Raw genomic sequence first — 54,318 nt, forward strand, 5'->3', positions numbered from 1 at the left:
CAACATTTCATTTACCTTTCACCGGAAGTTCATCTCTTGTTTCAAGAGTAGGAAGGCCAAATGAAGGAAATAAAAGAAGCCGATGAGAAGACTCTCATGTGCGTCATGGGATGCATGACTGACGGTCCGGCGCTACCAGTGGAAGCCCTGAAAAACCCGCATCAATCGCCCGAGAGAGCAAGCGGCCCCGGCGCACGAGGGGTCAAGGGCGGATCGGGTGCCTCCGGAAGCGATCAGAAGATAGACCAACTCCAGCGTCTTCTTATCAACTAGATCGCTGAACCAGGCAGCTCACCGGGTTGCGGTGCCCCTTTCAGGAGCCAGATCTGCCCGATGCACCCATCGGAAGATTCGACCCACGCCCCCCAGTGTGTAGTCCTTCCGCACTTCGCCCCGAGGAGTACGGTCGCCTATTTCATTAGATACAGTGCGTCAGATGACCTTTTAATGCCTACCACCGGAATCCACGGGCAGCCCAATGGAATCTAGCAACAATAACGGTTCGGCGCGCGAAAGCTTGAACTTCTTTGAGTAAAACATTATATTTTTCAGTTTCTCTGGAGTCCGGTGATCCGTCAGATTTTTGAACGTAAATTACCAACAGACCATCATGGTGTCCGGTGACCGTGGCCAAAACCGTCTTGCAGATTTGATATAGCCGTTGTGGCGTGACACCGCGCTCAAGTTCAAGTGCAGCCTTTTCGTACTTCTGGGCAATTTCTGGTTGCCACATTCCCTCAAGGTACCTCGCAAGCCGTTGAAGCTTGCCTGCTAACTCCTGGCGTGATGCTCCGTCTAATTGAGCGGCCATTTTCCTATGTGCTCCCCTGTCGCCGAGTCGCCGAGTCGCCGAGAATTCGGTTTTCCTGTTTGGTTCGCGTCCCGCAACTAGCATGATCCCTTAAATCCGGTTTGCGGCGCGATATGTCTGGCATGTCTTGGGGTCGTCAGCCTGAACCCGCCTTCAAAGACATGACCGTGATTGGCTCGAGATCACGTCCCCCCTGAATAGCGACTGCCACTTGTCCCGGCGCCCGGCACCGCCTTTCCAGAGGGTTCGATCGGCTTGTTGAACCAACAACATCACGTCGACTAGTAAAGATTGGAGTCCATGCGCCGATGTCTACAGATTTCGCTCATGAGTTATTGGGGAGCTACTTGCCCCTCCACGGAAAGCTGACATAACCGCGCCGGCGGGATTGCCTCGACGTTATACAACGCACCGCGACGAAAATTGCGGGCGCCATTATTGATTCGGCGGACCCTGGAGCGAGCGTTCTTCAAACTCTTCCCTCACGACGCGACACATTGCCGGTTCTCGAATAGCGCCGATCCGCCAGGAACCTGAAGTGTGCCCCAATAATGGCCCCGGACACCACACTCACCAATTCCGTTGGCCACAAACCCAGCCATCGGCTCTCGGTGAGGCCAAGCAGCGCAACGCTGGCGAAGACCACTAGTGAAAGCGCCACACCAGCCAGATTTGGACGCAGAAAATAGTACATCGCAGATCCACACAGCACTCCTACGGCTACTCCCAGCAAAAGCAGTGGAAGCACACCCACCCCCACGAAGAACAGAGACAACGCAACTGCCGAGAATGGAGCGGCGATGGCAACAGCCCAGGACACGGCGTCGGCCCCCTTGGCATAACGCGGTTTGCGCTCAGCTTTCTCGATCATTGTCTCCACCAACTTCCATTACAGTCATCTTCCTCGAACGGCGATTCGATGCTCACTGTTGCAATCTCCATGCAAACCACCGTGTTTGTAGCTTCCAGAGGTAGCGTCAAGCTGACGACCGACCGTCGTCAAGCGGCGCCCTACCTGTTCCGCCAGCCGCTTCAACTTGCTGCCATGGATCCTCAGGAACACTTATCTTTCTAGGCATCCATCTGCTCATAATCTCCGCGCGCAGCCCGATTTTTCGTCCAAATCGGTGGGTGCCGGTGCGCCGTCACTTGCTTGACCGCCGATTGGCATTCAATTCAATGTGAACGGCACCTTGACGAACTGCCTATCGTTTTCGCTTGCCCAGCAAGCCGAACATGCTGGGTCGGCGACTGGTCTGTCGCGCGAATTTACGCAGTTGCTCGATGAGCGCATCGAATCGTGCCGCGGCTTGGGGATCCACTTCCCCGCTTGAATTCGTTATCGGGTGATCGCTGATACTCATGGGACCGGCTCGAAGCGCCTCCTGCAGTTCGCTGGCGATCTGCCGCAGTCGATCGGGCAGGACTTCCTCCTCAAGTTCACTGGCGAACGCCCTGAAGGTTTGGGCCGCAGCAATGAGACGCTCGTGTTCCACGTAGGCGGCTAGTTCACGCAACTGATCCGCAACCTGCCCGAACGATTCGTGTTCTAGTTCAACTACCATGTATCAATGATCGCTCCTCGGTTCCATGGGTTCGGGAGGCATGGCTGATTCGTACCGCCAAGATAAATTAGGTTCCTTTCTTGGCGGTCATGTTTCAGAAATGCCTACACCCAGAATCTCGGGCAACCCTTCCGTGTCCGACGATCCGTCGGACTATTGAACGACAACCCCGCTCCCAGTTGTTGTCATTCCAATTCGTCTTGTCGGAATAGCGACAGCCAGCGGTGCGCTGGAGCATACTGCTCGTCTTCGATGAGATCCGTAAGGCTCTTTGCGAAGTCTCGATCTAGCAGGTCGTTAAGGACCTCTCTCGCTTCGCTGGGCCCCGGCACCCACCCGGTCGGAAACTTTTTCGTCTCGACCCATTCTGGTTCCGAGGATCCAATCGGCGTAAATTCAATTTCCACCAACTCATCCTCCACTTCGGGCACCCAACAAACTCTAATTCTTGGTAATGCCAAAAGCTCCGACCAGAAGTTCACACCATCTGTTGGCGACACAAATGACCAGATCGATGTGGCCACATCGTCGGGTAGACCACACACTAGAGCCAGACGCTCGAAGGTGTTCGCATAACGACGCGGAACAGGAGTTCCCCCTTTCCGAACCGTCGCAAGGAGCTGTTCAAGAGCAGGACCTGGAGTTCCGCGACTGAGCAGTGAATATGTCTCGTGGAGGGCGGGCTGACCCATTTTGCGACTGAACCACTCGGCCATCCACTGACACTGCATCAGGACCATTCGTTCCTGTGCTGAAGATACTGGCCATTCCGGTTCAGTATGATCCTTCTCCGAACCGCACCAGGGTCCGGGTTCCTCGGTCTTCGCAAACTTAGCCCAGAGAATACCTCGCTTTCCCGCCGCGCGGTCAGCTTCTTGAACGATGCTGGACGCCAAACGAGGTTCAATCTGGTTCGTCTGGGCAAGTAAGCTGTCGGGTTGTCGACTGGCGCTCATGACATCCACGGGAAAACGAGTACGGAGCCTAAAGGCTGGGATCGAAGCACCGCGAGGAGTCGCCTCGACTTCGTAAACCCCCGCAACTGACCTATGCCAGTCCGGAATCAGTATTCGGCGAACCCGGAATTTTGGGTTGCTCATGATTTTCCCCTCCCCGCCGTCCGGCGCGTTTGAGCGCACGAATGCCCGGACCGATGCGGAATCGGACCGGGCAACGGCGCGCATGGTGCTACTCGGATTACTCGCCGGCTTCGATGGCGGCCTTCGCGTTGGGGTCCGAATCGTTCAGGAAGTCCGAGATGCGCTGCACCTCTTCGCTTTCACCGATGGCGGCGGCGGCACGCCCCAGGGCATAGAGCGAGCGCAGGAAGCCGCGGTTCGGTTCGTGACGCCACGGCACCGGGCCCTGGCCCTTCCAACCGGCTCGCCGCAGGGCATCCAGGCCGCGATGGTACCCGACCCGCGCGTATGCGTAGGACTCCACCGCCCGCCCCTCGTCGTGGGCCTCGTTGGATAGCAGTGCCCAAGCCAGTGAGGAGGCGGGGTACTTGGCGGCAACATCCACCGGCTCATCGCCGGCCTGCAGCCGCTCAAGAACCTCGGTCTCCTCCGGCAGCAGGGTTTCGGGGATGCCCAGCAGGTTCTTGCCAATCATCATTACTTCAGGGCCTTCCCGGCCGAACCCAGCTGCTGCGCGGCTTCAACCACGCGGGCGGCCATGGACTCCTCGGCCTTGGCGCCCCAGACGCGCGGGTCGTAGGTCTTCTTGTTACCGACTTCCCCGTCAACCTTCAGCACGCCATCGTAGTTGGTGAACATGTGTCCGGCCACGGGGCGGGTGAACGCGTACTGGGTGTCGGTGTCAATATTCATCTTGATCACGCCGTAGGACACCGCATCAGCGATTTCCTGCTCGGAGGAGCCCGAGCCACCGTGGAAGACGAGGTCGAAGGGGTTGTCCTTGCCGACCTTCGAGCCAACCTGGGCCTGGATGTCCTTCAGGATTTCCGGGCGCAGCTTCACGCCGCCGGGCTTGTACACACCATGGACGTTGCCGAAGGTCAGGGCGGTGATGTAGCGGCCCTGTTCGCCGGTGCCCAGGGCCTGGATGGTGGCCATGGCATCCTCAACGGTCGAGTACAGCTTGTCGTTGATGGCGTTTTCCACGCCGTCCTCCTCGCCGCCCACGACGCCGATCTCAACTTCCAGGATCTGCTTGGCGGCGGAGGTGCGCTGCAGCAGTTCGGCCGCGATGCGCAGGTTCTCGTCCAGGGTCTCGGCGGAGCCGTCCCACATGTGCGAGTTGAAGAAGGGGTCACGTCCGGCCTTGACCTCGGCCTCCGAGGCGGCCAGCAGCGGCAGTACGAAGGAATCCAGCTTGTCCTTCGGGCAGTGGTCGGTGTGCAGGGCGATGTTGACCCCGTAGTTCTTGGCGACTTCCCGGGCGAAGGCCACAAAGCCCAGGGAGCCCGCGGTCATGTCCTTGACCGAAGCGCCGGAGAAGTAGGCGGCGCCACCGGTGGAAACCTGGATGATGCCGTCGGACTCGGCTTCGGCGAAGCCGCGGATGGCCGCGTTCAGGGTCTGGGAGCTGGTGACGTTGACGGCGGGGAAGGCGTATCCCCCTGCCTTGGCAGCGTCGATCATGGCGTTGTATTTATCCGGGGTTGCGATAGGCATGCTTCACTCCTGGTGATTGAGCGGGGATAACCCGTCATCCTCGACGACAATTCGTTTCCATCCTAGCTTCCTCGCTGGGTTGGCATCAGGAGGCCACGGTAAGTGACGCGCCAGTTACGCCGGGCACCGGGCGCCGGACCCACCGGTTGACCTAGCAGGCAGTGGGGCCGCTGGGCGCGGGGTACCCATGCGTGGGCGGCGTCGACCGGTCGAAGGGCGAGGCGCTGTCGGAGGGAACCAGCAATTCAAGGACCGAGGGGCTTGCTTCTTCACATTGCTGGGCCGGAGCGCTGTGGGTGGGTTCCCGATCCGGGGACTCGGTGTGCGGGGCGCTCCGGCTGTGCGCGTTGGTGGACTCAGAAGGTTCGCTTTGCGGGCTTCGCGTGGTTTCCGGGGGTGTGGAATCGGTGGGCGTTGGCGACGCTGTCGGTACCGTCGAGGACGGGCCGGAGCCTTCGGCGCTTGGTGGGGTGCTGCTCTCCTCCGGGCTCGGCGAGGTCGAGCTCGGGGGTGTGGAATCGGTGGGCGTTGGCGACGCTGTCGGTACCGTCGAGGACGGGCTGGAGCCTTCGGCGCTCGGTGGGGTGCTGCTCTCCTCCGGGCTCGGCGAGGTCGAGCTCGGGGGTGCGGGACGCGATGCGCTCGGTGGGGGTGAACTGTGCGGCTTATCCGGGCGCGTTGAGGACTGGGAAGGTTCCGCTGCCGTGCGGGTGGGCGGTGCTGAGCTGGGCCGCTTGCTGGGCTTGGGTTGGGGAACCACCGGGGTCTCATCCTCCGGCACCACCACATCCGGATCCGGCGCCGCGACCGGCGGGGTCGGTTCCTCACGATGCTGGCCGCCGCCGGGCAGGGTCGGGGACTTCACGGTCAGCCGCCGCGAGTCGATCATGGCCTGACGCTGCCCGGGGATGCCCGGCAGGTAGTTGCGCGGGTCGTGCCAGCGCCCATCCACAATGACCTCAAAGTGCACATGGCATCCGGTGGAGTTGCCGGTGGTTCCGCTGCGGGCGATCAGCTGACCCTGTTCGACCTCGTCCCCGATCCCCACCAGTAGGCGGGAGTTGTGGCTGTAGCCGGTGTGCACATTGTTCCCGTGGTCGATGGTCACCCGATTGCCCGAATGGCCGCGCCAACCGGAGACGACCACGCGGCCGGCTTCGGCGGCATAGACCGGCGAACCGCAGGCGATGGGATAGTCCTGGCCGATGTGGATCTGGTTGCCGGGACCCGTGGGATTCTTGCGCCACCCGTAGGGGCTGGAAATGTTGCGTGTCGTGACCGGGTGCATGAGCTGCAGGCTGCCGGGCAGCACACCCAGCTGCCCCACCTGCCCGGCCAGCAGCGGCGCCCTGGGGGAATCCCGGTCCGGTGCCGCTGTGTGCGGGGCGGCGCCCTTCAGCATCTCCACCGGCCGGCCATCGATGGCCACCACTTTGCCCGATCCACCGAATACCGCCAGCGGCGCGTACTGGTCGACGACAACATCACCGGCAAAGAAGTTCGGGTCGCCGATCGCATCGATCGCAACCGGGATGTTGCCCTGACGGTCCTCGGTGCCCTGGGCCACCAGCGGGAAGGCCAGGGCCGCGCTCAGGCCGGCTGCCGCCAGTCCGGTTAAGGACACTTTCACGGCACGGCGCGCGCCGCGTGTGCGCGTGGGCAGCAAGAGCTCGCGATTAACCTGATGACGCCGTTTCACAAGTGCCCGCTTTCCCCCGAGGACGAACACTTCCAAGCCTAGGCACTCCCGCGCGACTAATAAAGGCGCTTGAGTAAAAAGTAGGGGAGTTTTGGAGTGGCGGCTAGCCGACCTGCTGGTTAAACACGTGTCTGCGGATCCAGGCATGCATGGCAATACCGGCCGCGGAGGCTGCGTTGATGGAGCGGGTGGAGCCAAACTGCTCAATGGACAAGGTGGCCTCGGCTGCGGCATGCACCTCATCGCTCAGTCCGGGCCCTTCCTGGCCAAAGACCAGCACGCAGCGGCGCGGCAACTCATAGGTTTCCAGCGGCACCGAGTCCGGGAAGATGTCCACCCCAATGACCGCCAGGCCCTCGCCCTGGGCCCATTGGACAAAGTCCTCAACGGTGGGATGGTGACGCACGTGCTGGTACCGATCGGTGACCATGGCACCGCGCCGGTTCCAGCGGCGGCGGCCAATAATGTGCACTTCCTTGGCCAGGAACGCGTTCGCGGTGCGCACCACGGTGCCGATGTTCATGTCGTGCTGCCAGTTCTCGATGGCGATGTGGAAGTCATGGCGGCGTTCATCCAGGTCGGCGACGATCGCCTCCATGGACCAGTAGCGGTACTTATCGGCCACGTTGCGCCGGTCCCCGTGCTCCAGCAGTTGCGGATCCAGCCGCTCATCCTGCGGCCAGGGGCCCTGCCAGGGGCCGACACCGACCTCGCTCTGCGCCGTGTCTTGGCCTGCAGCCTCACCTTGGGCGGTCGACTCGCGGGAGGGATCATGCACTTCTTGACTCACTCTTACTAGGGTAGTAGGTCATGGGATTCTTTCTGTCCATGGAACGAACGGGTGGTAACCGGTGACAGTGATCGACAACGTCATCTACGTGGCGGGCAAGGCCGTGGCCCATCCGCAGGACCTGGACCAGACCTTTGAAGTGATGCGACGCACCGGCGGCATGGGGTGGATCGGCCTGTACCGACCCACCGAACAGGAGCTTCAGGTGGTCAGCGAGCAATTCTCCCTGCATTCACTGGCCGTGGAAGACACCCTGAAGGGCCACCAGCGCCCGAAGCTGGATCGCTACGAAGGCCATCTGTTTATGGTGCTGCGCCCGGCACGCTACCTCGATGACGTCGAGGAGGTGGAGTTCGGGGAGGTTCACATCTACGCGGGCGACGACTTCGTGGTGACCGTGCGCCACGCCGAGTCCCCGCGGCTGGCCACCGTGCGCCGGCACCTGCAGCAGTCCCCACAGCTGCTGGCCAGCGGCCCGGCGGCGGTGTTGTACGCCATCATCGACCAGGTGATCGACGAGTACTTCCCGGTGATCGACGGGCTGCAAAATGACATCGACGAGATCGATGAACAGCTTTTCCAGGGCAACCTGGACGTCTCGCGGCGCATTTACGAGCTGTCCCGCGAGGTGATCGACTTCCAGCGCGCCGTGGCCCCGCTGCCCGAGGTCCTGGAGCAGCTGCGCCGGCTGGTGCGGCGCACGGGCATGGATCGGGATGAGGCCAAGAGCCTGGACGCCAACCTGGTGGACGTCATCGACCACGCGATTCGCTGCGCCGAGCGGGTGGAGTCCTTCCGCGCCCTGCTCTCCAACGCCCTGTCCCTGTCGGCGACCCTGGCCTCACAGCGGGCGACTGAAACGGGTCTGGCCCAGAATGAGCAGATGAAGCGGATTTCTTCGTGGGCCGCCATCTTGTTCACCCCCAGCCTGATCGGTGCCATCTACGGCATGAACTTCGAGATCATGCCGGAGCTGGAATGGAGTTTCGGCTACCCCTACGCGCTGGGGCTCATGGTGGCCGCCGCGCTGGGACTGTATCTGGTGTTCAAGAAGAACAAATGGCTTTGAGCATCTTCCGCACGGTCCTCTGAGGGCACGGCGGGGCTCCGTGCGCGGCTGTGTAATCTGTACCTAAGAGGGAAGCCGCTCAACGACGACTGGTTCCGCCGGTTCCATCCAACGAAAGGACCTTGGCATCGTGTCCAAGCTACAGCGGGCAAAACGCACCATCCACGACATCAACAGCTGGCTGACCGATATGGACGGGGTGCTGGTCCATGAGGACCAGGCGATCCCCGGCGCCTCGGACCTCATCGACTACTGGCGCGCCAATGACATGCCGTTTTTGGTCCTGACCAACAACTCGATCTACACCCCGCGGGATCTGCGCGCCCGTCTGCTGTCCAGCGGACTGGACGTGCCCGAGGAAAACATCTGGACCTCGGCTCTGGCCACGGCGGAATTCCTCTCCCGCCAACGTCCCGGCGGAAGGGCCTTCGTGATCGGTGAAGCCGGGCTGACCACGGCCCTGCACGACGCCGGTTTCATCCTCACCGATGTGGCACCGGACTACGTGGTGCTGGGCGAGACCCGCACCTACTCCTTCGAAGCCATCACCAAGGCCATCCGGCTGATCGAGGCGGGAGCCAGCTTCATTGCCACCAACCCGGATGCCACCGGCCCCTCCCCCGAGGGCCTGCTGCCGGCGACCGGCGCCGTGGCCGCTTTAATCACCCGGGCCACCAACCGCGACCCGTACGTGGTGGGCAAGCCCAATCCCATGATGTTCCGCTCCGCCCTGAACCGGATAGACGCGCACTCGGAAACCACCGCCATGATCGGGGACCGGATGGACACCGATATCGTGGCCGGTATGGAAGCGGGGCTACTGACCATCCTGGTCCATACCGGAATCACCTCCAAGTCCGATGTGGCCTCCTTCCCGTTCCGGCCGGATCTGATGGCCGGTTCCGTGGCCGAGCTGCAGCAGCAGCTGAAGGAAGGACCACATCCGGAGGCCGCGGCCGATGTCCCGCCCGTCGTGTCCGGGACGGACGCCGTACAGGATGAGGACCTTCCCCAAGCCAAGTAGCACCTCACTGCCCCAAAGCGGGGCCGGGCAACGAGCACCCATCTGAGGTCCCCGCTCCCCGGTGTGGGTGGGGGCCTGCCCCCGGCCGGTGCGCTCCGCCTCCGGCGCGCCACGGCGCAGACCGTGCTCGCCAAGCAGCACGGCCCGCCGCAGATGCACCGGCGCTTAAACGACGACTCCGCACATCATGGGCAATTGGCCCGGGATGTGCGGAGGAAACCGGCGGGGATCAGAGACCCAGCTCGTCCTTGCCGTAAACGAACAGGTACGGCACCTCGGCTTCAGCCTCGATGCGCTCCTTGGCCCCGGTGTCCCGGTCAACCAGCACGGCGACGGCGACCACGTTGCCCCCGGCCTTGCGCACGCCCTCAACGGCGGTCAATGCCGAGCCGCCGGTGGTGGAGGTGTCCTCCAGGACGACCACGTTCTTGCCCTCGATGCTCGGGCCTTCAACCTGGCGGCCCATCCCATAGGACTTCTGGGCCTTGCGCACCACAAAAGCGTCGATGTTGCGGTGTGCGGCGCGAGCGCTGTGCATGATCGCGGTGCCGACCGGGTCCGCGCCCATGGTCAGCCCGCCCACGTTGGAGAATTCCAGCTTGGCCACATCCAGCATCTCCAGCATGACCTGGCCAACCAAACCTGATGCCTCATGATGCAGGGTGATGCGGCGCAGATCGATGTAGTAGTCGGCTTCCTTGCCGGAGGAGAGAGTCACCTTGCCCCTGACGATGGCAAGTTCCTGGATAAGTTCTTTGAGTCGCTCGCGGGCGCTGGTTTTGCTCATGCCCTCGATTCTAGTCGGCATCCGGTTTAGGCTGATGCCATGAACGCGACTCGCCCACTGGGTTTCTGGTTGAAATTGGTTGATTCGCTGATTGACGAGCACTTCGCAGCGACTCTCGATGAACATGGCGTGACCCGGCGCCAATGGCAGGTACTGAACATGCTCGAACAACACCCCGCCACCGAACGCTCCCTGATCGATGCGCTGGCCCCTTATTTCGCCTCGGCCGATGAACCGCCCAGCGTGAGTGAGCACCTGGCCGAGCTGGTGGAGTCTGGGTGGATCGCCCACGAGGGCGAATATTTCTCGATCACCGAACGCGGCAGCACCTCCCTGTCCACGCTCAGCGAACTGGTCGACCAGATTCGCGAACAGTGCGGCGAAAACCTGAGCGAGGACCAGTACGCCACCACGGTGGCCTCACTGGAGCAGATGGCCCGCAATCTTGGCTGGGAACCGCAGACGTCCCCCGAGGCCGGCACCTAGGATGGAGGCATGCGCGAACTTCAAGCTGAAATCATCAAGGAACTGGGCGTCAAGCCCCACATCGACCCGGCACACGAAATACGGAACCGCGTCGGCTTCCTGAAGGACTACCTGAAGGTGACCGGCGCCAAGGGCTTCACCATCGGCATTTCCGGCGGAGTGGACTCCACCCTGGTGGGCAAGCTGGCACAGCTGGCGGTCCAGGAACTGCGGGCGGAGGGCACCGAGGCCGCCTTCGTTGCGGTGCAGCTGCCGCACGGGGTGCAGATGGACGCGGCGGACGCCCAGGCGGCCATCGACTTCATTGGCCCGGATGAGGACTACACGGTGAACATCGCCGACGCGGTGATGGGGGTGGACAAGGCCATCGCCGAATCCGGGTACCAGCAGCTCTCGGACTTCAACCGCGGCAACGTCAAGGCCCGGATGCGCATGATTGTGCAGTACGCCCTGGCCGGGGACCGTCATCTCCTGGTCCTGGGCAGCGACCACGCTGCCGAGGCGGTGACCGGGTTCTACACGAAGTTCGGTGACGGCGGGGCCGACCTGGTTCCCCTGGCGGGCCTGAACAAGCGGCAGAACCAGGCGCTGTTGCGCGAGTTGGATTCCCCGCAGGCCCTGTGGGCCAAGGTGCCCACCGCGGATCTGCTCGATGATCAGCCCCAGCGCACCGACGAGGACGAACTGGGCCTGCGTTACGAGCAGATCGATGACTACCTGGAGGGCAAGCAGATCGACACCGCCGCGGCCGAGCTGCTGGAACGGCGCTACCTGGTGTCCCGGCACAAGCGCACCACCCCGGCCACCCCGGCCGACACCTGGTGGCGTGCCCAGGACTAGAGCGTCCCGGTGATTTCCCGCAGGGCCTGGACATGTTCGGCCAGGCTCTGCCGCCCGGTTTTTGACAGGTGCGCCCAGGTGCGCGGCCGCTTGCCGACAAAACCCTTGCGGATCACCAGGTGGCCCTTCTCCTCCAGGGCCGCCAGGTGCCGGGAGAGCACCGAGTCCGAGACCCCCAGGGTTTCGCGCAGGGTCCTGAAATCGACTTCGTCCACCTGCTGCAGCGCCGCCATCAGCGAAAGCCGCACCGGGTTGGTGAAGTCCTCATTCATTCGGGCCCGGGGATGCTGCGTCACTGGCGGATCATCCACCCTCCGGCCACCGCCAGCGGCAGGGCCACCACGGCGCCGAGCAGCAACACCACGGCCAACGGCATCGGTGTCATGATCAGGGCCAGCAGCCCGGCATACAGCACCAGGCTGGCGGCCAGGGCAACCAGGTACCTGCGCCCGAAGCCCGCTGGCAGCACCCGGTGAAGCCGGCGGTACCCGAGCGCCAGAACGGTGATCGCTACCGCCGCAGCCGCGCAGAGCACCCAGAAACTGGTCAGGCTTCGCTGCGGGGTAAAGAAATGCAGCAGTACGTGCAGCGCCCCCAGGAGCAGACCGAGCAGCACGCTCAGCCAGCCGATCTGGCGGGCCCCGGCCCGGCGTGGCGAGGCCAGGGCCCGCTGGGCAGCCTGCACGGCGGCCAACTGCCGGGCCGCTTCCTCCCGTTCGCCAAAACTCATGCCGCCTCCTTGCGGCCGGTGACCTGGTGGGCGGCGCTGGCCGCCGCGCCCACTGCCGCGAATCCGGACATCCCGGCCACAAAGTAGACCGGGGCCCCGGTCAGGGCGAAGGCTATGAAGGCGCCGAGCACCACCGTCGCGGCGAGGACCAGCGTGATGCGCAGCGCCATCGCCGCCCTGCCGCGGGTGTTCTGCCGATGAGTTGTGCCCCTGATCGTGCTGCCGGTGCCGCCCATGTCGTGCTCCCCTGCCGTCGCCGTTGGTTTCCACCACCATAACAAGTACTTTCCGTATTGGAAAGTACTTTCAGCAAACAGCTGGCCCCCGGGCTAGACGAACGCGCTCACCCCGGTCAGGGCCCGCCCCACGATGAGCGAGTTGATTTCATAGGTCCCCTCATAGGTATGCAGGATTTCGACATCGCAGAAGACCTTGGCCATGTGCCCGTCACTCACCACGCCGTTTCCACCCAGCAACGCCCGGCCCTGAGACACCGATTCGCGGGCCAGGCGGGTGGCGGTGGACTTGGCCAGGGCCGCCTGCACCATCTCCAGCTCCCCCTGCTCCTGCCGCTGGGCCACATCGCGCATCATCGACAGGCAAACGGTCAGGTGACCGGCGATCTCGGCCAACGACTGCTGCACCAGCTGGAAGGAGGCGATCGGCTTGCCGAACTGCTCGCGCTGCAGGCTGTACTGGCGGGTGATGTCCAAGGTGGCCATCATCGCCCCGACCGCCTGCCAGCCCACCCAGGCGCGCGACTGCATCAGCAGTTCATTGGCCGCGGCGAAGCTGGTGGCTCCGGGCAGCTTGTTCGCCACCGGGATGCGCACCTGATCCAATTCGATATCCGCGTTCTGCATGATCCGCAACCCGATCTTGTTCTCGATCTTGCTGGCCCGGTATCCCGGTCGGCTGCTTTCCACCAGGTACGCCCCGACCTCGCCGCTTTCTGGGTCGCGGGCCCAAACCAGGGCGAAGTCGGCAAGGGTCCCCATCCCGATCCAGCGCTTGGAGCCGGTGATGACGTACTCCTGGCCATCGCGCACCACCTCGGTGCCCAGCCCGCCGGCGACATCCGAGCCGTGTTCCGGTTCGGTCAGGGCAAAGGCGCCAAAGGCCTCGAACCGGCTGAGCCTGGGCAGCCAGGTGTCCTTCTGCTCCTGGGAGCCCAGCGAGTCGATCATCCCCACGATCAGTTCATTGTGGATGCCCACCACGGAGGACAGGGAAATGTCGGCCCGGGCGATTTCGGCATGGATCAGTCCGCGCAGCAGCTGGGAGCCCGGCTGCAGCTGCAGCCCGCCCAGCCCGGCATCGCCCAGCGTGCGCACCAGCTCGGCGGGAAACGCCTCCTTGTTCCAGTACTCGACCGACTGTGTCCGCAGCTGTTGCTGCACCAGTTCACGCACTTCGCGCAGCCGGGCCTGTTCCGCCGGTGACAGCTGCGTTTCGATTCCCAAAAGGTCCATCTGGGGTCTCCTTCCAAACCTTGGACGTCCAAGTATATTGTTGGACTAGTTCCGTTTTCCTAGGGGTATGAGATGACTGATCCGCTACCACGCGATCCGATCGCCGAAGCGCGCAGCCAGTGGGTTTCACATGGGTGGGGCCAGGAGGCCGACGCCATGGCGGCGATTACCGCCGTGATGCGCACCGCCTCGATCTTCCTGCAGCGTGCCGACGCGATCCTCAAGCCGCATGGGTTGACCTTCGCGCGCTTCGAGGTGCTCGCCCTGCTGGGGTTCTCCTCGCGCGGCTCGCTGCCAATGAGCCACGCCAGCCAGCGCCTGCAGGTTCATGCCACCTCCCTGACCAGCTCCGTGGACCGGCTGGAAGCCGCGGGCCTGGTCCGGCGGGTGGCCCATCCCACCGATGGGCGAACCCGGCTCCTGGAACTGACCGGCCAGGGACGCGCGGTCCTGGAGCAGGCACGCGATGAACTGAACCAGCAGCTCTTCGCCAACAGCGGGCTGCAGCACGCGGAAGCCACACAGCTGTTCGACATCCTGGCCGCCTTCCGGCACCGGGCCGGCGATTTCCTGTAGCGTGCCACGGCGCTACAGCGAGCCTTCGCGAATTGCCGTAATGATGGCCGAGAAGTCGTTGCCCGCTCCCCCGGCCTCGCTGAACTTCTTGTACAGCTGCGTGGCCAGCGCGCCCATGTGCGCGTCGGTGTCGGTCAGCTGCACGGCGCTGGCGGCCAGGCCCAGGTCCTTGCTCATCAGGGCCGCGGCGAAGCCCGGGGCATAGTCCCGGTTTGCCGGGGATGAAGGCACCGGTCCGGGTACCGGGCAATTGGTCGTCACCGACCAGCACTGGCCGGAAGCCGAGGAGATGACGTCAAAGAGAGCCTGGTGGCTCAGCCCCAGCCGCTCGCCGAGCACGAAGGCCTCCGCGGCACCGATCATAGAGATCCCCAGCAGCATGTTGTTGCAGACCTTGGCCGCCTGCCCGGCTCCGTGCCCGCCACAGTGCACCACCCGCTTGCCCATGACTTCCAGGACCGGCCGGATCTGGTCCAGGTCCGCCTCCTCGGCACCGAGCATGAAGGTCAGCGTTCCCGCCTCGGCTCCCACCACCCCACCGGAGACCGGGGCATCGGCGCTGCGGTGCCCACCGGCCACCGCCAACTCGGCGGCTTCGCGGGCCTGGGCCACATCAATGGTGGAGCATTCCAGGAACAGCGTATTTGGCGGGGCCGCCTCCAGCAGGTAGTCGCGGTAGGCATCAAGCACGTGCTGACCGGTGGGGAACATCGTAACCACGATGTCCACACCCTGCGCCGCCTGCGCCCCTTCCTGCACCGTGGTGATGCCCAGGCCGGTGGCCGCTTGAAGTGCCTGGGGCATGACGTCGAAGGCCTTGAGCTCATAGCCGGCCGCGTGCAGGTTTGCCGCCATGGGCAGGCCCATGTGGCCCAGCCCGAGAAATCCGATCCGAGGTTTGCTGTCCATGCCTATTTCACTCCTTAACGCTTACGGTGCCATGTTCGATCAACTCGAAATCCAGTTCGCGCCCGGCCAGGGGCGCCAGGTGGCGGGCCACGCGCTGCTGCGCGCTGAGCCCGTCCACCCGCGCCGCCCACTGTGGGCTGCGGTCCTTGTCGATCACCTGGGCACGGATCCCCTCGCCGAAGTCCGGGTCGTCCAGGCGGTGCACTGCGGCCCGGAATTCCCGGCGCAGGTCTTCGCGCAGGTCGCTGCCCGCCTCCTGCAGCAACGCCAACACCAGGTCCACCGAGCTGGGGCAGGCCCGTTGCAGGGCGGCGGCTGTCCGCTGCGCCGCCGGATCCTGGTACCGCTGCAACTGCTGGAGGATATCCACCGGTTCCGCGGCCTCAAACGCCGTGATCCACGGTTCGGACAGGAGCCCGGGGGCCGGCTGGCTGCGGTGCTGGTTGAGCACCTGGTCCGCCGACAGGGTTTCCAGCTCCCGCAGCAGCTGCGGCAACAGGCGCTGTTCCACGTGCACGTCGGCCAGGCCCAGTTCGATCGCGTCGGCCGCCCCGACGCTCTGTCCCGTCAGCGCCGCGTAGCGTCCCGCCGAACGCGGCGCGCGCGCCAGCAGGTGGGTGCCGCCCACGTCGGGAAAGAATCCGATGGAGACCTCTGGCATGCCGCATTTGCTGGCCTCGGTGACCACACGGTGGCTGCCGTGGGCCGAGATGCCTATGCCTCCGCCCAGAACGATGCCGTCCATGAGGGCGATGTAGGGTTTGGGGTATTCGTCAATCAGCGCATTGAGCTGGTATTCAATGCGCCAGAATTCCTCGGTCAACCCTTCGCGGTCATTAATGTCGCGATAGATGGCAACGATGTCTCCACCGGCACACAGCCCGCGCTCCCCGGCCCCGGTCACTGCGACCTGGTGGATCTGCGGATCATCACGCCAAGCCAGCAAAACGTCGAGCATCTGCTGGCACATCGCGGTCGTCAGGGCGTTCAGCGCACGGGGACGGTCCAAGGTGATTAGCCCCAGGGCGCCGCGCTGTTCAATGCGGATATCGCTCATCTATCAGGCCTTCTCGTGAGGGCGGTCACATGCTACTGACGAATATACTCGGACATCCAAGTATTTTGAAGGGTCCCATCCAAACTCGCTCGCCGCAGCGGCCAGCCCGTGATTTCATCGACCCGGATTCCCGCGCCAAAAATTGATAGGTTGAAGACGTGAAGATTGCGACTTGGAATGTGAACTCCCTCAGGGCCCGCGCCGACCGTGTCGAGGACTGGCTGCGGCGCACCGACGTCGACGTCCTGGCGATCCAGGAAACCAAGTGCAAGGACGAGAACTTCCCCTGGGAACTGTTCGAAAACAACGACTACGAGGTGGCCCATTTCGGGGTGAACCAGTGGAATGGGGTGGCGATCGCCTCCCGCGTGGGGCTGGACGACGTCGAACGCACCTTTGGCGGTCAACCCTCCTTCGGCAAGGGTGGGAAGGATCCGATCCAGGAGCCGCGCGCCATGGCCGCCACCTGCAACGGCGTTCGCGTGTGGAGCCTCTACGTTCCCAATGGACGCGCACTGGATGACGAGCACATGGAATACAAGCTGCAGTGGCTCGATGTGCTGAAGGACAATGCGGCCTCCTGGCTGGAACGGGATCCCGACGCCCAGATTGCCCTGGCCGGGGACTGGAACATTGCCCCAAGGGACGAAGATGTGTGGGACATCGACTTCTTCGTTGAGAACCGGATGACCCACGTTTCCGAGCCCGAGCGCGCCGCGTTCCGGGCCTTTGAGACCGCAGGATTCAGCGACCCGGTGCGCCCCTTCACCGAGGGCGCCTTCACCTACTGGGACTACACTCAGCTGCGCTTCCCGCGTGGTGAGGGTATGCGCATCGACTTCGCGCTCACCTCGCCGGCGCTGGCCGCCCGGGTGAACAATGCCTGGATTGACCGTGAAGAACGCAAGGGCAAGGGTGCTTCGGACCATGCCCCGGTGGTTGTGGAGCTCGCCGGCTGATGACTCCGGAGATCTCTGGCCCACTTCAGGAGCTGAGTGCAGCCACCGCTCACCTTCGGGTGTATGAACCGCTGGCCGCTTTTGAGGACTGGGCGCAGAGTATCATCCTGTCCACCCCCAAGCGCGACTGGCAACAATCCGAGGAACATGAAACCCGTCTGCTCTGGACACGCACGTTGCGCAGGGTTTCGGATCCCTTCCCCCACGACGAGCCGGAGTTCTTCCGAGCGGTAACCGTCGCTGGCTATGACGGTACAGAGCACACGCGGTACTGCCCAGGCCAACTGCCGGCCCGGGCGCTGCTCGCCGCGGAGCAGGCGGAGGAAGCTATGCGTCCGGAGGTTTTTGACCTGCTCGTTCCCCCCGCAGCGCGGGAAGCCAACGCTGTCCGGTTGGACACCAACCGGCTGGCCGAGGACCTGACGCACCTGAACACCCGCACCTCCAGCTGGGGCATCCCCTTGAGCTGGTTCGCGCTCTTCCGCGAGGATGACGAGGTTCGGGTTCACCAGCAGGGCGACAAGTTGCGCTCGGTTCGCCTGCTGACCACGTTTTCGCAGGCAGTGGAGCGACTGTCTTGGGCCCTGAACGTCATGGTCGCGCACGCCGCCCAGGCCCCGCTGTTTGAAGAACTGGGACAATTGGGCACCTGGCTGGAGGGCTTTGACCGAGAGTCGGTGCTTGAACTCGATTACGGCACCCTGGCCGAATTGGTCTGGCCGGACGATTCGGTCAATGACCTGCACCATGGCCTGCAGGCGCTGGAAGAGAGCGACGCCACCGGGGCGGCTGCCGCATACCGCAGGTTAAGCAACCGGTGGCTGGGGCCGCGACATCTGGGACGCGCCAACTAGGGCCGGTCACGGGAGGCGGGTGAGCCTTCGGTTCGCGCCACCGGCAAGCTTAACGCAAAAAGCCTTCCCGAAGGAAGGCTTTTCTTGGCGACCCTGACGGGACTTGAACCCGCGACCTCCGCCGTGACAGGGCGGCGCGCTAACCAACTGCGCTACAGGGCCATGTGATTTGGATTGCCACCCAAACGACATAGTAAAACCCTCGGTCACCCGAGGGCTTGCGTGGCTCCGACCGGCGTCGATCCGGTGACCTTTCGATTTTCAGTCGAACGCTCTACCAACTGAGCTACAGAGCCTGGCATCGCCATTGCTGACGGACACCCGGTATCCAATTTCTTGGAAACCTAAGCGACCCTGACGGGACTTGAACCCGCGACCTCCGCCGTGACAGGGCGGCGCGCTAACCAACTGCGCTACAGGGCCTTGCTATTGCAAGCCGGTGAATTACTCCACCTGGCAATCGATAACGATTGCTTGTACCCCCAACGGGATTCGAACCCGTGCCGCTGCCGTGAAAGGGCAGTGTCCTAGGCCGCTAGACGATGGGGGCCTATGATCTGCTGCGGTTTCTTGCGTCTCCGCTGCGGACTTCAATAACTATACGTGGCATTTTTTGATTTCGCAAAACGAGCTCCACCCCTCCCGTGGCGCACCCGACGACCCTTCGCCGCCATCTTCCAACGTAGTCTGGAGGCATGGATTTGCAGATGCCCGACGAGGAGTTTGACGAGCTGGTCCGTCAGGCGATCGAGGCGATTCCCGCCTCTGCCCAGCGCATGATGGATAACGTCGCCTTCTTCATTGAAGACGAGTACGAACCCTTGCCCGGAGAACCGGAAAACACCGAGATTCTGGGCATCTATGAGGGCATCGCCCTCACCGAGCGGGACCACGACTGGGCGGCGGGTGCCATGCCGGACCGGATCATCATCTTCAAAAACCCAACGCTGCGGGTCTGCCGATCACCTGAAGAAGTGGTACGGGAAGTGGGCATTACCGTTATGCACGAGCTCGCTCATCACTTCGGCATCGATGACGCCCGACTGCATGAATTGGGCTGGGGATAGCTCCGAAGGCGGCGCAAAGTTTTTTGAGATCTGCGTCACCAGGCAGGTTCCCGCCGCAGGGCGAGACCGCCGCACCCCACGCCGATCGCGACCGGATCAAACCGCGGATCCCCTTAAGAGCCTGTCTATAGGTAACGGACGAGAGCTACCGGAGAGGGGCCGCACCCGACGCCATCCGACCCAGCCCGTGTTGGATCCAGGACCACCGCCCGGACTCTTTCCGACAGCGAATGCAGGACGCTTCCTTATACCGAATCGCAACAATCCTCCAAATTCTGAGACCTTCATGCGGAGTTTAGCGATGCCCAGCACTAGCTCAAGGAAACCCAATCTCTTTCATGCATACCAAAAGTCCTCATGTCACACCGCTTCGGAAGAATCTTCCAGCAATGTAATTCATGTGGCTGGTGTGACGAGTGTTGCCATCGGTTACGGAATTGGCCTAGTGTGCTAGTTGGAACCTTATCCAAACCGTGACCTTTGAGACGGATTTCGAAGGCTTCATAACAACGGATGCGGGCACCACTCATCATCATTCAAAACTCGTGAGGAACGACCACATGCCTAAACGCCACACGCTCAGCGTCGCTGCATGCTCCCTTGCCCTGGCTGCCACCTGCCTCGCCGGCGCCATTCCGGCCGCGGCCTCCAGCCAGCCATCTGTTACCTCATCCTTCACGGTCCCGGCAGCACCAGAAGGTTCGAGCATGCCCACTGCCGCAGAGGTGGAAGCCGCCAAGGGCGACAAGGCCGCGACCGACGCCATGATCAGCCGACTGGAGAGCTCACTGGCCGCCAGCCGGGATCAGCTGGAGCAGGCGGAAACTGAGGCACTGCAGGCGCAAGATGTTCTACTCACGGCCACCGAAGAGCGCGACGCCCGCGTTGCCGAGGCCGACCGGGCCCGCGAGCAGGTGAAACTGGCCAAGACCTACTTGGACCAGAGCCGCGAAGCCGTTGGAAATATCGCGGCCGACCTGTACCGCGGCGGCGCAAGCTCCTCCACCCTGGGCATTCTCCTGCAGGACGACGAGTCCAACGACGTGTTCTACAAGGCCGCAACCATTGATGCGCTGAGCCAAAGCCAATCCCACAAACTGAACTCCGCCGCTGAAGCGCAGGCCCTGGTCGACGCCTGGCAGGATTATTCGTCTGCAGCCGAAAAGGCGGCAAAGAAGGCCACCGAGGACTACGATCAGGCTGCTTCGACCGCCAACTCCACGTTGAACCGCTACGAATCCGCCGTGGATCCCCAGCGCAAGCTGCGCGACGAACTGATCGGTCACCTGGCCACCTTGCAAGAGCAGGAAGAAGCCGAGGTTCGCAAGCAGGTCGAGAAGGCTGAAGCCAAGGCGGACGAAGAGAAGCTTGACTCCGTCATTGCCCAGGACACTGAGCCTAAAGTTGAGGACAACGAGCAGGCCCCGACGGTCGGGCAGGTCACTCCGCTGACGGTGGAGAAGCCTCAGGAACTGGCTGCCAGCGAGCCGGAGGACTCACAGGAGCAGGACAAGCCGAACGTGGCGCCAACTCCGGAAGTCGAAACGGAGCAGGCCGAGGAAGAGAAGCCTCAGGAAGCAGCCAAGCCGACCCCGAAGCCGGAGCAGAGCAAGGCACCCGAGCCAGAGCAGCCAAAGGCCGAAAAGCCGAAGGCCACCGAGAAGCCCGAGGAAACCAGCAAGCCGAAGGCGGATAAGCCCAAGGAATCAACGAAGCCAAAGACGGAAAAGCCCAAGGCTGAGAAGCCGAAGGAAACCGCCAAGCCCAAGCCGAAGCCGCAGCCGCAGCCGCAGCCGCAGGCCACTCCGAAGCCTACTCCCAAGCCGAAGCCTAAGCCGCAGCCTAAGCCGCAGGTGACGGAGAAGCCCAAGGAAACCATCACCCCGCAGAGCAGCAGCAACTACTCGGCGGCGATCTCCTGGGCCATGAAGACCGCCAATGACCCGAGCAAGTACTACGTCTTCGGCGCCAATGGCCCGAACGCCTTTGACTGCTCCAGCTTTGCCCAGCGGGCCTTCGCCCAGTCGGGCATCTCCTTGCCACGTTCCTCCACCCAGCAGTACCAGGCTGCCCCGCAGTACGTGTCGCTGAGCCAGTTGCGCCCAGGGGACCTGGTCTTCTCCTCCTCCAACGGTGGGGCTTCCATGTACCACGTGGCCATCTACATCGGCAACGGACAGGTCGTGCACGCACGCAACCCACAGGCCGGCATCTCGGTGACCCCGCTGAGCTACGTCAACAACATCATGCCGCGGGCGGCACGCTACTAGGCACACCCGAAAGGGACAGCCAGCACCCGGTCACAGGGACCGTGGATGGAGCATTCTTCTCGAACTGCCCCGCCCACGGTCCCTTTTCATGTCCCGAACACCTGACCCGGCGGATGCAGGGGCTCCCCAACCCTCCGCGCAACCCCCTGACGCCCAGCGGCCGCTGGATCACCGGGGCTTCCCGGCGGTCCAGCGGCCGCTCGTTCAGGCTTCCGGCTACGCGAGTGCCGGAGCGCTGGGTCTTTCTACTGTTCCTCTTCCTCGAAGTCCTTGCGGTCTGCCAGACGCGGGTCCTCGCTGTCCGGGACCACCATCACCGGGCCCTTCGAGTGGTGCAGCACGCCCTGGCTGGTCGAGCCCAACAGCATGCCGGCAAATCCGCCGCGGCCCCGCGAACCGGTCACGGTCAACACCGCGTGCTCGGATTCACGGATCAGCACTTCCACCGGAGGGCCGGGGATGACATCGGTTTCCAGTTTCAACTCCGGGAAATGGGACTTCAGCCAGCGTGCACCGACTTCCATCTGATAGCGCACGTCTTCGAGCACCGCCTCCTGGTCCACGGTGGCCGGCATCCAGGCCAGCGCGGCACTGACCGGGGCCACAGCGCACACGACGCGCAGGGTGATGTCCCGGGCCAGCGCGGCCTCCGCCGCGGCCAGCACCGCGGCGCGGGCACGGTCCGAACCGTCCACACCGACCACGATGGCCTCGCGGCTTTCAATCTCCTGGCTCTCCTGCTCCCTGGCCATGCTCAGCGGCACCACCACGGTGGGGCACTTGGAGTGGGCCGGCAAGGCGGAGGACACCGAGCCGAGCAGGCGCCCGACGAAGCCGCCGCGGCCGCGGGTGCCCACGACCACCAGATCGGCGTCATTGCTCAGGTCCAACAGCACTCCAGCCGGGTCCCCGGATTCAATGTAGGTGCGAACCTGAACGTCGGTGTCCCCTATTTCCTCACGGGCCTGGCGCACAATGTCCTCGGCGCCGCCACGGATCAAGTCGTCGTCCAGGGTGGAATAGCCCGCGTCCATTGACGATGCGGCGAACACCGGAATGGTGTACGCCGAAACCACGTTCAGCACGGTTCCCCTGCGGCTCGCCTCACGCACCGCCCACTTCAGGGCGCAACGCGATTGCTGGGAGCCATCGACGCCAACGACGATCCCCTCGATCTTCTCGGTTGCGGCAGGTGTCTGGTCGCTCATCAGATTCACTCCTCATAGCCCGGCACTTACATCGGGGTGATTCCCGTTACCCCCAATGTACTTCCATTCTTCCCATTGGTGTGAGTTGGGTCTAATGATTTCACGCACAGCCTACTCATTGCGGGGTTCGGGGTTTTTCGCCGAGGCAGAAAAGCATAGAATTTTTACCATGTCCTCCAGCACCCAAACCCCCGCGACACTTACGTTCGCCCAGCGCGTAGACCGCTATTTCAAGATCTCCGAACGCCAATCGACCTTCTCCACCGAAATCCGCGGTGGCATCGCCACCTTCTTTGCGATGAGCTACATCGTCGTGCTCAACCCGCTGGTGCTCTCCGGGGCCGATGCCAGCGGCACCGAGCTCGGGCTGCAGCGCGTGGCCGCCGTGACCGCGTTCGTGGCCGGCATTCTGACCATCATCATGGGCGTCTGGGCCCGCCACCCCTTCGCCATGGCCACCGGCCTTGGCGTAAACGCGTTTGTGGCCATCACCGTGGCCACCAATCCGGGCCTTACCTGGCAGGACATCATGGGCCTGGTGGTCATCGCCGGCGTGGTGATGTTCGTTTTGGTGCTAACCGGCTTTAGAACGGCGGTGTTCAACGCGGTGCCGGCCTCGCTGAAAACGGCGATCGTAGTGGGCATTGGCATGTTCATTGCCCTGATCGGCCTGGTCAACTCGGGATTTGTGCGCCGCATCCCGGACGCCGCGGGCACCACGGTTCCGGTGGGGCTGGGCTTTGACGGCAAGCTGCTGGGCTGGCCCATCCTGGTGTTCATCATCGGACTGCTGCTGACCATGGCCCTGGTGGTCCGCAAGGTCAAGGGGGCCATCCTCATCGGCATTGTCGCCGCAGCGGTGCTGGCCAACATCCTGGAGGCCATGTTCGACATCGGCGCCTCCAGCGCCGAGAACCCCAGCGGCTGGTCGCTGGTGGTCCCCTCCCTTCCCTCCTGGACCCTGCCGGATCTGAGCTTGATCGGCCACGTGAACCCGATCGGCGCGTTCTCCTCCCTGGGCGTGACCGCAGCGCTGCTGCTGGCGTTCGTGATCCTTCTGTCAATCTTCTTTGACGCCATGGGCACCATGGTGGGCTTGGCGGCCGAAGCCGGGAACATCGACGAGGAAGGCAACATCCCCGACGTTGAGAAGGTCCTGCTGGTGGATGCCGCCGGCGCCATTGTCGGTGGCGGCACCTCGAGCTCCTCGTCCCAGATTTTCGTCGAGTCCGGCGCCGGCATCGGCGAAGGCGCACGGACCGGGTTTGCCTCGGTGATCACTGGACTGCTGCTGCTGGCCGCCATGTTCCTGACCCCACTGATCTACCTGGTGCCCTTCGAGGCCGTGGCCCCAGCACTGGTGGTGGTTGGCTTCATGATGATCTCGCAGGTCACCAAGATCGACTGGAACGACTGGGGCCTGGCGCTGCCGGCGTTCCTGACCTTCACCCTGATGCCGTTCACCTACTCGATCGCCAACGGGATTGGCGCCGGCTTCATCGCCTTCGTGTTTATCCGCTCAGCCCAGGGCCGGGCCCGCGAAGTGCACCCTCTGATGTGGGTAGTGGCCGCCGCCTTCGTGTTGTTCTTCGGCATTGGCCTGATCGAGCAGCTCACGGGCGTGTAGCCGTTCAACGCCCCTGCGCAGCACGGGTCGAATCTGGAGCGTCGGATGGCGCTCCGGATTCGACCCGTTTGTCGTACACCGGGCCATCCGGCATGCGCCACGGCCGTGATGGGTCAATGTAGACTCACCAACAACGGTCCTGCGCTCCGCGGCGGCCGGATACCACTTCCCACCTGCAGGAGGTTACGCGGCATGGGCACCCAATGGATCGAAATTTTTGCCGGCATGAAGAATCCCGGGATGCGCCACGTGCTGGGGCTGGTGCTCTGCGGCCAGCAAGAGCAGCTGCCCGAGGATCGAACCACCACGAAAAATCTGGAGCGGTGGGAGAAAATTGGCCTGTTGCGCCAGGGGCCGGGCTGGGAGCTGAACGAGCAGCTGCTCACCTCGGCCCTTCGGGCTCGGGCCCAGCCCAAGCCCGAAGGGGTGCAGCGATTTTTCAACGGGCCGCGCCTGCTCACGCTGCCGGCGAAGCCCGCTGAACGGCACGAGGTGCTGCGCCAGATCCGGGATGCGGCGATTGGCGCTGATGAGGAATTAAGTGAAGAGCGGCTCAACGACCGGCTGCGCACAATCCACCCGGACGTCGCGTTGCTGCGCCGCTACATGGTTGACGGCTTGCTTCTGGAGCGCAGCGCGAACGGCAGCGCCTACCGAAGCACCGGCGCGGCGTAGCGCAGGCTAGCCGCTGATCGGGCTGGCGCCGGCAATAAAGCGGCGCACCCCGGCCCCGGAAATGACCTGGGCCGGCAACGGGGCCATGCGCAGGTTGCGTTCGAATCCGGCATCCAGCGGCAGCGGTTCGTCACTGGCCAAGAACACGATGTTCCCGTAGCGCCGCCCCTTGAGCATGGGGGCATCGGCCACCATGGCCACATGGGCGAACACCTCGCTGAAGGTGGCGGCCTCGGCCCGCGCCCCGGCCAGATTCGCGGTGTCCCCGCAATTGGCCAGGTAGGTGCCGCCCACATCCAGTACGCGCTGCACCTGACGGGCATATTCCAGCGTGGTCAGTTCCACCGGGGTGGTGCTGCCGGCGAAGACATCCCGGATGATGATGTCCCGGCTGGCATCGCTCAGGCCGGGCAGCACCTGCGCCGCATCCCCCACCCGCAGGCGCACCAGTGGGGCCCGGGGCACCTGGAACTGGGTGCGCACCAGCTCGGCGAGCTTGGCGTCAAGTTCCACCACCACCTGCCGGGCGTTGTCGTAGGTGGCTGCCACCCAGCGCGCCATGGTGCATCCGCCCCCGCCCAGATGCAGGACGCGCAGCTTGCGTTGCCGCCCGTCAAAGCGCTCGGCCGGATAGCCGAAGTCGAACAGCGGTTGCATCCACCGCATGTATTCGAAGTCCAGGAACGTAGGATCATTCAGGTCAATATGTGAGGAGGGTACTCCGTTGACCTTGAGGATGTAGCGTTCGGCCCCGTACGGGTCCGGCTCAATCTCCGCCAGTCCGGTGTCAATCGGGTACTGCCCGGGCAGCAGGGCACCGGTGGTTCTAGCCACGTTTTCGCACCATCCGGATTTCGCGCAGGCCTTCCCAGCAGCCGGCCAGCTCTTCCCCGGTACCGTCCGCCTCAAAACCGTGCTTGGCATAGAAGGCCCGGGCGCGGGCGTTCTGCTCCAGAACCCAAACCAGCGCGTCGCGCCGGCAAAGCACGGTCTCCAGCAGGTGTTCGCCCACCCCGGTTCCATACAGCGGGGAGAGCACATAGAGCATGCCCAGCTCGATCTCGACCCCGGTGTCCTTGTCCTCATCGATCACCGGGGTACCGCCAGCCAGTCCGATGATGGTCCCGTCGGCCAGTTCGGCGACGTAGAACTGGGCGCCGGCCTCAATCCCGCGCTCCCACCATTGGACCTGCGCCTCTAGCTGGTCCTCCTGCTCGGTAAAGAAGGATTCGGGCCGCAGATGCCCATACGCCTCGCGCCATGCCTGCAATTTCATCAGCAGTGCCGGGCGGATGTCCTCGGTCCGGGCCAAACGAATTCGATAGTCGTTCCTCAGTTGCACCACTACAGCGTACGACAGGCCATGCGAGAGTGGCCAAGAAACCACGCGGACGAAAAATTTCAGCCATCTCACGTTGGGCGCGCGGATGCTCTCCTACTTAAGTACGATTGAGCGCCCCGCCCGGATTTGAAAGACTGGCATTTAGACAAACACTCGGTGCCCACCGGCACCACGACCCGCCTTGGAGGTGCCCTGACGCGTGAGCAACAATGAAAAGTTCGCGTGGGTGGCCGCCGCCATGGTGACGGGCTTTTCGCTGGTGATCTGCCTGGCGCCCGGGCTGTGGCTGGCGGTGGCCGGGGCGATCCTGCTGATGGGCTGCTTCACCGTCATCGCCCAGCTTGAACGCGGCTCCGCGCAGCTGAACCGCAGGCACTGGTACTACCTGATGCCGCTGGTGCTGGCTCCGAGCATCTGCGGGCTGCTTTCCGGGCCGGTCACCTTTTGGATGGGCCCGCTCATCGCCGTGGTGGGCGGGGTTGCCACCTATTACCTGGCCCGCAGCTATCCGGTGATCGGTGAGCCGCGCCCTGTCCAGGAGCCACTGGTGGATAGCGAGCACCACGTCTAGCCAGGTTTCTTCGTCTCCTCGGCCCAACGCGCTGCGGCAACCTCCCGCCCCCGCAAACCGGGGCGGAGCACATCGACGGCTGCTTCCCCCTTCGGCTGGCCGGCCGCTACTGCCCGGATTCCTCGATGGCGCTCTCCAGGCGTTCGAGTTTGCCGTGGATCTCGCCTTCGTAACCCGGGCGGATGTCGGCCTTGATGACCAGGGAGATCCGCGACCCAAACGGGGCCACGGCCTCGGTGGCCCGCTTGACGACGTCGAAGACCTCGTCCCAGCTGCCTTCAAGTTCGGTGAACATGCTCGATGTCCTATTGGGCAGGCCCGAGTCGCGGACGACCTTGACTGCAGCGGCGACGGCATCGTGGACGGAGCCGTCGGGGTTGCTGCCGGTTCCGGATGGGGCTACGGAGAATGCGACGATCATGGGAGAATCCTTCCTTGGGGCCGGTGGTGTCGATCCCCACTGTGCCACCGTCCCACCGGCATTGTCATCCCTTGCGTGCGTACGCTACGCGGCCAGCCCGGTGGCCCGCAGCAGGATCGCGGCCCCTGCCCCGGCAATTACCACCAACAGGAACGGGGCCCGCAACAGCAGCGCAATCGCCGCGGCGGCCAGGGCCCCCACCCGGGCGTCAATGACCAAGTCCTGCCCGGAGGTGAACCCGTTCATGGTCACCAGCGAGGCCAGCAGGGCAATGGTCAGGATGCCGGCGACGCGGGACATCACCGGGGAATCCAGCACCCGGCGCGGCACGAAGTAGCCGCACAGCTTGATCGCGAAGGCGCTCACGCAGGCGCCCAGGATCCACCAGCTCAATTCACTCACGGCTTGCCTCCATCTACTTCACGCAGTCTGCCGTGCTCGGTGGCCCGCGGCGCGTGCCGGGACCCGGCCAGGGCGTACAGCACCGCGCCTGCTGCGGCGATCAGGATCGGCAGGCCCGGCGCAGTGAAGGGTACCGCCAGCGCGGTGACCAGCGCCGCACCGATCGCCACCAGGATCGGCTCGGCGCCCTTCAGCCGGGGCCAGAGCAGACCCAGGAACGCGGCCACGGCCGCGCCGTCAAGCCCCCAGGCGGCCGGGTCCCCCAGGGACTCTCCCAGCAGTGCCCCGGCCAGGGTGAACAGGTTCCACAGGATGAACACTCCCAGGCCCGCGGTCCAAAACCCGCGGGACTTCTCTGCCGGGGAGGACTGGGCTAGCGAGGTAGCCACGGACTCGTCGATGGTCACGTGGGCCATCAGCGGCACCTGGCCAGCCCGCGGACGCAGGGCCTGCTTGATCTGCATGCCGTAGACCGCGTTGCGCACCCCAAGCAGCGAGGCGGCGGTAAAGGCGGCCGAGGCCGTCCCGCCGCCGGCGATCACCCCGATAAATGCGAACTGCGAACCGCCGGTGAACATCAGCGCGCTCAAGGCCACCGTCTGCCACAGGTTCAGTCCCGCGGCGATGGCCAGGGCCCCGAAGGAAATGCCGTACAGCCCGGTGGCAATCGCTATGGACAGGCCCATCCGGGTCGCCGGCGTCAGTTTGCCCCTAGGCATGTCCGGCATCGTAGCGCACCTTGTACACCCCGCGCTTGACGCGGGCCTGACCAATTTGCACCTGCCGCAGCTGGGACACGTGCTGGACGTGCGTGCCGCCGCACGGTTCACTGTTCACGCCCTGGATGCTGACCGTGCGGGTCCCATCCGCGGCGATGGAGCTGGTGACCGCTGCGCCGGTGGCAAGCAGCTCATCGACCCGCCGCTGCAGCCAGGCCTCCGCCGCCTGGCGCTGCTCGGGCTGCTCCACCGGCACATCCAGGCTCTGTGGATCGAAGTCCAGGCGGGCCTGGCCCGGGAAGTGCGAATGCCCGCGGTGCTGCCAGCCGCGCTCCTCACCGGCGAACCCCACCAGGTGCCCCGCGGTGTGCAGTGCGGCATGCAGCTTGCGCCGTTCGGCGTCGATGGTGGCCACCACCCGGTCCCCGACCTGCAGCCCGGTGGTTCCGTGGAGCACCACCAGGGATTCAATGCGCGATACGGTGACCGGTTGGCCATTGACGGTTCCGGTGTCCTCTGGCTGGCCGCCGCCGCGCGGATGGAAGATGTTCGGGCTCAGGGCGATGTACTGCCCCTCGTCATCGGCCCCGGCGGCAATGACCTCCGCCTCGTTCTCAAACAGGTAGGTGTCGAACAGGTAGGCCTGTTCCTGTGGGGATGTTGGCGTGTTCACGTTTTTCAGCTTAGCCGCAGATCACCGGCAAACGTTTGTTGAGCCGGTTCACCGACCGTAACCGAAGGCACGTGCACCGGTCGGGGCGTCTAGGCCAGGCCGGTGGCCCCGCGCAGCCAAGCGGGATGGTTGCTGGTCAGTTGGCGCACCCCCAGGCCGTGCAGGTAGCGCGCGTCCGCCGGCTCGTCAACGGTCCAGACCCGGGGCACCAGGCCTTCACCGATCCACCGTCGGACCAGGTCCTCGTTCTGGCGCACCCAGGCCACGCCCGGCCCGACCATTCCCACGGTGCCGCGGCTGATCAGCTCCAGGCCTTCTTCGACCGAACGCTGCAGCACCCGGTACACCGCGGCACGGTCGGTCTGCCCGCTGGAGAGCAGTTCGTCGACCCATTCGGCGTCCACCTCCGTGATCAGCTGGCACAGCAGTTCGCGGTTGACCAGGTCCGCCAGGTAGCGGTTGGACTCCGGCTCAAAGCTCATCAGGCTCACTTGAATTTGCCCGTTGCTTCCGGCGGCGCCGGTTTCGCGGTTGAACCCGTGGGCGTCGAGCACCTGCAGCACCGCGTCTTCCAGTCCGCGCCCAGCCGGGCTGGGATGCTTAATTTCCACGGCCAGCCCCACCGCGGCATGGCTGTGCTCAATCAGTGTGAGCAGTTCGTCCAGGGTGAGCAGCTGCTCGTGGATGTCCCCATAGGCGGCCGGAATCGGGGTGGAACGCAGCACCGTGAAGTCCAGCTCCTTCAGCTGCTTGACGGTGTACTGGGCCACTCGCCCTTCGCCGTTGGAGGTGCGGTTCACGGTGGGGTCGTGGTGGCAGACCACCACCTGGTCCGCGCTGAGGTGCACGTCGCATTCGATTCCGTCCGCACCTTCGGCAATGGCCTGCAGGTAGGCGGCACGGGTGTTTTCGGCGAATTGTGCCGAGCTTCCGCGGTGGGCGTAGAAAAGAGTGCTCATGCCCCTACGCTACTGGCCAGTCACCGCCCGGTGCACGGTCCTCGGGTTGTGTGTTGGCCAAGAGCCGGCGAACTCCGAAAAATGGTCGGCGCACCGGTCGCGACCCAGCGTGCCAGGGTCTACGGTGCGTTAAAGTGGTGCGCATGTCCCAGCTTTTGGAGCCGCGCGCCGCTGCCCTGCGCCGGATGAAACGCGTGGCCCTGTCACTGCTGCTGCTGATGTTCGTGTTTTTTGTGGCCGGGCTGCTGCTGCAGGGCCTGTGGCCCGCCTTCGCCTATCTTCGGGCGGCCGCCGAGGGCGGGATGGTCGGTGCGCTGGCCGACTGGTTTGCGGTGACCGCGTTGTTCCGCCACCCGCTGGGCCTGCCGATTCCGCATACGAACCTGATTCAGCGCAAGAAGGACGAACTGGGCGCCTCGTTGGGCAGTTTTGTCCAGGAAAACTTCCTGAACCCGGCGGTGGTGGGCCGCAAGCTGCTCGAAGCCAGGCTGCTGGCCCGCGCCGGCGGCTATTTGGCCAGCCGGCCCGGAGCGGACGCCGCCAGCACCCAGCTGCGCACGGTGGCCCGGGGGATGCTGGACACGGTGGATGACGAACAGGTCCTGCCGGTGCTGCAGGCCCTGGCCCGGGACTACATGGTGGCCCCACAGTGGTCCACCACCTTGGGCACCCTGGGGGCCAAGCTGGTGCAGGACGGGCACCACGAGGCGGCCGTGCAGCTGCTGGCCCAACGCGCCCAGGTGTGGGTGGCCGGGCACCCGGAGGTATTTCGTGAGGTGGTCACCGGACGTTCGCCCTCCTGGGTTCCCCGGGTCGTGGATGAGCTGCTGGCGCAGAAGATCCACCGCGAACTGGGCGGGGTGCTGAGCGCCGTGGCCGGGGACCGGGACCACCCGTTGCGCCGGGCGGTCACCGACTGGCTGGCCGGACTCACCCGGGACATGCAAAGCGACCCGGCCACCATAGCCAAGGTGGAGCAGTTCAAGCACTCGCTGCTCGGGGACCGGCAGTTGCGGGAACTTGCGGTCACCGGGTGGGGGTCATTGAAGGCCGGCCTGGATGCCTCCCTGGCCGATCCCGATTCCCCACTGTGCCGGGCCCTGAACGGAGCCGTCCAGGACTTTGGGCGTCGACTGCTGCGTGATCGGGCCCTGCGCCAAAGTCTTGAGGCCCGTCTGGTCACGGTGGTGCAGCGGTTCACCGCAGAACACGGCCAGTCCCTGGCGGCTCTGGTCAGCGACACCGTGCGCGGCTGGGATCCGGCCGAGGCCAGTGCGAAGCTGGAGCTGCAGGTGGGCCGGGACCTGCAGTTCATCCGAATCAACGGGACCGTCATCGGGGCCCTGGCCGGGGTGGCCATCTATACCGGAGGGCAGCTGATCCTGCTCCTGGCCGGATAGCCGGGCGGCCCGGCAGGCTACCTCTAGCCCCGGCGTCGGCGGCCGCTGCGGCGCAGGGCCGGTTGCGGAGCCGGCTCAATGACTTCGGCGTCGATGATGTTCGGGTCATCCAGCGCCAGCTGCTGGTCGCTGAGCGTGGGGATTCCGGCGAACGCGTCCGCGGCGGTCTCAATGACCCGTTTGGCCAGGAACCGGTTTCCGGCTCCGCCAATGACCGCCCCAATCCCGAAGGGCACCACCCTGCCCAGCATGCTGGCGGCCTGGGTACCCAGGATCTTGCGCATGAACTTCTTTTGCAGGGTTCTTTGCATGGAGGTGTAGAAGCTGGTGGGGCGTCCTGCCCCGAACGCCCGGGCCCAGCCCTTGACCGGTCCCCCGCCGCGGCCGGCGGCCTGGGCGGTCAGACCCGAAATCATCGAACTTCCCTCCTCGCCCATCAGCACCGCCATCACCAGCACCCGGGAGCGCTCCGGATCCTCAATGGCGATCCCGTGCAGTTCGGCCAGGGCCTGGGCGTAGAGCGCGCTGGCCTCCAGGAACCCGAGGGTGGCGGCCAGGGACAGCCCCAGGGCAGCGGTGGTTCCCACCACCGGCACGGCGGCGGTCCCGCCGACCGCTGCACCGGATCCCGTGGCCAGCGCCAGGTAGTCCCGTTCCACGATTTTGGCCAGTTCCGCCGCCGTGGCCTGGGGGTGCTTGCGGTGCAGGCGCTTGAGGTAGGCCAGCACGATGGGACGCTGCACGCCAATGCCCTTGAGGATGGCCTGCTGGACGCCGGAACGGGGTTTTCCGTCGGGTCCGATCAGTGACATGGTGATGGGGTCTTTGCTCATGATGTACCAACTGTAGCGAGCAAGGCTAGAAATTTGCAGGGAAAACGTGGTTCGGATCGACCGGGTGCGGCTGCGGCCGCACGGCGTTACCCGCTAGTAGGTCAAATCGCTCCAGAGTAGTTCCGGGGTTCCGCTGAGGTTGGGCTGCTCGGTGCCGGGGTTCGACGGGGTCATTTCCTGGTCCCGGATGCTCCCGTGACGGGCGATCTCCAGGGTGTCGGCGGGCAGGATGTAGTTGGTGTCGTCGTGGATGCCCTGCTCGGCGACCCCGAGGTTCTCCAGCATGTCATCCACGGCTTGGTTATTGCCGTGGTTGCGTCCCAGCTCGCCCAGCACGACGTAGGGCTGGTGGTTGCCGGGGGCGGCGCCGCGGTCATCCTGCAGGTAGTCGGCCGCCGAAAGCCAGTCGCCCACGATGCGCAGCTGGTCGCTGTGCCGCGGCGCGGAGTGCGTCAGTTCCTCGCGCACCTGGTCGGTCTGCACGGCGATGACCCGCACGGTGCTGCCACCCACCTTGATAGGTACATCCCAGAGTCCGGATTCCATGACCGGCATGGCCTCGGCGATGGTGCCGTTGAGTCCCGACTGGGGCATGGTGTTCCCCGGCATCTGGGACCAGCGCTGCTTGGTCACGGTCTGCACGTGCTGGGTGTCGATGGGGTGCTTGGAGAGCAACACCATGGCACCCTGCCCGGGGAACTCGCCGTACCCCCAGGCGTCGGCTGGGCCGCCGACCACCTGATCGTTGTCCAGGTCGGCGCCGCTGGGGGTGCCCTTGTTGGTGGGCCCGGCGTAAACATAGGGGTAGTCCACCGCCCGCCCACCATCCTGGGCATGCTTCAGGTACTGGTTGTTCAGGGCGCGGGCCGCTGCCTCATCCGCGTCAATGCCGGTCAGCAACACCACGTCGGCGTCCGCCTGCTGGATGGCCCTGGCCACCTGCGCGGCCTCGGTGCTGGCGCCCCCGGCCAGGTCGGCGCCGAGCTGGCCCTGCTGTTTGGCGCTGAGGTTCACGTCGAAGGTTGCCACGCGCAGTTTGCCATCCGGTGAATCGACCCAGAGGTCCTCCAACAACTGGGCCCCGAAGGGGTAGGCCGGGTCCTCTTCAATGTCGAAGATCCCGCACTGCTGGTAGTCCACCGGTTTTGGGGTCTGCTCGGCAGCCGGGGTGGCGGGAAAGATCAGGGCGCTTCCCAGGCCAAAAGCTGCAAGGCTAACCGACAAAAACTGCACGTGGCAACCCTACGCTGAACGCGTTGGGGATTTCCAGCGGCTTAATCAGATTGTGATACCAGCTCAGCGGCGCTTTTTGCGTTGGCCTGAAGCACTTCCTCCATATAGGGGGCGCGCACCAACGGGGAAATACGCGCATCAACCAGGCAGACGCCGTTGGCGCCTGCCCCAACCCATGCACGAACTTGCTCCAAGTCGGCTACGCTCTTCACGGTGATCCCCGTGGCTCCAAAGGCGGTGGCCAGGGCGGCGAAGTCCACGGTCGGAATCAGCATTGGATCCTCGTACAGCCCGATCGAGCCATACTGGTGGATCTCGGCCCCATAAGCGGAATCGTTATAGATCACGATGACCCCGCTGCTAACGGTCCGCACGATCGACTCCAGGTCCGAAAGGGACATCAGGAACCCGCCGTCCCCGGCGGCCAGCACCACGGTGCGCCCCTCGGCCACCGGGGCGGCGCCGACCATGGAAGCCGCGCCCAGGCCGATGGACTGGTAGGCGGTGCCCACGCAGCTCAGTGACCGGGTGCCGCTGGTGGACCAGTACATGGGGCCCCAACCGATGAAATGCCCGCCGTCCTGCACCAGCAGCCGGTTCTCCGGCAGGATTTCCTCCAGTTCACTGGCCACGCGGCGGGGATCCAGCAGCCCATCCGCGGCCACCGGGTCACCGGCCGGGCGGGCACGTACCGCCGTTAGGTCCAGCCCGTCACAGTAGCGCCGTCCTCCGGCCCGTTCCTGAAGCAGGGGCAGCAGCTGGTCCAGGGCCTGTCCGGAGTCGGCGCTGGCAAAGACATCCACGCGGGGGCTGGTGGCGGTCGGGGCGACATCGACCTGGATGACCCGGGCCGCCGGGTCGAACAGCTGCCCGAAGCGCATCTGGAACTGGTTCAGCGACGCACCGAGCACCAGCACGGTGTCGGCCTGTGCGATGAGCTGCGCCGCGGCTTCGGTGGAAAAGCCCCCGGTGATGCCAAGATCGGCGGGGCGGGCCAACAGATCACGGGCCAGCAGGGTGCCGGAGCTGGTGGCCCCGAGCTTGTCGGCCAGCCGGGCCATGGGTCCGGCTGCGTCCAGGGCACCGCGGCCGTAGAGCACGTGGGGGCGCTGTGCGGCGTTGAGCAGCGCGGCAATCTGCTGCAGCTGCTCCTCGCCCAGCCGCGGGGCCGGCGGGTCAAAGCTGTACTGACCCAGATCCCAGGGCCCTTCCTGGCTTGCCGGGGCAGCCGCCAGGTCATAGGGGATCGCCAGCACCACCGGGGTGCGTTCACGCAGTGCGTGGGCGGCGGCCTGCAGGGCGGTGTGTCCGGGATTCTGGGCGTCCACCGTGTAGGTCACGGCGCGTACCGCGGTGTTGATCGCCGTTTGGTCCACGTCCCAGCCGCGCAGCCCACCGGTGGGCGCATCCCCGGCTACAAAGAGCACCGGGGTGTTGGCGGCCGCGGCCTCGGCGAGCGCGGTCACGGCGTTGGTGAAGCCGGCGCCGTAGGTGGTGGAGGCGATGGCGAGTTTGCCGCTGAGCCTAAAGTGGGTGTCGGCGGCGGTGACGGTGGCCTGTTCGTGGCGAACGGCGGTGTAGTCGAAGCCCTGGCGGACCGCGGCATCCAGGAAGTGGGCGTTGCCGTTGCCCATCAATCCGAAAATCTGCGGGGCGATCGGCTTCAGGGCGCGGGCGATTACAGCTGAGACGCTGGACATCATGGACTCTTTTCACGAAATGCTGATTGAGAAAATTCCATATATGTCTGCCGCTACCGTTCGCTACCGGAGAGCCGCCAGCGGGTATCGCCCCTTTTGAGAGCGCCGGAAACCGCAAAACGGTTCCTGACATTCAATAGGATAAGGCATGCCGCGCGCCGAAGACCACACCCAGACGGTGCCGACGCCGGAGCCTAGCCCCCAGCCAGGCGGTGTGCAGTTTTGTGACGGCGCACCAGCCGTGCCCTGCGGTGCCCCCGCCACCGAAAGCTGACTAGGAAATTTGGGCAGAAACCGGCACCGTGTCAGTCCGGTGGCGCACTGTACGGGCTCCGGCGACGGGGGCGCGGGCATCGGGCGGGGATAAACTTTGAGGTATGTCGAATCCCGCACAGCATGCCATGACCCCCACCGAAGCGTGGAAGAAGCTCACCGAAGGAAACCAGCGGTTCATCAAGGGCCACACCGAACACCCGAACCAGGACGGGGATCGACGTCAATCCCTGGTCGGCGGGCAGGAGCCGTTCGCCGTGATCTTCGGCTGCTCGGACTCGCGCCTGGCCGCCGAGATCATCTTCGACGTCGGTCTGGGGGACGTCTTCGTGGTGCGCACCGCCGGCCACGTCATCGACTCGGCGAGCCTGGGCTCGCTGGAGTTCGCCGTGGACATCCTGAACATCCCGCTAATCGTGATCCTGGGCCATGACAGCTGCGGCGCGGTCACCAGCGCGATTGACTCCAAGCGCAGCGGCACCCTACCCAAGGGGTTCATCCGCGATTTGGTCGAGCACATCACCCCGTCGGTCTTCGCGGCCGAGCGCAAGGGGCTGAGCGATGTGAACTCCACCGTGGTGGAACACGTGCGGGAGACCTCCGAGCGGCTCGTGGACCGTTCACGCATCATCGCCGACGCCATCGATGAGGGACGCACCGCCGTTGTGGGCGTCACCTACCACCTGGCCGATGGAGAGGCGCAGGCGGTATCCCGCTTCGGCCTGCAGGCCCCGGTGCTGGACTAATCCTGTGAACCCCGGCTTCCCGATAGTACGGGCAGCCGGGGTCCTTTTGCCGGTGTACCGGCCGGCCGCCGTATCCTACTCGGCGCGGCCCAGCGTGTGGGCCAGCAGCTGGGGCAGTTGCGCGGTACGGAAGCGGTGCCCGGCCTGCAGCAGCTTGTCCGGCACCACCCGCTGGTCGGCCATGGCCAGCAGCTGCGCGCCCTGGCGTCCGAGCACCAGGCGCGGCGCGAACTGGGGCACCGGGATCACCGCGGGGCGATGCAGCGTGGCGGCCAGGTCCGCGGAGAAACGCTCATTGCGCACCGGATGCGGGCTCACCGCATTCACCGGGCCGCTCAGCGAACGGTCCCACAGCGCGCGAAGGTAGATGTCGAGCAGGTCATCCAGGCCAATCCAGGACATCCACTGCCGCCCATGGCCCAGCCTGCCACCCAGGCCGGCCGCGTAGAGCGGGCGCAGCACCGCCAGCATCCCTCCGCCGCTGTCCAGGACAATTCCGGTGCGGACCTGCACACGGCGCATCCCCTGGCTGCTTTCTTCCTGGGCCGCGGCCTCCCAGCGGCGCACCACCTGGCTGAGAAAGTCATCCCCGCCACTGCCAGCCGCAGCCTCTTCGGTCCATTCCTGGTCCCCGCCGGCACCACCGTAGTAGCCGATCGCCGAGGCGCTGATGAAGGTCTCCACGCCGCTGTCGGCGGCCAACCGGGCAAGCCGGGCGGTCGGCTGAATGCGGCTGGACTCGACGGCGTGCCGGTGTTCCTTCGTGAAACGGCCAAAAATGCTGGCCCCGGCCAGGTGGATCACCGCATCGCACCCCGCAAGCAGCCGGGGGTCGGGGTTGGCCGGATCCCACAGGCGCTCCCCCGGCCCGGCGGGGGCCGAGCGCACCAGACGGATCACCCGATGCCCGCCGGTGGACAGCAGGGCGGCCAGGGCCTGGCCCACCAGTCCGCTGGAGCCGGTGATTGCGACCGTGCCAGAGCCCAGTCCGGCGTCGGCCGCCTGCTGGTGCGCGGCGAAGTCCCCGAGCAGCTGGCGGTGCCGGTAGGCGAGCATGCGCACGGTGGAGGAGGCCGGCATGCTGGAGTCAATCCGGTCGACCACCCGCGTGTGCCCGTTACCGACCGGTTCAAAAAGGTGTTCGTGGCGCCAGTGCAGCACCCTGGTGGGCAGGGACCGCCACCCTTGGGGGTCCAGTTCGTCGACAAAGCGCCGGCCCGGAATGTACTGCCGCGGCTGATGCCGGGCCACCCACTGCACTCCGGCCGGAAGCCGCAGCAGCGCGGTGCCGTCACGCAGTGATCGGGCTTCTTGTTCCACCTTCAGCGGCAGCCAGGGCGGCAGCAGGCGGCGCACCGCGCCAGGCCGGGAGAACCAGGCCACCACCTCATCGATGGGCTGGGGCACTTGCACGGCGCGTTCAATGCTCATGGCCCAACCCTAGCGGAGAACCAGGCGGCCCGGGCGGTCTCCTGCCGCGGCGCTCAGGGCAGGATATGCCGCAAATTTGCGGGCTGTGGGCCAGCGAAAAGTTCCAGCTTGTTTTCGCAGGCCGCCTACCACCGATCACGGGCCGACGGGCCCGCTTGACATACCCCCCGGGGTATAGCCTAGGTTGGGTGCATACCCCCACGAAAGGATGCACCATGCTTCTGGAACGCTTCTATGACGAAGATCTGGCCCAAGCCAGCTATTTCATCGGCTGCCAGGCCAAGGGCGAGGCAATCGTCGTCGATGCCCGGCGTGACATCTCCGGGTACCTGGCACTGGCCGCCAAGCACGGAATGCGCATCGTCGCGGTGACCGAAACCCACATCCACGCCGACTACCTCTCCGGCACCCGCGAGCTGGCTGCCGCCACCGGGGCCGCCACCTACGTCTCGGGCGAGGGCGGAGCCGACTGGCAATACGGTTTCCAGGCCGAGCGCCTAATGGACAAGGACACCATCACACTGGGCAACATCACCGTGACCGCGCGCCACACCCCCGGCCACACCCCGGAGCACCTTTCGTTCCTCATCACCGACGGCGCCTTCAGCGACCAGCCCGGCTACATGCTCTCCGGCGATTTCATCTTCGCCGGTGATCTGGGCCGCCCGGACCTGCTGGACGCGGCGGCCGGCGGCGTGGACACCCGCTTCGCCGGGGCCAGGGACCTGTTCGCCTCGCTGCGCGACGTCTTTCTGAAGTTGCCGGACCACATCCAGGTCTACCCGGGCCACGGTTCGGGCAGTGCCTGCGGCAAGGCGCTGGGCGCCGTTCCCTCCACCACCGTGGGCTACGAGCGCAACTTCGCCTGGTGGGGCCGCTACCTGGCCAATAACGACGAAGAGGGCTTCATCGCCGAGCTGCTCGACGGACAGCCCGACGCCCACGCCTACTTCGCCCGGATGAAGCGCCAGAACCGCGACGGCGCCAAGGTGCTGGGCACCTTGCCGGAGTTGGTTGAGTTCACCGCACAGCAGATCATCGAGAAGACCTCCGCGAAAGAGGCGGTCTTCGTGGACACCCGCGGACATGTGGCGGTAGCCGAGGGCACCGTCGCCGGCGCCCTGGCCATCCCGGCCATTTCCAAGATGGCGAGCTTCGGCGCCTGGGCCTTCGACCCGCAAGCCGACGACCGCCAGCTGATCCTGTTCGCCGAGAACCTGGAGTCGGCCGAGGAAATGCGCGACCACCTGATGCGTGTGGGCATCGATGCGGTGTCCGGCTACGCCACCAGCCTTCGGGGCCTGCCGGCTTTTACCCCGCCACGCGTGGACCCGACGGAGCTGGAGGACTTCGATCACGCCCTGCTCCTCGACGTCCGCGGCCGGGGCGAGTTCAACGCCGGAGCCATCCCGGACGCGAAGCACATCTCCGGCGGCCGCGCCCTGTGGGCCCTGGACGAACTTCCGACCGACGGCAAGATCGTCACCTATTGCCAAAGTGGCCTGCGCAACTCGATCGTTGCCAGCGCCCTGCGCGATGCCGGGTACGACGTGGTCGAACTGACCGGCAGCTACGCCGGCTGGGCTGCCGCCATGAACAAGACCAACGCCTAATCCAACCCCACGAAGAAGGACACCCCCTCAAGCATGAGCACCCCCATTGATGTCATGGACGCAGCGGCCCTAAAAAAGCTGCTGGCGTCCGACGAATCCGGCGTAGCAGTCCTGGATGTGCGCACCCCCGCGGAGTTTGAATCCGTGCATATCCCGGGCTCCTACAACCTGCCGCTGGAGCTGGTCGCGGAGCACGCCCACGACGTGACCCGCAAGCTGGGCAAGCAGATTGTGCTGGTTTGCCAGTCCGGTGTCCGCGCCGGCCAGGCGCAGCAGAGGCTGGTCGACATCCACATCGAAGCCGGCAGCGTGCTCGAAGGCGGCATCGCGGCCTATGAGAAGTCCGGCGGCACCGTGGTGCGCGGCACCCGGCGCTGGGCCATGGACCGCCAGGTCCGCATGAGCGCAGGCTCGCTGGTGCTGCTGGGCTTCGTCGCCTCGAAGCTGATCCACCCGAAGCTGGGCTACCTCTCGGCGGCGATCGGCGCGGGCCTGACCTATTCCGCGGCCAGCAATTCCTGCGCGATGGCCAGCCTGCTGTCCAAGATGCCGTGGAACCAGGCCAGCACGGCCAAAACCAACCCCCTGGCCCAGATCCCCAGCGCCGGGCAGCTGCTGAACCCGAACGGCAAGTAGGGGCAAGGACGTGGAGCCATTGGTGATTCTGGTCCTGGCCTTGCCGATCGTCGTCGGCCTGACCCTGGGTCTGCTGGGTGGCGGTGGTTCCATCCTGATGGTTCCACTGCTCACCTACGTCGCGGGCATGGACGCCAAGGAAGCGATCACCACCTCGCTGTTCGTGGTGGGCGTGACCTCGTTGGCCAGCCTGCCGCCCCACGCGCGGGCACGCCACGTTCGCTGGGTCCCCGGCCTGGTCTTCGCCGCAGCGAGCATGAGCGGCGCGTTCCTCGGCGGCCTGGCCAGCGCGGCCATTCCCGCCACGGTGCTGATGGTGGCCTTCGCCATCATCATGCTGGCCAGTGCGCGGAACATGATCCGCGGACGGAAGAAGGCCGCCGGCGCCGAAGCCAAGGGCCGTTCTGTGCTGCTGTACATTCCCGTCGGCCTGGTCACCGGCCTGGTCACCGGCCTGGTGGGTGCCGGCGGTGGCTTCCTCATCGTCCCGGCCCTGGTGCTGCTGGCAGGCTTGCAGATGAAGCATGCGGTCGGCACTTCCCTGCTGGTGATCGCCCTGAACTCGGCATCCGGGATGCTGGGGCACCTGAACTCCACCGCGGTCAACTGGCCGCTGACCCTGCTCATCACGGCAGCAGCGATCATTGGCTCCCTGATTGGAGCGCGACTGGCTTCGAAGGTGCCGGAGCAGAGACTGCGCCGCGGGTTCGGATACTTCGTGCTGGCCATGGGCGTCTTCGTCCTGGCACAGGAACTGCCGCACCCGGCAGGCGCCATCCTTGCCGCTGCCATGGCCCTGCTCACCCTCGCCTGGGTGCTCTGCACCAAAATCCCGCCCCTCTCCGCCATATGCCCCTGGCGCAATGCCCGGACGGCGCAGTAACCGCCAACAACCAAAGGAGCATCAATGAAACCGCTAGAATTGACCGAAACGAACTTCGCTGAAACCGTCAAGTCCTCTGCCATGCTGCTGGTCGACTTCTGGGCAGCCTGGTGCGGCCCGTGCCGCAACTTCGCACCCGTCTTCGACACCGCCGCAGGATTGCACCAGGAGGTGACCTTCGGCAAGGTGAACACCGAGACGCAGCAGAACTTGGCGGCCGCCGCCCAGATCACCTCCATTCCCACGCTGATGGCGTTCAAGGACGGCGTGCTGGTTTATTCCCAGCCCGGTGCGCTGGACTCCCGCGGCCTGGAGGAACTGATTGCCTCGCTGAAGAACCTGGACATGGAAGCCGTGCACGCCCAGATGGCGGCCGCGGGGAAGTCCCAACAGTAATCCGGGGGGTGCACCCCATGGTCTTTTCGAATAGGAGCACATCATTCGCAACGCAGATGAAGCCACACGCAAACGCATCCTCAACCGCCTGAAGCGGGCCCGCGGCCAGCTTGATGCAGTGATCAACTCGGTTGAAAACGACGGCAAGTGCCGCGACGTGGTCACCCAGCTCTCTGCCGTGTCCACCGCCCTGGACCGCGCCGGATTCGCCATCGTGGCCACGGCCATGCAGCACTGCCTTATCGATCCCGAAAAGACCGCCGAAGCGGAAGACGGCTTGACCGTCGAAGAGTTGGAGAAGCTCTTCCTCTCACTTTCCTAGATTTACGGCTTACGAGCCAGAGAAGGAGGCACCTCATGTGCCGACAGGTTTCCTGCAAAAAATGTGGCAAGACCACCTGGGCCGGCTGCGGCCAGCACGTTGACTCGGTTATGCGCGGCGTCCCCGCCAAGGACCGCTGTCAAGGCCACGAGAACGAGCCGGGCAAGGGCTTCTTTAGCCGGCTCTTTGGACGCTAGAGCCGGGAGCGGTTAACACGGGCCCCTGGAAGCAGTTGTGCACGAAACTGCAGCTGCGTTGCGGGAATCCGGGTTGTACACCCCGATTCCCGCAAGACATGAAGTCCACTTTCTTCTGATCTCCCGGTAGCCACCGCCTGATAAGGACGCAAGGCGGTGCATCATAAGGCATATGGGGCCACCGGATCGCTCGTCTGCCAGGCACGAAATGTACCGGCGGAAGCGCTTTGGGGTACGACCGCCAGCACTTTGGACTGGCGGCTGCCCCACGAGCCGGTACCAAGTATCACGTGGCCGCCGTGCTGGCCTGTGCGAGTGCTAGGACAACGATGGATTCGCGCGCTCAAGCACCCACACGGGGCGGACCCCGGGGAAATCCTGCATCCCCCACGCTTCGCGTGTGAGATCAATCCACCCAGTGCAAAGGGAGTTTGCCTCACCGCCTCTTCAGGCTTCAGGCAGTAGCCGCGGCCAGCAGCTCCAACACGTGCTGGTAGTCCTTGCCGGTGGCCCGGCTCATTCCCAATTCGCAGGTGCGGTTGCAGGAAGCATGCGCCTGGCTGTCCAGCTGGCGCACCTGTTCGGCCTGCACAGCGGTGGCCGAGGCGGTCAGCTCCGGATGCAGCATGCCCCGGTCCCCGGCAAAGCCACAACATCCCCAGTCCTGGGGCACCTGCACGGTGTGGGCAACCGCCTGGGCAATCTGCACCAGCTGGTCGTTCAGCCCCATCTGGGTGGAGGAGCAGGTGGGGTGCAGGGTCAGCGACTGGATTTTCTGCCCCGCCGGCAACCGGTGCAGCAGGTGCTCGGCGGTGAAGCCGAGCACGTCGATGACCTGGAATCCGGCCTGGCCCAGGATGTGCTCAAACCCCTCGGTGCAGCTGCTCGCGTCGGAGATCACCGGCAGCCTGCCGCCGGCAGGCTGGGCGGCACGCACCCGGTGCAGGACGCGGGCCTCCATCACCTCATGACCCTGCGCATAGCCCTTGGAGGTCCAGGGTGTGGCACAGCACATGGATTCGATGCCCTCGGGCACCAGCACCGCGACCCCGGCCCGGCGCAGCAGCTGTTCGAACGCGGCTCCCACCCCCGGTCCATCCCCGCAGGAGCCGAACATGGAGTTGACGCAGGCGGGCAGGTAGAGCGCTACCGGCTCGGCATCGGGGGCACCGAGCCGTCCGGTCAACGGTTTGCGGGCGGCCCCGCCAGCCGGCAGGTCCGCGTCATAGCGCGGCATGACATCATCCCCAAGGACCTTGCGCGCCACCTCGGTGGTGCCGCGCACCAGCGGCGCCGGCAGCTTGTCCGCCACGCTCAGGGCGACCGACCCGGCCCGGGTGGCGGCGCCCCAGCCCCTGGCGGCGGCCTTGAAGCCGGCGGCCAGCACCGGGTTCGCGGTTTCGCGCCGTAGCCGCTTGACCAGCAGCCCGGTGTTGATCTGCACCGGGCAGGCGGTGACGCACATGCCGTCCACGGCGCAGGTGTCCACCGAGTCATAGCCCTGCTCGCGCTCCAGTTCCCGGGCCAGCTCGTGGTTTCCCTCGGCCTGCGCCTTGGCGATGGCCCGGCGCACCACGATGCGCTGGCGCGGGGTGAGGGTCAGGTCCTTGGAGGGGCACACCGGCTCGCAGTAGCCGCATTCCACGCAGCGGTCCGCCTCAACTTCGATGGTCTCGTTCAGTTTGATGTTGCGCATGTGCGCCGCGTGGTCCTCATCGATGATGACCCCGGGGTTGAGCATGTTGCGCGGGTCGGCGGCAGCCTTCAGCTCGCACATCACCGAATAGAGTTCATCCCCGTACTGGCGGCGGACGAAGGGGGCCATGGCCCGCCCGGTGCCGTGTTCGGCCTTCAGGTTCCCGCCCTTGTCCAGGATCAACTGCACCATCTGTTCGTTGAAAGCGTTGTACCGCTTCAGGGCGGTGTCGCCTTCAAAGCGGTCGGTGAGCATGAAGTGGATGTTTCCGTCCTTGGCATGGCCGAAGATCACCGAGTCGGCGTACCCGTAGGAGCCGAACAGTTCCTGCAGGTTTTGGCAGGTGTCGGCCAGCTCGGCGACGGGTACCGCCACGTCCTCCAGCAGCGCGGTGGTTCCCGAAGCCCGGGCGCCGGCCACCGAGGCGTATAGCCCCTTGCGGAATTTCCAGGCGGCCTGCCGGGTGGCGGCGTCGGCCGAGAGGCGAGCCGGGGCCCGCAGGGCGGCGGCATCCAGCAGGCGCTGCCCGGCGGCGGTGTGCGCGGCCAGCTCCTGCTCGCTGTCGGCATGGTATTCGACCAACAGCGCGGCCTGGTCGCTGACCTCGAATCCGAGGATGGCCTCGGGCACCCCGGGAAGGCCCTGCCCCACCCGCAGTGAGGTGCTGTCCATCAGCTCCAGGGTTGCGGCCCCGGACTCCACCAGCTCGGGAAGCGCCCGGGTGGCCTGGTCAAGGTTGTCGAAGACGGCCAGGGTGGCCACGGCAAGCTTGCGGATGGGGATGGTGCGGAACACGGCCTCGGCCACGAACGCCAAGGTGCCCTCGGAGCCGATGATCAGGTGGGCCATCAGCTGCGCGGGCGAGTCGAAGTCCAAAAAGGCGTTGATGCCGTAACCCATGGTGTTTTTCAGCCCGAAGTGCTTTTCAATCAGTGCCACCGAGGCCCGGTTGCCGCGCACCCGTTCACGCAGGCGCTGCAGGGTGGCCACCAGGTGCGGTTCGGCGGCGGCAAACTGGGCATCCGCGTCGGGGGCGGCGGTATCGATCATGGTCCCGCTGGGCAGCACGAAGACCATGGACTCCAGGGTGCGGTAGGTGTTGAACTCGGTGCCGCAGGCCATGCCGGAGGAGTTGTTGGCAATCACCCCGCCCACCGTGCAGGCCGCCTCGCTGGCCGGATCCGGGCCCAGCTTGTAGCCGTGGCGGGCCAGGCGCGCATTGACCTGGCGGATGGTGGCCCCGGGCTGCACCCGCACCCGCCGGCCCCCGTCCAGCACGGTGATCTGGCGGAAGTTCTTGCGCACGTCCACCAGCAGCCCCTCCCCACTGGCCTGCCCGGCCAGGGAGGTGCCGCCCGAACGCAGGGTGACCGGCTGATGGTTGCGTGCCGCGGCGGCCAGCAGCCCGCTGACTTCCTTGGCGTCGGCGGCGATGACCACCGCCTGGGGGGTGAACAGGTAGTGCGAGGCATCAGAGGCGTAGGCGACCCGGTCAATGGAGCGGGTGCGCACCCGCGACGCGTCGGTGACGACGTTCAATACTTCCGGCGCAACGGTGCTCTCACCCAATGCTGGCGTGCTCACGGCCATGGTGTGCTCCTGTCATCTGGGGATCCAGACTACCCAAATAAGAAAATTGTCTAACAAGTACACATGCCATGGTAGACCCTTGCATGCGATACTTGAACCGTCCAGGCACCAAGGCGGAAAGGAGCGCAGGTGGCGCGCTTGCAAGTGGTCTCCGTGGTTCAGGCGATCATCCGTGACCTGCGGGAGCGAATCTTCAGCGGGGAACTGGCTCCGGGAACACCGCTGCGTGAAACCGAGCTGGCCGCGCGCTATGAGGTGGCCCGTCCCACCGCGAAGGCGGCCCTGGAAAACCTGGTGGCCAGCGGCCTGCTCAGCCGCAACGCCCACCAAACCGCGCGGGTGCGGGTGCTGAACGCCGATGATGCGCGGGACATTTACCGAACCCGGGGAATCATCGAGGCCGAGGCGGTGCGCCTGCTGGCCCTCGAACGCCGTGTGCCGCAGGCCGCCCTGCAGGCCAACGCGGAGATCACCGCCCTGCGCGGCGCCTCGCCCATCGACATCGTCGACCCCGACGTGCGGTTTCATGCCGCACTGGTCGACGCCCTGGAGTCGCCGCGCACCAGCACCATCTACAGCCAGCTCACCGATGAGATCCGGCTGTGCATGAGTCATGTCCAGGACGCGACGCTGCTGTCCACCGAACGCATTGCGGGCGAGCATGCGCAGCTGCTCGAGCTGATCTCGCGGGGCGAGAGCCACGCGGCCGCCGAGGTGCTGGCCGCGCACCTGGCCAATGCCAGCACCCGGCTGGCCGGACACCTGGCGGTCCTGGCCAGCTAAAGCCGCACGTAGGCGGCGCCGGCGAACTGCTCCTGCGCGATCGCGATCGGGGCGGCCGGGACCACCTGGATTCCCGCGGGGAGCTGGGCGGCATCGATCCCCCGGTTGGCCAGGCCCACCGCGCACACCCCCACCGTCGTTTCCGGCGGCAGGCGATCCGGGCGCAGTCCGGTGGCCGCGTCCAGCGCCTGGCCATTGATGATGATGCGCACCCGGACCCCCTCAAATGCCTCGCCCAGCCGGCGGGCCGAATCGATCGCCCGCTGCACGTCCTGCACCTTGTCCGAGGCGTGCAGGACAACTGTCCGTGCCTGCCCCGTGCGCTGTTCACTCATTGCCGTTTCCCTTCTGCCGCAAGGCGCCGCCAGCTGCCCTCCGCCGCCAACGTTCACCGTTTCCTGGTGCCATCATAGAACCGGCCTTGACCGGCCGCGCTGTTTGCCGGCCTGATCCGGGAAGGGCCGCCGAAGCGCGGGATGCGCAGGCCCGCGAGGAACTGGGAAAGCCCTTCCTCCCGCTTTCCCGGCGGCCACGGCCAGCGAGGGGCAGCCCGGAGTGCGGCCAAACAGCCTGCCACGCGGGCGGCCAGCACGCTGATGCGCCCACGGGTTGGACACCCTTCCCCGGGCGCCGCAAGGGGAAGGCACCGGCGGCGCGGACGCTATGCGTTGCCGACGCTGAGCATCTGGTCCTGCAGCCATTGGCGTTCGGCAGGGGTGGGCAGGCGTGAGGACACGCCATCGGTGTCCAAGGCCACCATCACCGTGGTTCCGTCAAAGGCGACCTGGCCGTCCTGGTAACCCAGGTGCCGCAGGGCAAAGGACTTGGTGCCGATTCGGTCCACCCCCATGCGAACCGTCATGGACGGCCGGTAGTACAGCGGCTTGAGGTAGTTGATCTGCAGCGCGGCAACCACCAGCCCGTTGCCGAAGCGTTCGGCGATTCCATCACGGCGCAGCCAGCGGACCCGGGCCTCCTCCATCAACGTCACGATCCGGGCGTTGTTCACGTGGCCCAGCTTGTCCTCGTCGCTCCAACGCAACTGGATTTCAATGTCGGTCCCACCGGTGGGGAATGGTGAAGTTTGGCTCATTCCCCCATTTCAGCAACTTCCCGGCGCCGCGGCATCATCCGTTACGCGTGATGGCCGTGTCCTTCTCCCAGGGTTCCACGGATCCGGGAACCAGGTGAAACAGCGGATGCAACGGCAGCTGCTGGACCCCAAGGCGGCGCAGCGGCTCGGCACGCTGCGGGTCGCGGATCAATAGCTTGCCCAGCAGGTGCTGTCGTTCGAAGGCCGCCTGCCCGCTGGGCAGTGCCAGGGTCGGCTCCCCCGCCGCCGGGTGTGGTTCGCGGATGCGCGAGGGGTCGAAGTGGTAGCCACGGTTCGCGGCCTCATCCCACAGTCCCTGCAGGTAACGGCCGATGACCGCCAGCGGCTGGTCCACGGCCCGGAAGCGCACCAGCTGCGGGTGCGCGGTGTACCCCTTGGTTTGTCCGGCCAGGACCTTTTGCGCCAGCAGCGTTTCACGCCAGCAGGCCACCAGTCCCTTGGCGTCGAGCAGGCTTGGATGCAGGGACCATAGTCGCATGGCCACAGTCTACGCATCGAGCGCGGCGCACACCACGGCCCCGGGCCAGTGCCGCCGGTCACGTTCAAGCCCCGGGGGCGCTACAATATGTTCAACCGCTGCTCTGGCGGCCAAAATCTTCCCGGTTCGCTGCCGCGACCCGGTTGAGCCCAATTGCCCCGGCAATGCATGGCGAGGAGTGGAATATGGAACATGTGGGACTGGTATTCGTCGGTGTCATTTTGCTGGTCAACGGCCTGGCCGCGGCCGGGATTATTGGCGCGAGGTCCACTATTCCCCTAAATTTCCTGGTGGGGACCATCCAGGTGGTGCTGCCCACCATCATCCTGGCCCAAGCCGGCGGTGACCCGCAGCTGGTGTCCGGCGCGTGGCCCAGCTACCTGTTTGGCATCACCTATCTCTGGGTGGGCTACAGCCTGGTCACCGGCGCCGAAGAGCACGGCTTTGGCTGGTACTGCCTGTTCGTGGCGGCCATTGCGCTGTATCAGGCGTTGTCCCTGCTGGGCAGCGACCCGGTGTTTGCGGTGATCTGGCTCTGCTGGGCGGTGGCCTGGTTCCTGTTCTTCTGGCGCCTGTCCCTGGGCCGGGAACGGGCCGGCGAGGTGGACATCCAGCGTTTTACCGGCTGGTTCCTGGTCCTCACCGGGATTCCCAGCAGCACGGTGCCGGCCCTGTTCCTGATGCGCGGCAGCTGGACCACCCTGCCGCTGGCCGGTGGCTTGTGCCTGGCGGCCCTGGTGCTGGTCCTGCTGGTGTGCAGCCAGTTGGCGCGGCGCACGGCGGCGCCCCGCCACCCGCAGCAGCCCCTGCTGCCCTCCACGGGGCTTTAGGCCCGGTGCCCCCGCACCGCGCCGCTAGTGAGCTGGCGGTTCGATGAGCTGGCTGCGGATCAGGAACCGCTTGCCCTCCGGGGCTTCGAGCGAGAACCCCGAGCCGCGCCCGTTGACCACGTCCACGGTCAGCCTGGTGTGCTTCCAGTATTCGAACTGTTCCCTTGACATCCAAAAATCGATGTCGCCCAGCACGGTCCCGTCCTCAGCAGGCAGCGCCAGCACCCCCAGCAGGATGTCGGCGTTGCCGGTCTTGAATTCCCCGGCCGGGTAGCACATGGGAGAGGAGCCGTCACAGCAGCCGCCGGACTGGTGGAACATCAGCGGGCCGTGCAGATCCCACAGCCGGCGCAGCAGCTGCACGCACTGGGCGGTGAAGTCGACCCGGGAGAACTGCTCACCATCGATCACCGGGCGGGATTCGATAACCTGGGCCATGGTGTGTCCTTTGCTGGTTGGTGCGGCTTGGCGTCGGCGGGGAAGCCTGCGCCCGAAGTGCACGCGTGAGCGCTGACGCTGCGTTCTTCGGGCAGTGGCCGGGTCCCCAGTGTCCTACTATTGCGCCGTGTAGTCGATCACGACGCGGCCATCGATCTTCGCATGGCGCATCTCGTCGAAGACGGCGTTGATGTCCTCCAGCGGTCGGGTGTGGAAGGTCGGCTTGATCTTCCCGGCCGCATAGAATTCCAGGGCCTCAATCATGTCCTGGCGGGTGCCGACGATCGAGCCGCGGATGGTCAGTCCCTTGAGCACGATGTCGAAGATCGGGGCGGGGAAATCCCCGGCCGGCAAGCCGTTGAAGACAATGGTGCCGCCGCGGCGGGTCATCCCGATGGCCTGGCCGAAGGCAGCAGGGTGCACGGCGGTGACCAGCACCCCGTGGGTACCGCCGATCTTTTCCTGGATTACCTCCGCCGGGTCCTGCGCGAACGCGTTGACGGTCAGTTCGGCCCCGTGCTTCGTGGCCAGCGCCAGCTTCTCGTCGGCGACGTCGATGGCGACCACCCGCATGCCCATGGCCACCGCGTACTGCACCGCGATGTGCCCCAGCCCGCCAATGCCGGAGATGGCCACCCACTGTCCCGGGCGCACCCCGGTCATCTTCAGGCCCTTGTACACCGTCACGCCGGCACACAGCACCGGCGCGATTTCGTGGGGGTCCGAGCCCTGTGGGATCAGGGCGGCGAACCGTGCATCCACCAGCATGTACTGCCCGAAGCTGCCGTTCACCGAGTAGCCGCCGTTGGTCTGGGACTCGCACAGGGTTTCCCAGCCGGTCCGGCAGTATTCGCAGCTGCCGCAGGCGCTGGCCAGCCACGCGTTGCCGACCAGGTCGCCGACCTTCACCTCGGTGACGCCCGGGCCGACCTTCTCAACGGTGCCCACCCCCTCGTGACCGGGGATCAGCGGCAGCGTCGGCTTGACCGGCCAGTCCCCCTCGGCCGCGTGCAGGTCGGTGTGGCATACGCCCGAGGCGATGAGCTTCACCAGCGCCTGGCCGGGGCCCGGCTCCGGGATGGGGGCGTCCTTGACCTGGAATTCCTGGCCGAAGTCCTCGACGACGGCTGCTTTCATGGTGCTCATGGTGTTGTCCTTTGCTTGGCGTTCGAAGGCGTGCAGCGTGAGCGGGGCGGCCGCCGATGAGGCTGGCTATCGGCGGCGCTGCACCCGGTGACCCCACGCCCTCGAGGTCTGTTCAAAATGTGGAAGTGGTTTCCCCAAGGACGGGGAGGGTGTGAACGGTGTTGCTTAGAAGAAGCCGAGCTTGTCCTCCGAGTACGAGACCAGCAGGTTCTTCGTCTGCTGATAATGCGAGAGCATCATCAGGTGGTTTTCCCGGCCGATGCCGGAGGACTTGTAGCCCCCGAAGGCCGAGTGCGCCGGGTAGGCGTGGTACTGGTTGACCCAGACACGACCGGCCTGGATCTGTCGTCCGGCCCGGTAGGCGGTGTTGCCCTCGCGGCTCCACACGCCGGCCCCCAGGCCGTAGAGGGTGTCATTGGCGATCGTGATCGCGTCGTTGTAGTCACTGAATTTGGTGACCGCAACGACCGGACCGAAGATCTCCTCCTGGAAGATGCGCATGTTGTTGCTGCCCTCGAAGATGGTGGGCTGCACGTAGTAGCCGTCGGCAAGCTCCCCACCCAGCTCGGCCCGGCCGCCGCCGGTGAGCACCTTGGCGCCCTCCGCGGTGCCGATGTCCATGTAGGACAGGATCTTCTCCAGCTGGTCGTTGGAGGCCTGGGCCCCCATCATGGTTTCGGTGTCCAGCGGGTTGCCCTGCTTGATCGCCCGGGTGCGGGCCAGCACCTTCTCCATGAACTCGCCATAGATGCTTTCCTGGACCAGTGCCCTTGAGGGGCAGGTGCACACCTCGCCCTGGTTCAGCGCGAACAGGGTAAAGCCCTCCTGCGCCTTGTCGTAGAACGCGTCGTCCCTGGCCGCGATGTCCTCGAAGAAGATGTTCGGGCTCTTACCGCCCAGTTCCAGGGTGACCGGGATCAGGTTCTCCGAGGCGTACTGCATGATCAGCCGACCGGTGGTGGTTTCACCGGTGAACGCGATCTTGCGGATGCGCGGGTTGGAGGCCAGCGGCTTGCCGGCCTCGGCACCGAAGCCGTTGACGATGTTCACCACGCCCTCGGGCAGCAGGTCCCCGATCAGCTCGATGAGCACCAGGATGCTGGCCGGGGTCTGCTCGGCCGGCTTCAGCACCACCGCGTTGCCCGCGGCCAGCGCCGGGGCGAGCTTCCACACGGCCATCAGGATCGGGAAGTTCCAGGGGATGATCTGCCCGACCACGCCCAGCGGTTCGTGGAAATGATAGGCGGTGGTGTCATCATCGATCTGCGACAGGGTGCCTTCCTGGGCGCGAATGGCCCCGGCGAAGTAGCGGAAGTGGTCCACCGCCAGGGGCAGGTCCGCGTTCAGGGTTTCACGGACCGCCTTGCCGTTGTCCCAGGTTTCGGCGACCGCCAGCATTTCCAGGTTCTGCTCGATGCGGTCCGCGATCTTGTTCAGGATGACCGCCCGTTCGGCGACACTGGTCCTGCCCCACGCAGGGGCGGCGGCATGTGCGGCGTCCAGCGCCAATTCGATGTCTTCGGCGGTGGAGCGGGCCACCTCACAGAACGCCTTGCCGGTGACCGGGGTGATGTTCTCGAAGTACATGCCCTTGACCGGGGCCACCCATTGGCCCCCGATGTAATTCTCGTAGCGCGACTTGAACGCGACCAGTGCGCCGTCGGTGTTCGGGTTGGCGTAAATACCCATGGTTGTCTTGCTCCTTCGTGGCCGGACAGATGCTGCCCGTGGTGGTTCTTGGCCCGTCCGCCGGCGCCGGGCCCGCGGTGCCGCGGACTCCTTCGCGGTGAACCGCAGCTGTTGGATGTGACGATAGTCACTGGAAGGTTGCAACTAGGTTGCATGCCCCGGGCAACGTACGATGAGGCGCGAGGGGACCGGGCGGCGGACGATTCAAGAACAGGTGGGCAGCGCTATGCGGCATAGGGCGGGGCCAGGTGGTGATGCGCAGGTCAGCGGCTGGCTGGCTGAACTGGGCATTGCCGGGATCACTGACCTGCATGTGCATTTCATGCCGGATCGGGTGCAGCAGAAGGTCTGGGGATTCTTCGATGGGGTGGCCGCCAGCGGCGCGCCAGCCTGGCCGATCCACTACCGGCTTCCGCTCCAGGAGAGGATCGAGGTGCTGGCCGGGCTGGGGGTGCGCAATTTCAGTTCGCTGAACTACGCGCACCGCCCGGGCATGGCCCAGTGGCTCAACGACTTCAGCACCGCCCTGGCCCAAGACCATGCGCAGGTGATTCACTCAGCCACGTTCTTCCCGGAACCCCAGGCCCCTGCCGTGGTGCAGCGGGCGCTGGACGCCGGGGCGCGGATCTTCAAGATCCATGTCCAGGTCGGCGGGTTCTGCGTCCTGGATCCGCGGCTGGAGGAGGCCTGGAGGCTGGTGGAGCAGGCCGGCGCCCCCGTGGTTATCCATTGCGGGCATGGGCCGCACCCCGGGAGGTTCACCGGCATCGCACCGATCCGGCGGCTCATTGAACGCCACCCGGGTCTGGTGCTGATCATCGCCCACGCCGGGTTGCCGGACTATCTGCCGTTTGCCGAGCTGGCCCACAAGCACCGCAACGTCTACCTGGACACCACGATGGTGGGCACCTCCTACATGCAGCAGCTCTTTCCAGTCCCGCCCGACTATGCCCGCATTCTGCATGCGCTGGCGGGCAAGGTGGTGCTGGGCAGCGATTTCCCCTCGATCCCCTACCCCTACAGCCATCAGCTGCAGGTGCTGAACGACTGGGGGCTGGGTGCCGAATGGCTGGCCGGGGCCCTGTGGCATACGCCCCGTGGGCTGGTGGGGCTGCCCGCCTAGCTCAGCGGATCATGGCCTCCACCTCGGCCACCACCAGGGAGCGGGCCGGGGAGTCCGCGGGCAGCTCGCGCAACGCCGCCTGCAGCAGCTGCGGGTCGGCCAGCTGCCGGCCCAGGCGCAGCAGCTGGTGGGCACTGCCCCGGTCCATTGCCACCTCGCGCAGGGCGGCGTGCGCCCGGGCCCGCAGTTCCACGATGCCCGGCGCCTGGGAGCGGGCCAGCATGTCCGCCGGGTGCAGGGCCAGTGCCTGTTCCAGGTCCCCGGATTCCAGTGCCTGCCACAACCGGCCCAGGCTGGTGTGCAGATCCCATCCCAGCCGGTAGGGGCGGGCGGCGATGCTGCGGCCCGGGACGGCGACCAGCACCTTGCGCAGCCGAACGATCTCGGCGCGCACCGTCCCGGCGGCGGCCGCATCCGGGAATTCGAAGAGCCGCTCGACCAGCTCGGCGTTGCTCAGCCCCCGCGGGTGGGCGCCTAGCAGGGTGAGGATCTCGGCGTGGCGCAGCGAGATGGGCTGGCCAGACAGTTCCGGGCCCTCGGCGGCGCCCAGATCCAGGAAGTCCCCGCTGCCCGGACGGTGGGCGGGCCCCGGCAGCAGCAGCTGGCTTTCGGCGGCCGCCACCGCGGCACGCAACAGCGGCAGGGAGTGCACGGCGATGGCCTCATCCCCGCCGGTCAGGTCCACCGCGCCGATGATCCGCCCGGTCTTCGGGTGGTGGATGGGCGCTGCCGAACAGTTCAGGTGATGCACGTGCTCGTACAGGTGCTCGGCCCCCGAAACCTGAACCCCGTCACCGGTGGCCAGCGCCAGCCCCGGGGCGGAGGTTCCCACCGAACTTTCGGCCCAGTTCGCGCCCGCGGCGAACCCCACCCGTTCGGCCCCGTCCACGGAGGAGCCGCTGCCGGCCACCCACAGCAAGGTGCCCTGGGCGTCGGCGAGCGCCACCAGCAGGTTCGCGTCGGTGGCGGCGGGCACCAGTAGTTTTTCGAACACCGGCCAAATCCGCTGCAGCTCACTGCGTTCGCGAGTCAGCCGCAGCCGCTCATCACTGAGCACCGCCGGTTCGCGGCGGATCCCGGGAATGGACAGGGAGCGCTTCCAGGATTCGCGCACCACGTTGCGCAGCGGCAATGCGTCGATGTTCCCGGATTGGCTGCCAAGCATTTCGTGGGCGCGCGCCGCCTTGCGGGCCTCTGCCGTCCAGTCGATGACCGCTCCCCCCATGCCACTCCAAACCCCGAAGCGTAGACCCGTGCCTAAAACTTTTGATCGTGGAACATCAGACTAGGGCAAATCCGCGGGCTTTTGAAGGGCGCCGCCGCCAGGGCGCGCACCGATGCGTGGTTCTTTTCCCGCAACAGTCCCACCTTGGGAGATAATGACGGTTAATCTCGTTCCCCAGTGATTGGACAACACCGTGAAGTTCACCTCCTTGCGCCGCGTTGCCGGTGCCGCTGTGCTGATGCTGGCGGCCGCTGTCATCGCCGTGCCCGTGCTGGCGCCCGCGCCTGCGGGTGTCGCGCCCCAGTCCCGGCCCTTCCCGCTGCAGGAGGCCTTTGTCCCGCA

The 54,318-nt window shown here is 65.6% G+C and carries 60 protein-coding genes and 4 tRNA genes (2 of these 64 running past the window's edge); 24 read left to right on the top strand and 40 right to left on the bottom strand.

From position 1 onward, the window contains the following. Nucleotides 1–6 carry the start of a DUF4956 domain-containing protein gene (locus FDN03_RS04665; protein WP_138174575.1) on the bottom strand. 630 nt of this gene lie to the left of the window's left edge, so only the first 6 of its 636 coding nucleotides appear in the window; the start codon lies at nt 4–6; its stop codon lies off the left edge, out of view. Nucleotides 7–60: 54 nt separating this feature from the next. Here FDN03_RS04665 and FDN03_RS04670 point away from each other — a divergent pair, with 54 nt between their 5' ends. Then, entirely contained in the window at nt 61–273 is a 213-nt protein-coding gene (locus tag FDN03_RS04670; RefSeq protein WP_138174577.1) for a hypothetical protein, read from the top strand. A 178-nt stretch (nt 274–451) separates the two neighbouring features. On the opposite strand, the gene FDN03_RS04675 is transcribed toward FDN03_RS04670, so the two are convergent. From FDN03_RS04675 to FDN03_RS04710, 8 genes are all read right to left on the bottom strand, one after another. Beyond that, the gene (locus FDN03_RS04675; RefSeq protein ID WP_138174579.1) at nt 452–811 is read right to left on the bottom strand and encodes a hypothetical protein; all 360 of its coding nucleotides are present in this window, start codon (nt 809–811) and stop codon (nt 452–454) included. Nucleotides 812–1,280: 469 nt separating this feature from the next. Further along, nucleotides 1,281–1,682, bottom strand: a complete 402-nt coding sequence (locus FDN03_RS04680; protein WP_138174581.1) for a hypothetical protein — start codon at nt 1,680–1,682, stop codon at nt 1,281–1,283. A gap of 334 nt (nt 1,683–2,016) precedes the next feature. Further along, nucleotides 2,017–2,376 (bottom strand): hypothetical protein, encoded by a 360-nt coding sequence (locus FDN03_RS04685; protein WP_138174583.1) that lies wholly within the window; start codon nt 2,374–2,376, stop codon nt 2,017–2,019. 185 nt (nt 2,377–2,561) lie between these two features. Next, a complete protein-coding gene (locus FDN03_RS04690) occupies nt 2,562–3,476 on the bottom strand; it encodes a hypothetical protein (protein WP_138174585.1) in 915 nt (304 codons plus the stop codon). A gap of 97 nt (nt 3,477–3,573) precedes the next feature. Beyond that, entirely contained in the window at nt 3,574–3,990 is a 417-nt protein-coding gene (locus FDN03_RS04695; protein WP_138174755.1) for a DUF3151 domain-containing protein, read from the bottom strand. A gap of 2 nt (nt 3,991–3,992) precedes the next feature. After that, nucleotides 3,993–5,015, bottom strand: a complete 1,023-nt coding sequence (gene fbaA / locus FDN03_RS04700; protein WP_138174586.1) for a class II fructose-bisphosphate aldolase — start codon at nt 5,013–5,015, stop codon at nt 3,993–3,995. 151 nt (nt 5,016–5,166) lie between these two features. Then, complete coding sequence (locus FDN03_RS04705) at nt 5,167–6,645, bottom strand: M23 family metallopeptidase (RefSeq protein WP_138174588.1); 1,479 nt, start codon at nt 6,643–6,645, stop codon at nt 5,167–5,169. Between the two features lie 172 nt (nt 6,646–6,817). Next, the gene (locus FDN03_RS04710) at nt 6,818–7,504 is read right to left on the bottom strand and encodes an RNA methyltransferase (protein WP_138174590.1); all 687 of its coding nucleotides are present in this window, start codon (nt 7,502–7,504) and stop codon (nt 6,818–6,820) included. Between the two features lie 61 nt (nt 7,505–7,565). Between FDN03_RS04710 and corA the strand changes: the two genes are divergently transcribed. Then, nucleotides 7,566–8,573: a magnesium/cobalt transporter CorA gene (corA, locus tag FDN03_RS04715; protein ID WP_138174592.1), complete on the top strand. Its 1,008-nt coding sequence runs from the start codon at nt 7,566–7,568 to the stop codon at nt 8,571–8,573. Between the two features lie 190 nt (nt 8,574–8,763). Further along, nucleotides 8,764–9,597, top strand: coding sequence for an HAD-IIA family hydrolase (locus tag FDN03_RS04720; protein ID WP_138174757.1), 834 nt, complete (start codon nt 8,764–8,766; stop codon nt 9,595–9,597). 229 nt (nt 9,598–9,826) lie between these two features. On the opposite strand, the gene pyrE is transcribed toward FDN03_RS04720, so the two are convergent. After that, a complete protein-coding gene (gene pyrE, locus FDN03_RS04725) occupies nt 9,827–10,384 on the bottom strand; it encodes an orotate phosphoribosyltransferase (RefSeq protein ID WP_138174594.1) in 558 nt (185 codons plus the stop codon). Between the two features lie 39 nt (nt 10,385–10,423). Between pyrE and FDN03_RS04730 the strand changes: the two genes are divergently transcribed. Further along, on the top strand, nt 10,424–10,870 hold the full coding sequence (locus tag FDN03_RS04730; RefSeq protein WP_054821652.1) for a MarR family transcriptional regulator: 447 nt from the start codon (nt 10,424–10,426) through the stop codon (nt 10,868–10,870). Nucleotides 10,871–10,879: 9 nt separating this feature from the next. Continuing rightward, the gene (gene nadE / locus FDN03_RS04735; RefSeq protein WP_138174596.1) at nt 10,880–11,710 is read left to right on the top strand and encodes an ammonia-dependent NAD(+) synthetase; all 831 of its coding nucleotides are present in this window, start codon (nt 10,880–10,882) and stop codon (nt 11,708–11,710) included. Here nadE and FDN03_RS04740 read toward each other — a convergent pair. The 4 genes from FDN03_RS04740 to FDN03_RS04755 form a co-directional block, all read right to left on the bottom strand. Beyond that, nucleotides 11,707–12,006, bottom strand: a complete 300-nt coding sequence (locus FDN03_RS04740; protein ID WP_249354287.1) for a transcriptional regulator — start codon at nt 12,004–12,006, stop codon at nt 11,707–11,709. The genes nadE and FDN03_RS04740 overlap by 4 nt on opposite strands. Next, nucleotides 12,003–12,440 carry a hypothetical protein gene (locus FDN03_RS04745; protein WP_138174598.1) on the bottom strand — a complete coding sequence of 146 codons (438 nt, stop codon included), beginning with the start codon at nt 12,438–12,440 and terminating at the stop codon, nt 12,003–12,005. The genes FDN03_RS04740 and FDN03_RS04745 overlap by 4 nt, the downstream gene beginning before the upstream one ends. Next, nucleotides 12,437–12,676, bottom strand: coding sequence for a hypothetical protein (locus FDN03_RS04750; protein ID WP_138174601.1), 240 nt, complete (start codon nt 12,674–12,676; stop codon nt 12,437–12,439). Before FDN03_RS04750 ends, FDN03_RS04745 begins: the two co-directional genes overlap by 4 nt. A gap of 93 nt (nt 12,677–12,769) precedes the next feature. Further along, nucleotides 12,770–13,912 (bottom strand): acyl-CoA dehydrogenase family protein, encoded by a 1,143-nt coding sequence (locus FDN03_RS04755; protein WP_138174603.1) that lies wholly within the window; start codon nt 13,910–13,912, stop codon nt 12,770–12,772. Between the two features lie 72 nt (nt 13,913–13,984). Between FDN03_RS04755 and FDN03_RS04760 the strand changes: the two genes are divergently transcribed. Continuing rightward, complete coding sequence (locus FDN03_RS04760) at nt 13,985–14,488, top strand: MarR family transcriptional regulator (RefSeq protein WP_138174605.1); 504 nt, start codon at nt 13,985–13,987, stop codon at nt 14,486–14,488. 12 nt (nt 14,489–14,500) lie between these two features. Here FDN03_RS04760 and mmsB read toward each other — a convergent pair whose 3' ends face one another. Beyond that, nucleotides 14,501–15,397, bottom strand: a complete 897-nt coding sequence (mmsB, locus tag FDN03_RS04765; RefSeq protein ID WP_138174607.1) for a 3-hydroxyisobutyrate dehydrogenase — start codon at nt 15,395–15,397, stop codon at nt 14,501–14,503. 7 nt (nt 15,398–15,404) lie between these two features. Continuing rightward, nucleotides 15,405–16,454 (bottom strand): 3-hydroxyisobutyryl-CoA hydrolase, encoded by a 1,050-nt coding sequence (locus FDN03_RS04770; RefSeq protein ID WP_138174609.1) that lies wholly within the window; start codon nt 16,452–16,454, stop codon nt 15,405–15,407. Nucleotides 16,455–16,612: 158 nt separating this feature from the next. On the opposite strand from FDN03_RS04770, the gene FDN03_RS04775 reads away from it, so the two are divergent. After that, complete coding sequence (locus tag FDN03_RS04775; RefSeq protein WP_138174611.1) at nt 16,613–17,413, top strand: exodeoxyribonuclease III; 801 nt, start codon at nt 16,613–16,615, stop codon at nt 17,411–17,413. Further along, nucleotides 17,413–18,267 (top strand): hypothetical protein, encoded by an 855-nt coding sequence (locus tag FDN03_RS04780; protein WP_138174613.1) that lies wholly within the window; start codon nt 17,413–17,415, stop codon nt 18,265–18,267. The genes FDN03_RS04775 and FDN03_RS04780 overlap by 1 nt, the downstream gene beginning before the upstream one ends. An 85-nt stretch (nt 18,268–18,352) precedes the next feature. Here FDN03_RS04780 and FDN03_RS04785 read toward each other — a convergent pair. The 4 genes from FDN03_RS04785 to FDN03_RS04800 all read right to left on the bottom strand — a co-directional run bounded on the left by FDN03_RS04785 (nt 18,353) and on the right by FDN03_RS04800 (nt 18,817). Beyond that, nucleotides 18,353–18,429: transfer RNA gene (locus tag FDN03_RS04785), tRNA-Asp, on the bottom strand. A 61-nt stretch (nt 18,430–18,490) separates the two neighbouring features. After that, nucleotides 18,491–18,563 (bottom strand) — tRNA-Phe (locus FDN03_RS04790). A gap of 53 nt (nt 18,564–18,616) precedes the next feature. Further along, nucleotides 18,617–18,690 (bottom strand) — tRNA-Asp (locus FDN03_RS04795). A gap of 54 nt (nt 18,691–18,744) precedes the next feature. Continuing rightward, nucleotides 18,745–18,817 (bottom strand) — tRNA-Glu (locus FDN03_RS04800). A 145-nt stretch (nt 18,818–18,962) separates the two neighbouring features. Between FDN03_RS04800 and FDN03_RS04805 the strand changes: the two genes are divergently transcribed. Continuing rightward, complete coding sequence (locus FDN03_RS04805; RefSeq protein WP_138174615.1) at nt 18,963–19,334, top strand: metallopeptidase family protein; 372 nt, start codon at nt 18,963–18,965, stop codon at nt 19,332–19,334. Nucleotides 19,335–20,041: 707 nt separating this feature from the next. Continuing rightward, on the top strand, nt 20,042–21,604 hold the full coding sequence (locus FDN03_RS04810; protein ID WP_138174617.1) for a C40 family peptidase: 1,563 nt from the start codon (nt 20,042–20,044) through the stop codon (nt 21,602–21,604). A gap of 245 nt (nt 21,605–21,849) precedes the next feature. Here the strand turns inward: FDN03_RS04810 and FDN03_RS04815 are convergent, their stop codons facing one another. Beyond that, nucleotides 21,850–22,812, bottom strand: a complete 963-nt coding sequence (locus FDN03_RS04815) for a universal stress protein (protein WP_138174619.1) — start codon at nt 22,810–22,812, stop codon at nt 21,850–21,852. A 169-nt stretch (nt 22,813–22,981) separates the two neighbouring features. Between FDN03_RS04815 and FDN03_RS04820 the strand changes: the two genes are divergently transcribed. Both FDN03_RS04820 and FDN03_RS04825 read left to right on the top strand, forming a co-directional pair. Then, on the top strand, nt 22,982–24,439 hold the full coding sequence (locus tag FDN03_RS04820; protein WP_138174621.1) for an NCS2 family permease: 1,458 nt from the start codon (nt 22,982–22,984) through the stop codon (nt 24,437–24,439). Between the two features lie 192 nt (nt 24,440–24,631). Then, nucleotides 24,632–25,114: a DUF2087 domain-containing protein gene (locus FDN03_RS04825; RefSeq protein ID WP_212743865.1), complete on the top strand. Its 483-nt coding sequence runs from the start codon at nt 24,632–24,634 to the stop codon at nt 25,112–25,114. A 6-nt stretch (nt 25,115–25,120) separates the two neighbouring features. Here the strand turns inward: FDN03_RS04825 and FDN03_RS04830 are convergent, their stop codons facing one another. Then, nucleotides 25,121–25,948: a fused MFS/spermidine synthase gene (locus tag FDN03_RS04830; protein ID WP_249354290.1), complete on the bottom strand. Its 828-nt coding sequence runs from the start codon at nt 25,946–25,948 to the stop codon at nt 25,121–25,123. Further along, nucleotides 25,941–26,456: a GNAT family N-acetyltransferase gene (locus FDN03_RS04835; protein WP_138174623.1), complete on the bottom strand. Its 516-nt coding sequence runs from the start codon at nt 26,454–26,456 to the stop codon at nt 25,941–25,943. Before FDN03_RS04835 ends, FDN03_RS04830 begins: the two co-directional genes overlap by 8 nt. A gap of 199 nt (nt 26,457–26,655) precedes the next feature. Here FDN03_RS04835 and FDN03_RS04840 point away from each other — a divergent pair, with 199 nt between their 5' ends. Beyond that, nucleotides 26,656–27,027 (top strand): hypothetical protein, encoded by a 372-nt coding sequence (locus FDN03_RS04840; RefSeq protein WP_138174625.1) that lies wholly within the window; start codon nt 26,656–26,658, stop codon nt 27,025–27,027. Nucleotides 27,028–27,133: 106 nt separating this feature from the next. Here FDN03_RS04840 and FDN03_RS04845 read toward each other — a convergent pair whose 3' ends face one another. From FDN03_RS04845 to FDN03_RS04865, 5 genes are all read right to left on the bottom strand, one after another. After that, complete coding sequence (locus FDN03_RS04845) at nt 27,134–27,448, bottom strand: thiamine-binding protein (protein WP_054821224.1); 315 nt, start codon at nt 27,446–27,448, stop codon at nt 27,134–27,136. Nucleotides 27,449–27,532: 84 nt separating this feature from the next. Further along, complete coding sequence (locus tag FDN03_RS04850; RefSeq protein WP_138174627.1) at nt 27,533–27,850, bottom strand: AzlD domain-containing protein; 318 nt, start codon at nt 27,848–27,850, stop codon at nt 27,533–27,535. Continuing rightward, a complete protein-coding gene (locus tag FDN03_RS04855; RefSeq protein ID WP_138174629.1) occupies nt 27,847–28,569 on the bottom strand; it encodes an AzlC family ABC transporter permease in 723 nt (240 codons plus the stop codon). Before FDN03_RS04855 ends, FDN03_RS04850 begins: the two co-directional genes overlap by 4 nt. Continuing rightward, entirely contained in the window at nt 28,562–29,242 is a 681-nt protein-coding gene (locus tag FDN03_RS04860) for a hypothetical protein (protein WP_138174631.1), read from the bottom strand. The genes FDN03_RS04855 and FDN03_RS04860 overlap by 8 nt, the downstream gene beginning before the upstream one ends. Before the next feature lie 89 nt (nt 29,243–29,331). Beyond that, nucleotides 29,332–30,201, bottom strand: a complete 870-nt coding sequence (locus FDN03_RS04865; RefSeq protein ID WP_138174633.1) for a glycerophosphodiester phosphodiesterase family protein — start codon at nt 30,199–30,201, stop codon at nt 29,332–29,334. 143 nt (nt 30,202–30,344) lie between these two features. On the opposite strand from FDN03_RS04865, the gene FDN03_RS04870 reads away from it, so the two are divergent. Beyond that, nucleotides 30,345–31,601: a DUF445 family protein gene (locus FDN03_RS04870; RefSeq protein WP_138174635.1), complete on the top strand. Its 1,257-nt coding sequence runs from the start codon at nt 30,345–30,347 to the stop codon at nt 31,599–31,601. A gap of 23 nt (nt 31,602–31,624) precedes the next feature. Here FDN03_RS04870 and FDN03_RS04875 read toward each other — a convergent pair whose 3' ends face one another. From FDN03_RS04875 to FDN03_RS04885, 3 genes are all read right to left on the bottom strand, one after another. Next, nucleotides 31,625–32,434, bottom strand: a complete 810-nt coding sequence (locus FDN03_RS04875; protein WP_138174637.1) for a hypothetical protein — start codon at nt 32,432–32,434, stop codon at nt 31,625–31,627. 93 nt (nt 32,435–32,527) lie between these two features. Further along, complete coding sequence (locus FDN03_RS04880) at nt 32,528–33,667, bottom strand: endonuclease/exonuclease/phosphatase family protein (RefSeq protein WP_138174639.1); 1,140 nt, start codon at nt 33,665–33,667, stop codon at nt 32,528–32,530. Between the two features lie 41 nt (nt 33,668–33,708). After that, nucleotides 33,709–35,370 carry a thiamine pyrophosphate-binding protein gene (locus FDN03_RS04885; RefSeq protein ID WP_349291705.1) on the bottom strand — a complete coding sequence of 554 codons (1,662 nt, stop codon included), beginning with the start codon at nt 35,368–35,370 and terminating at the stop codon, nt 33,709–33,711. A gap of 374 nt (nt 35,371–35,744) precedes the next feature. Between FDN03_RS04885 and FDN03_RS04890 the strand changes: the two genes are divergently transcribed. Beyond that, nucleotides 35,745–36,386: a carbonic anhydrase gene (locus tag FDN03_RS04890; RefSeq protein WP_138174641.1), complete on the top strand. Its 642-nt coding sequence runs from the start codon at nt 35,745–35,747 to the stop codon at nt 36,384–36,386. Nucleotides 36,387–36,461: 75 nt separating this feature from the next. Here the strand turns inward: FDN03_RS04890 and FDN03_RS04895 are convergent, their stop codons facing one another. Next, nucleotides 36,462–37,817, bottom strand: coding sequence for a TIGR01777 family oxidoreductase (locus FDN03_RS04895; RefSeq protein WP_138174643.1), 1,356 nt, complete (start codon nt 37,815–37,817; stop codon nt 36,462–36,464). 215 nt (nt 37,818–38,032) lie between these two features. Between FDN03_RS04895 and FDN03_RS04900 the strand changes: the two genes are divergently transcribed. Genes FDN03_RS04900 through FDN03_RS04920 form a run of 5 tightly spaced genes read left to right on the top strand, consistent with a single transcriptional unit; the run spans nt 38,033 to nt 41,667 of the window. After that, complete coding sequence (locus FDN03_RS04900) at nt 38,033–39,430, top strand: MBL fold metallo-hydrolase (protein WP_138174645.1); 1,398 nt, start codon at nt 38,033–38,035, stop codon at nt 39,428–39,430. A 33-nt stretch (nt 39,431–39,463) separates the two neighbouring features. Then, complete coding sequence (locus FDN03_RS04905; RefSeq protein WP_212743866.1) at nt 39,464–40,066, top strand: rhodanese-like domain-containing protein; 603 nt, start codon at nt 39,464–39,466, stop codon at nt 40,064–40,066. 22 nt (nt 40,067–40,088) lie between these two features. Further along, nucleotides 40,089–40,949: a sulfite exporter TauE/SafE family protein gene (locus FDN03_RS04910; RefSeq protein ID WP_249354298.1), complete on the top strand. Its 861-nt coding sequence runs from the start codon at nt 40,089–40,091 to the stop codon at nt 40,947–40,949. A 24-nt stretch (nt 40,950–40,973) separates the two neighbouring features. Further along, nucleotides 40,974–41,345: a thioredoxin gene (gene trxA, locus FDN03_RS04915; protein ID WP_138174649.1), complete on the top strand. Its 372-nt coding sequence runs from the start codon at nt 40,974–40,976 to the stop codon at nt 41,343–41,345. Nucleotides 41,346–41,388: 43 nt separating this feature from the next. After that, the gene (locus tag FDN03_RS04920) at nt 41,389–41,667 is read left to right on the top strand and encodes a metal-sensitive transcriptional regulator (protein ID WP_054821262.1); all 279 of its coding nucleotides are present in this window, start codon (nt 41,389–41,391) and stop codon (nt 41,665–41,667) included. Between the two features lie 651 nt (nt 41,668–42,318). Here the strand turns inward: FDN03_RS04920 and FDN03_RS04930 are convergent. Next, nucleotides 42,319–45,150: an FAD-binding and (Fe-S)-binding domain-containing protein gene (locus tag FDN03_RS04930; RefSeq protein ID WP_138174653.1), complete on the bottom strand. Its 2,832-nt coding sequence runs from the start codon at nt 45,148–45,150 to the stop codon at nt 42,319–42,321. Nucleotides 45,151–45,279: 129 nt separating this feature from the next. Here FDN03_RS04930 and FDN03_RS04935 point away from each other — a divergent pair, with 129 nt between their 5' ends. Beyond that, nucleotides 45,280–45,933: a GntR family transcriptional regulator gene (locus FDN03_RS04935; protein WP_138174655.1), complete on the top strand. Its 654-nt coding sequence runs from the start codon at nt 45,280–45,282 to the stop codon at nt 45,931–45,933. On the opposite strand, the gene FDN03_RS04940 is transcribed toward FDN03_RS04935, so the two are convergent. The 3 genes from FDN03_RS04940 to FDN03_RS04950 form a co-directional block, all read right to left on the bottom strand. Continuing rightward, entirely contained in the window at nt 45,930–46,268 is a 339-nt protein-coding gene (locus FDN03_RS04940; RefSeq protein WP_138174657.1) for a hypothetical protein, read from the bottom strand. The genes FDN03_RS04935 and FDN03_RS04940 overlap by 4 nt on opposite strands. 326 nt (nt 46,269–46,594) lie before the next feature. Continuing rightward, nucleotides 46,595–47,026, bottom strand: a complete 432-nt coding sequence (locus FDN03_RS04945) for an acyl-CoA thioesterase (RefSeq protein WP_138174659.1) — start codon at nt 47,024–47,026, stop codon at nt 46,595–46,597. Nucleotides 47,027–47,060: 34 nt separating this feature from the next. Further along, nucleotides 47,061–47,525, bottom strand: coding sequence for a pyrimidine dimer DNA glycosylase/endonuclease V (locus FDN03_RS04950; protein ID WP_138174661.1), 465 nt, complete (start codon nt 47,523–47,525; stop codon nt 47,061–47,063). 185 nt (nt 47,526–47,710) lie between these two features. On the opposite strand from FDN03_RS04950, the gene FDN03_RS04955 reads away from it, so the two are divergent. After that, nucleotides 47,711–48,355 (top strand): AmiS/UreI family transporter, encoded by a 645-nt coding sequence (locus FDN03_RS04955; protein ID WP_138174663.1) that lies wholly within the window; start codon nt 47,711–47,713, stop codon nt 48,353–48,355. A gap of 24 nt (nt 48,356–48,379) precedes the next feature. Here the strand turns inward: FDN03_RS04955 and FDN03_RS04960 are convergent, their stop codons facing one another. The 3 genes from FDN03_RS04960 to adh all read right to left on the bottom strand — a co-directional run bounded on the left by FDN03_RS04960 (nt 48,380) and on the right by adh (nt 51,628). After that, nucleotides 48,380–48,793 (bottom strand): DUF779 domain-containing protein, encoded by a 414-nt coding sequence (locus tag FDN03_RS04960; RefSeq protein WP_138174665.1) that lies wholly within the window; start codon nt 48,791–48,793, stop codon nt 48,380–48,382. Nucleotides 48,794–48,910: 117 nt separating this feature from the next. Further along, nucleotides 48,911–49,939, bottom strand: a complete 1,029-nt coding sequence (adhP, locus tag FDN03_RS04965; RefSeq protein WP_138174668.1) for an alcohol dehydrogenase AdhP — start codon at nt 49,937–49,939, stop codon at nt 48,911–48,913. Between the two features lie 165 nt (nt 49,940–50,104). Continuing rightward, complete coding sequence (adh, locus tag FDN03_RS04970) at nt 50,105–51,628, bottom strand: aldehyde dehydrogenase (RefSeq protein ID WP_138174670.1); 1,524 nt, start codon at nt 51,626–51,628, stop codon at nt 50,105–50,107. 226 nt (nt 51,629–51,854) lie between these two features. Between adh and FDN03_RS04975 the strand changes: the two genes are divergently transcribed. After that, nucleotides 51,855–52,751, top strand: a complete 897-nt coding sequence (locus FDN03_RS04975; protein ID WP_138174672.1) for an amidohydrolase family protein — start codon at nt 51,855–51,857, stop codon at nt 52,749–52,751. Nucleotide 52,752: 1 nt separating this feature from the next. On the opposite strand, the gene FDN03_RS04980 is transcribed toward FDN03_RS04975, so the two are convergent. Then, entirely contained in the window at nt 52,753–53,976 is a 1,224-nt protein-coding gene (locus FDN03_RS04980) for a transcriptional regulator (RefSeq protein WP_138174674.1), read from the bottom strand. A 193-nt stretch (nt 53,977–54,169) separates the two neighbouring features. On the opposite strand from FDN03_RS04980, the gene FDN03_RS04985 reads away from it, so the two are divergent. Then, nucleotides 54,170–54,318: the 5' portion of a hypothetical protein gene (locus FDN03_RS04985; protein ID WP_138174676.1), read on the top strand. It continues 130 nt past the right edge of the window; only the first 149 of its 279 coding nucleotides appear in the window; it begins with the start codon at nt 54,170–54,172; its stop codon lies off the right edge, out of view.

This window comes from Glutamicibacter sp. V16R2B1 (assembly GCF_005774635.1).
GTDB lineage: Bacteria > Actinomycetota > Actinomycetes > Actinomycetales > Micrococcaceae > Glutamicibacter > Glutamicibacter creatinolyticus.

Bases quoted from the DNA above. Each gene is read 5' to 3' on its own strand.
- FDN03_RS04890 (WP_138174641.1), top strand. From the start codon at position 35,745: ATGTCGAATCCCGCACAGCATGCCATGACCCCCACCGAAGCGTGGAAG.
- FDN03_RS04810 (WP_138174617.1), top strand. From the start codon at position 20,042: ATGCCCACTGCCGCAGAGGTGGAAGCCGCCAAGGGCGACAAGGCCGCG.
- pyrE (WP_138174594.1), bottom strand. From the start codon at position 10,384: ATGAGCAAAACCAGCGCCCGCGAGCGACTCAAAGAACTTATCCAGGAA.
- FDN03_RS04720 (WP_138174757.1), top strand. From the start codon at position 8,764: ATGGACGGGGTGCTGGTCCATGAGGACCAGGCGATCCCCGGCGCCTCG.
- FDN03_RS04750 (WP_138174601.1), bottom strand. From the start codon at position 12,676: ATGGGCGGCACCGGCAGCACGATCAGGGGCACAACTCATCGGCAGAAC.
- fbaA (WP_138174586.1), bottom strand. From the start codon at position 5,015: ATGCCTATCGCAACCCCGGATAAATACAACGCCATGATCGACGCTGCC.
- adhP (WP_138174668.1), bottom strand. From the start codon at position 49,939: ATGAGCACCATGAAAGCAGCCGTCGTCGAGGACTTCGGCCAGGAATTC.
- FDN03_RS04815 (WP_138174619.1), bottom strand. From the start codon at position 22,812: ATGAGCGACCAGACACCTGCCGCAACCGAGAAGATCGAGGGGATCGTC.
- FDN03_RS04875 (WP_138174637.1), bottom strand. From the start codon at position 32,434: ATGAGCAAAGACCCCATCACCATGTCACTGATCGGACCCGACGGAAAA.
- FDN03_RS04950 (WP_138174661.1), bottom strand. From the start codon at position 47,525: ATGCGACTATGGTCCCTGCATCCAAGCCTGCTCGACGCCAAGGGACTG.
- trxA (WP_138174649.1), top strand. From the start codon at position 40,974: ATGAAACCGCTAGAATTGACCGAAACGAACTTCGCTGAAACCGTCAAG.
- FDN03_RS04820 (WP_138174621.1), top strand. From the start codon at position 22,982: ATGTCCTCCAGCACCCAAACCCCCGCGACACTTACGTTCGCCCAGCGC.
- FDN03_RS04845 (WP_054821224.1), bottom strand. From the start codon at position 27,448: ATGATCGTCGCATTCTCCGTAGCCCCATCCGGAACCGGCAGCAACCCC.
- FDN03_RS04680 (WP_138174581.1), bottom strand. From the start codon at position 1,682: ATGATCGAGAAAGCTGAGCGCAAACCGCGTTATGCCAAGGGGGCCGAC.
- FDN03_RS04980 (WP_138174674.1), bottom strand. From the start codon at position 53,976: ATGGGGGGAGCGGTCATCGACTGGACGGCAGAGGCCCGCAAGGCGGCG.
- FDN03_RS04770 (WP_138174609.1), bottom strand. From the start codon at position 16,454: ATGAGCGATATCCGCATTGAACAGCGCGGCGCCCTGGGGCTAATCACC.
- FDN03_RS04885 (WP_349291705.1), bottom strand. From the start codon at position 35,370: ATGATGTCCAGCGTCTCAGCTGTAATCGCCCGCGCCCTGAAGCCGATC.
- FDN03_RS04870 (WP_138174635.1), top strand. From the start codon at position 30,345: ATGTCCCAGCTTTTGGAGCCGCGCGCCGCTGCCCTGCGCCGGATGAAA.
- adh (WP_138174670.1), bottom strand. From the start codon at position 51,628: ATGGGTATTTACGCCAACCCGAACACCGACGGCGCACTGGTCGCGTTC.
- FDN03_RS04670 (WP_138174577.1), top strand. From the start codon at position 61: ATGAAGGAAATAAAAGAAGCCGATGAGAAGACTCTCATGTGCGTCATG.
- FDN03_RS04805 (WP_138174615.1), top strand. From the start codon at position 18,963: ATGGATTTGCAGATGCCCGACGAGGAGTTTGACGAGCTGGTCCGTCAG.
- FDN03_RS04945 (WP_138174659.1), bottom strand. From the start codon at position 47,026: ATGAGCCAAACTTCACCATTCCCCACCGGTGGGACCGACATTGAAATC.
- nadE (WP_138174596.1), top strand. From the start codon at position 10,880: ATGCGCGAACTTCAAGCTGAAATCATCAAGGAACTGGGCGTCAAGCCC.
- FDN03_RS04900 (WP_138174645.1), top strand. From the start codon at position 38,033: ATGCTTCTGGAACGCTTCTATGACGAAGATCTGGCCCAAGCCAGCTAT.
- FDN03_RS04825 (WP_212743865.1), top strand. From the start codon at position 24,632: ATGGGCACCCAATGGATCGAAATTTTTGCCGGCATGAAGAATCCCGGG.
- FDN03_RS04695 (WP_138174755.1), bottom strand. From the start codon at position 3,990: ATGATTGGCAAGAACCTGCTGGGCATCCCCGAAACCCTGCTGCCGGAG.
- FDN03_RS04940 (WP_138174657.1), bottom strand. From the start codon at position 46,268: ATGAGTGAACAGCGCACGGGGCAGGCACGGACAGTTGTCCTGCACGCC.
- FDN03_RS04745 (WP_138174598.1), bottom strand. From the start codon at position 12,440: ATGAGTTTTGGCGAACGGGAGGAAGCGGCCCGGCAGTTGGCCGCCGTG.
- FDN03_RS04755 (WP_138174603.1), bottom strand. From the start codon at position 13,912: ATGGACCTTTTGGGAATCGAAACGCAGCTGTCACCGGCGGAACAGGCC.
- FDN03_RS04975 (WP_138174672.1), top strand. From the start codon at position 51,855: ATGCGGCATAGGGCGGGGCCAGGTGGTGATGCGCAGGTCAGCGGCTGG.
- FDN03_RS04780 (WP_138174613.1), top strand. From the start codon at position 17,413: ATGACTCCGGAGATCTCTGGCCCACTTCAGGAGCTGAGTGCAGCCACC.
- FDN03_RS04760 (WP_138174605.1), top strand. From the start codon at position 13,985: ATGACTGATCCGCTACCACGCGATCCGATCGCCGAAGCGCGCAGCCAG.
- FDN03_RS04685 (WP_138174583.1), bottom strand. From the start codon at position 2,376: ATGGTAGTTGAACTAGAACACGAATCGTTCGGGCAGGTTGCGGATCAG.
- FDN03_RS04855 (WP_138174629.1), bottom strand. From the start codon at position 28,569: ATGCCTAGGGGCAAACTGACGCCGGCGACCCGGATGGGCCTGTCCATA.
- mmsB (WP_138174607.1), bottom strand. From the start codon at position 15,397: ATGGACAGCAAACCTCGGATCGGATTTCTCGGGCTGGGCCACATGGGC.
- FDN03_RS04865 (WP_138174633.1), bottom strand. From the start codon at position 30,201: ATGAGCACTCTTTTCTACGCCCACCGCGGAAGCTCGGCACAATTCGCC.
- FDN03_RS04690 (WP_138174585.1), bottom strand. From the start codon at position 3,476: ATGAGCAACCCAAAATTCCGGGTTCGCCGAATACTGATTCCGGACTGG.
- FDN03_RS04730 (WP_054821652.1), top strand. From the start codon at position 10,424: ATGAACGCGACTCGCCCACTGGGTTTCTGGTTGAAATTGGTTGATTCG.
- FDN03_RS04930 (WP_138174653.1), bottom strand. From the start codon at position 45,150: ATGGCCGTGAGCACGCCAGCATTGGGTGAGAGCACCGTTGCGCCGGAA.
- FDN03_RS04675 (WP_138174579.1), bottom strand. From the start codon at position 811: ATGGCCGCTCAATTAGACGGAGCATCACGCCAGGAGTTAGCAGGCAAG.
- FDN03_RS04955 (WP_138174663.1), top strand. From the start codon at position 47,711: ATGGAACATGTGGGACTGGTATTCGTCGGTGTCATTTTGCTGGTCAAC.
- FDN03_RS04905 (WP_212743866.1), top strand. From the start codon at position 39,464: ATGAGCACCCCCATTGATGTCATGGACGCAGCGGCCCTAAAAAAGCTG.
- FDN03_RS04895 (WP_138174643.1), bottom strand. From the start codon at position 37,817: ATGAGCATTGAACGCGCCGTGCAAGTGCCCCAGCCCATCGATGAGGTG.
- FDN03_RS04960 (WP_138174665.1), bottom strand. From the start codon at position 48,793: ATGGCCCAGGTTATCGAATCCCGCCCGGTGATCGATGGTGAGCAGTTC.